The organism is Desulforamulus profundi, assembly GCF_002607855.1.
In genome coordinates this window covers 1-57,671 of sequence record NZ_AWQQ01000037.1, presented here as the reverse complement: position 1 = coordinate 57,671, position 57,671 = coordinate 1, and the positions used below count along the sequence as shown (strand labels likewise).

The window sequence follows — 57,671 nt, the reverse complement described above, 5'->3', positions numbered from 1 at the left end:
GTACGGGAGTTCTTACGCCCACCGCCATCCTGGAGCCGGTCAAACTGGCGGGCACCACCGTCACCAAAGCTACATTGCATAACGAAGACATCATCCGCCAGAAGGATATCCGCATCGGGGATAAGGCCCTGGTACAGAAGGCCGGGGATATTATCCCGGAGGTGGTGCAGGTTTTTCCGGAGCAGCGAACCGGTGAAGAAATAATCTTTACCATGCCCGCCACCTGCCCCGAGTGTGATGCTCCGGTGGTGCGGCTGCCGGGGGAGGCGGCCCACCGCTGTACCAACCAGAACTGCCCTGCCGTCTCCAGGGAGGGGGTCATTCACTTCGTCTCCCGGGGGGCCATGGACATCGTGGGCCTGGGAGAAAGCATCGTCACCCAGTTGATCAGGGCAGGCCTGGTCAAGGACCCGGCGGACCTCTATGACTTACGCTATGAGGATTTAATCAAACTGGAGCGCATGGGCGCCCGTTCTTCCCAGAACCTGTTGAACGCCATCGAAGCCAGTAAAAACAATTCCCTGGCCCGGCTTCTGTTTGCCCTGGGCATCCGGCACGTGGGTGAGCGGGCAGCCAAAATCCTGGCCCAACAGTTTGGCTCCATGCAGGCCTTAATGGCAGCCACAGTGGATGATTTAACGGTCATCCCGGAAATAGGACCCAAAATTGCCGAGAGTGTGGTGGATTATTTCTCCCGGCAGGAAAACCGGCGGCTTGTTGAACGGCTGGCCGACGCCGGCGTCAACCTGCAGGAGGAACAGGGGCAGCCGGACCCGACCGGCCAGCCCCTGGCCGGTAAGACATTCGTGGTGACCGGCACCCTGGAGCATTCTCCCGGCAGGCAGCCCAGGAGGCCATTGAAAAATTGGGCGGCAAGGTCGCCGGCAGTGTCAGCAAGAAAACCGATTACGTGGTGGTTGGGGAAAATCCCGGCTCCAAGTATGACAAGGCCCGGCAGCTGGGTATTCCTATCCTGAAGGAAGAAGAATTTATCGCTTTACTTGACAATCAGTAACACTCATCCCCGGTTTCGGAAAGAGAACCGGGGATTTTTATTTAAGACGCTCCCCACAGCGTCCGATAACCTTTATAAACAGGGACATCCTTTGCCGGGGAAGGAATTTCCAGCCGGGTTAAAGAAATATGTCCGGGGGGGTTGTACATGAGATTTTTTACTGCCATGCTTCTTATGCTGGTTTATATAGTCATGTGGTCCGGTCTGGCGGAAGCAGGTTATACCTTTTATCCCTATGGCCAAATAAAATGGAAGCAGGAAAAAGTAGGGAAATTAACAGCCGACATGACCTTGACAGACAACGGACTGCTGTACATGCCGGTGGGTAATAAAATTGCCTGTTATGACATCCATACCGGGAACAAACTGTGGGAGATAAAATTGGACCTTACGGGCAAAATCAGCGAGCCCCTGCTGGTGGACAACGGAGCCGTTTACGCCGCAGGAATCGACGGCATTCAGCAGATGAAGCCCAACGGCAGTGTAACCTGGCTTTACCGCATTTATCCCAAAGCCAAGGGGACCAAAAGCAGCGGGGTGGTTGCCACAGGCCCCGGAGGTCTCATTTACCTGGGGGTGACCGATGGCCTCTATGCCCTGGAGCCCCGGAAAAATTATAAATGGCGCTACTCAAACGAACAAAACGTTGTGGCCGCCATGGGAGATCGGGAAGCGGTCTACGTTTGTACCGGAGATAAAAATGAGGGGTACGGGCTGCGTGCCCTGGACAGCAAAGGGGAGCGGGTCTGGCACCGGGGATTGGGGGATATAAAGGATATTCAAATGACCTTCGGACCGGACGGCCATTTGTACGTGATTACCAACCCTACCAAGGTGGAAAGAAACACCTCCGGCAAAATTCAATGCTTCGACCGCAGCACCGGAAAGGAACGCTGGACTTATTCCGTAAAGGCAAATGACCTGACGAAGGTTTCTTTTTTGGAGAACGATACCCTTTTCTTTTGCAGCCAAAACAAGGTTTTTTCCATCAATATTAAAGACGGAACCCTGCGCTGGGATTTGCCGCTGCTTAATGTGGTTTCCGGTGTGGCTGTTGACAAGGATAAACAACGTCTCTATGCCGGCAGCACCGACGGCAGGATCTACTGCGTAAGCTTTGCCGGAAGACTGATCTGGGAAAAGGAAATGGATAAAACCACCGGCCAGACCCTGCACAAGGACGGCGGCATTATGATCGATACCTGCAAAGATGAAAAGGATGCCATCAGCAGGGCGCCTGTGATGCTTAAGGACGGCGGTATTTTGGTTTATACTGACAAGGGTTTCCTGGTGAAATTTGTTGATGTTAAATAAGGAGCGGTAAACATGCGTTGTTTCCTCAAAACATTGGTGCTGGCTGTGCTGGCGGCTGTTTTTCTGCTGCCCGGCACCGGTTGGGCAATGAACAGTCCTGCCGCTGAAGTAGATTTTACCGATATTAAAGGCCATTGGGCCAAACAAGCCATCGAAAAAGTATATGCCACCGGGCTGGACAAAGGGTTTCCTGACCATACCTTCCGGCCCAACCAGCCGGTTACCGGTTTGGAGGCCGTTCATCTAGTGTTAAACGGGGCGGGGTTCAGCGAGCAGATCGCCAAAATAAAACGCCCGAGAAATGCGCCTCCCAGCGCTTATCCGGTGCCCTGGGGACAAAATTACATGGACTTTGCGGTCCAGCAAAAATTTATTCCCGAAGATATGCTACAGAGCTTCCGACACGACCGTCCCATCAACCGGGGTCAGCTGGCCGTTCTCCTGGCCAGAACCTTGTATTTAACCGGACCGGGCATCGCCATTTCCTTCACGGACAGCAAAGATATTCCCCCGGAATATCACCAGGCCATACAGGCTGTGGCTGTCAGCGGCATCCTGTCGGGTTATCGGGACGGCAGCTTTCGCCCTCTGGGGCAGGTTTCCCGGGGGGAAATGGCGGCCGTTTTGGGGAAGCTCTATGACCAGGGCTGGGTGAAAATAGACAGCAAAAGAAAGGTTGAAGGCTGGGTGGCTGCCGTTTCCCAGGGAAAAAACGGTATTGAAATCCAGTTAAACTCCCTTAAAGGTACGCAAAAAATGATGGCCACTGCCAATTGCAAGGCTTACTTCATGGGACAGCCCATGCAGCTGCAGCAGATTGTAAACTACCGGGTGGCGGGAATTCTGGATACAAAAAGAAAACTGGCTTATCTGGAACTGCTGGAGAGAAGGAATTTTTCCCCCGTGCTCCGGGACACCTATGCCAGTTACCTCCGTCATGCCGAAGGAGAGCCGGTGCTTCTCACGGTGAAGGACCTGCTTTGCGAGGAAGTGGATTATCCCGTGGCCTGGGATGCTGAAATCGTTGATGAAAAGTCCAAGAGCAAGACCAGCAAGGACCTTCTTAAAAAATTGAAGAGCGGTCAATTTATTAAACTGGGTTTAACCTCCAACGGAACGATTAAATCCATGACCCTTTTGGACGTTAAGAACATCACCGGCCAAGTGGACCGCATTGACAGGGCGCTGTATTTGGTGAAAAAAGGCAGCGGCAGCAGCAAGAAGTATGTGCCCGACCATTTCTGGGGCTGGGACTTCGGTCGGTTGGTGGATAAAGAAGGCGAAGAAATCAGTTCCATCCGGGCCGGTGACAAAGTGAAGATCTTTTACATCGGGGAACCCTTTTATGAAAGGGTATTGGAGATCCAAAGGCTGTGATAAAAGGCTTCTCCCCGGTGGGATGCCTGAAGAGACTGTTTAGCGGAGAAAAATGCCGGGTAGGTTAGCGCAGGATTGGATAGTGCCGGGTTAGCAGGAAATACCCGTGTTTAAATAGAATATAGCTTTAGGCTGGAGCCGGTTCCAGGGAACGCCGGGTTTGGGCCTGAATGTCACCGGTAACAATGGCTCCGCTGGCAGGATCAATGGGGATTTGCCCGGAAGTAAAAATAAGGGGGCCGAAACCAACGGCCTGGGAATAAGGACCAATGGCGGCGGGGGCGTTATCGGTACAGATGGCTCTTTTTGCGTGCATGGGTCGTCCTCCTTTAGTAAACAGGCAGAATTTATCTTATCTAGCGTACCCCAAAATGCCCGGAACCATAAATTTATACCCAGGGGAATGAGAAATTTGGCCAAGTTGCGCTGGTTTAGCAAACTTTGGTATAATATTGTCAGTTTTGAGCAAAGGAAGGTGTACCTGGTTGATTAGCAAACAAGATGTGGAACATGTGGCCCTGCTGGCCCGTTTGGAGTTAAGCGAAGAGGAAAAAGAGTTGTACACCCAACAATTAAATAAAATCCTGGACGCAGCCCGGGCATTGCAGGAGCTGAATACCGATGATGTGCCTCCTACCGCCCACGTGCTGTCCATTCAAAACGTCTTCCGGGAAGACCGGGTGGGCCAACACATTGACCCCGAAAAAGCCCTGGCCAACGCCCCGGACCGGGAAGAAAATTTCTTCAAAGTACCGAAAATAGTATAGGCTTATCCTGCATTACTATCGGGTCTAGCCATCAGCCTTCAGTCCTGTTAAAGAAAGCTGAGGGCTGACGGCTGACAGCTGAAGGCTTGACCCCAAAGGAATACAGCATTAGCACTTAGGAGGGAAAGTTTTGGATCTCTTTCAGCGGACAGCCCACCAACTCCATGAGATGCTGGTAAGAAAAGAAATCTCCGCCTCGGAAATTACAGCGGCCGTTTACCGGCGTATGGAAGAGGTGGAAGAAAAAGTAAAATCATATCTCACCATTACCCGGGAACATGCCGAGGCAAAGGCCCGGCAGGTGGATGAGAAGATTGCTGCCGGTGAGCCTGTGGGCCCCCTGGCGGGCATCCCGGTTGCCGTAAAAGACAACATGTGCACAGAGGGCATCCGTACCACCTGTGCATCCAAGATACTCTACAATTTTGTTCCCCCTTATACAGCCACCGCTGTGGCCAAGATGGATGCCGCCGGCATGGTGATGGTGGGCAAGACCAACCTGGACGAGTTCGCCATGGGTTCTTCCACCGAAAATTCCGGCTTTCATTTAACCCATAACCCCTGGGACCTGGAACGGGTCCCAGGCGGGTCCAGCGGCGGCTCCGCCGCCGCGGTGGCAGCCGGGGAAACCGTTGTTTCCCTTGGTTCCGATACCGGGGGGTCCATTCGCCAGCCGGCTGCCTTCTGCGGCGTTGTGGGCATGAAGCCCACCTACGGCGGGGTTTCCCGTTACGGGCTGGTGGCCTTTGCGTCCTCCTTGGACCAGATCGGCCCCTTTACCAAGGACGTTACCGACATGGCCCACATGCTGAATGTCATCTGCGGTCACGATCCCATGGACAGCACGTCGGCCAATATTCGGCAGCCTGATTTTACCCAATTCCTTGTCAATGACATCAAGGGCATGAAAATCGGGGTGCCCCGGGAATACATGGCCGACGGCATCGACCCCCTGGTAAAGGAGCGCATCAAGGAAGCCATACAGAAACTGACGGAACTGGGGGCCTATGTGGAGGAAACCAGCATGCCCCATACAGACTATGCCATGCCGGCCTACTATCTCATTGCCACCGCCGAAGCAAGCTCCAACCTGGCCAGGTACGACGGGGTTCGCTACGGGCTGCGGGTGGAAGATGCCCGGGATGTGGTGGACATGTTCATGCGCAGCCGCAGCCAGGGTTTTGGCGATGAGGTAAAACGCCGCGTCATGCTGGGAACCTACTCCCTGTCCGCCGGCTATTATGATGCCTATTACCTGAAGGCCCTCAAAGTCCGTACGCTCATTAAACAGGATTTTGACAAGGCCTTTGAAAAATATGATGTCCTGCTAAGCCCCACCTCCCCCTCCACCGCCTTTAAGATTGGGGAGATGGTCGATGACCCCATTCAAATGTATTTACAGGATATTTGCACCATTCCGGTGAACATGGCAGGGATTCCGGCCCTTTCCATTCCCTGCGGGCTGGCCAATAACCTGCCGGTGGGTTTGCAGCTGATGGGCAAAGCCTTTGCCGAGGGCACCCTGCTGCGGGTGGCCTACACCCTTGAACAAAACATCGATTTTACCAGGCTGCGGCCGGTTATAGGGGGTGGCGTGAAGTGACACAAGCCTATGAAACCGTCATTGGTATCGAAGTACACGTGGAGTTAAAAACCAACACCAAAATCTTTTGCAACTCCACCACCGAATTCGGCGGCGATCCCAACCATCATACCTGCCCCGTGTGCCTGGGGCTGCCCGGCACCCTGCCGGTGTTAAACAAAAAGGTGGTGGAATATGCGGTAAGGGCCGGGCTGGCCCTCAACTGCCAAATCGCCAATTTCTCCAAGTTTGACCGGAAGAATTACTACTACCCGGACCTGCCGAAAAACTACCAGATCTCGCAATATGATTTGCCCATCGCCGAACACGGCTATTTGGATATCGAGGTGGACAACCAAACCAAGCGCATCGGCATTACCCGCCTGCACATGGAAGAGGATGCCGGAAAACTGGTGCACCAGGGCAACATTGTCACCACACCCTATTCCCTGGTGGACTACAACCGCACCGGGGTGCCCTTGATTGAAATTGTCTCCGAGCCGGACATGCGGTCAGCGGAGGAAGCCAGGGCCTATGTGGAAAAGTTAAAGGCCATTATTCAATACACCGGTGTTTCGGACTGCCGGATGGAGGAGGGCAGCCTGCGCTGCGACGTCAACGTGTCGGTACGGCCCGTGGGCCAAAAGGAATTCGGCACCAAGGCGGAAATTAAGAACCTGAACTCCTTCCGGGCGCTGCAAAGGGCCCTGGTCTTTGAAATTGAGAGGCAGATCGGGGTTCTGGAGTCCGGCGGCAGGATTGTCCAGGAGACCCGGACCTGGGATGAGGCCAGGGGCATTACAGTTTCCATGCGCAGCAAGGAACAGGCCCACGACTACCGTTACTTCCCGGACCCTGATTTGGTGCCCCTGGTACTGGACAACCAGTGGATTGAATTCATCCGGGAGTCCCTGCCGGAGCTGCCGGACGAGAGGCGGGCCAGGTACATTCAGGAATACGGCCTGCCGGAATATGATGCCTCCATTTTAACCCTGACCAAAGAGATGTCCGATTACTTTGAGGAAGTGATTCGGCAGTACGATACACCCAAAACCGTGAGCAATTGGATGATGGGAGAAATGACCCGTCTCTTAAACGCCAGCGGCCTGGAAATATCCCATTGCCAAATCAAGCCAGGCCAGCTGGCGGAACTGCTCAAACTGATCGATAAAGGAACCATCAGCGGCAAGATTGCCAAAACCGTCTTTGAAGAGATGTTTGCCTCCGGCAAAGATCCCGACACCATTGTGAAGGAAAAGGGATTGGTGCAGATCTCCGACGAGGGCGCCATCGCCGCTGTGGTGGATGAAGTGATTGCAGCCAACCCCAAATCCGTACAGGATTACCGGGCCGGCAAAACACAGGCCATCGGCTTCCTGGTGGGACAGGTGATGAAAGCCACCCGGGGGAAAGCAAACCCGGATCTGGTCAACAAGCTGCTAAAGGAAAAACTTTAATAATATAGTTTTAAGTTCTATTTGGAGATTGTTTCCATTTTGGCTGCCTGTAATTTAGGCCCGGGTTTTTTACAAACCCGGGTTTTTACTTTGACTAAGAATGTCTAAATTATTATACAAAAATTAAAAGTGTCCAAAACAAACGTGCAATGAATTAACCAGAATGAGCAAGACGAAAACGTAAGAAATGTTGAGGGAATTGAAATAATTGGCACTTAATTGAACTATACAGAATAACTCAATGTATACAGTATAAATACCCTTTTCGCATATCCTTGACAGCGCTGGTTATGGTAACATAAACAAGTAAGTTATTGTTTGTTGGAGGTGTCATGATGGAAAAGAGAAAAATTTGGATTGTTGATACAACCTGCGGGACGGTGAACAAACCGCCGGTGTCGTTTTTGCCAACCGTGAGAAGGTCCGTATTGCAAGATTTTTAGATGAAATGGGTGTAGATCAAATAGAAGCGGGGATTCCTGTCATGGGAGGCGACGAACAGGAATCCATCAAGCAGATTTGTAAACTTGGCTTGAAATCCAGTATCATGGGCTGGAACAGGCCGGTGATCAGAGACATTGAAGCTTCCCTTGCCTGTGGTGTGGATGCAGTGGCCATTTCCATTTCCACATCCGACATTCATATCAAACATAAATTAAAGACCAGCCGTGAATGGGTGCTGGAACACATGGTCCGGGCCACCGAGTTTGCCAAGAAGGAAGGCATGTATATTTCGGTAAACGCCGAGGATGCCTCCCGCAGCGATATGAATTTCCTCATTGAGTTTGCCAAAGCAGCCAAACAGGCCGGCGCCGACCGCCTGCGTTACTGTGATACCGTAGGGATTCTGGAACCCTTTACCTGCTATGACAATATCAAAAAGTTAAAAGAAGCTGTGGATATCGAGATTGAAATGCACACCCACAACGACTTCGGGATGGCCACCGCCAATGCCTTCGCCGGGGTGAAGGCAGGGGCCAACTGGGTTGGCGTAACCATTACCGGCTTGGGTGAGCGGGCAGGCAACTCTCCCCTGGAGGAAGTGGTCATGGCCCTCAAGCACCTGTACGACATCGATTTGAACTTTAAAACCGAAATGTTCCGTGAAGTGGCCGAGTATGTTGCCAGAGCCTCCGGTCGTGAACTGCACTGCAGCAAGGCCATTGTGGGTTCCAACATGTTTGCCCACGAATCCGGCATCCATGCCGACGGGGCCATCAAAAACCCCAAAACCTACGAGGCCTTCCAACCCGAAGAAGTGGGCCTGGAGCGCCAGATCGTCATCGGCAAGCACTCCGGCACCGCCTCTTTGCGCATGAAGTTTGCCGAGTACGGCATTGATTTGTCCAAGGAAGAGGCCGAGGAATTGCTGCCCAAGATACGCTCCGCTTCGGTCTCTTTAAAGCGGTCCTTATTCGATAAAGAACTTGTATACATCTACGAAGACCATTTCGGAAAGAGGGATTAATTTGGGCAAGACAATCATAGAAAAGATCCTTTCCTCTCACAGCGGCCAGGACTGCCGGGCCAACGATATCGTGGTGGCCCAGGTGGACTTTGTGATGGGACAGGACGGCACCTCGCCGCTGGCCATCCGGGCCTTTGAGAATATGGATGGTAAGGAGCTGTTCGACCCGGACAAGGTGGCCCTGGTCATTGATCACAGCTCACCCAGCCCCCTAGAGGGAGTTTCCGCCCTGCACAAAATTATGCGGCAATTTGCCAGGCAAAAGGGCTGCCGTCTTTACGACATCGGGGAGGGGGTCTGTCACCAACTGGTGCCCGAAAGCGGCAAGGTGGGCCCCGGCAGCCTGGTCATCGGCGCCGACAGTCACACCTGCACCTACGGGGCTCTCAACGCCTTTTCCACCGGCGTTGGTTCCACGGACCTGGCCGGTGGGTTAATTTCCGGTAAGATGTGGTTTAAAGTACCGGAGACTATCAAATTTGTCTGTAACGGCGTACTTCCTGCGGGTGTCTACGCCAAGGACTTAATTCTTTATTTGATTGGTCAGGTAACTGCCGACGGTTGTACCTATATGGCTGCCGAGTATACCGGCGAAGCTGTCTCCGCTCTTTCCATGGAGGGGCGTTTCACCGTCGCCAACATGGCCATCGAGATGGGGGCCAAAGCAGGTTTAATGGAAGCGGACGAAAAGACCTTTGACTGGCTCAGAGCCTATACCGATCAAGAATTTACCCCGGCTGCCGCCGACCCGGATGCCGTGTATCATAAAGTTTTGCAATTTGACGTTTCCTCCCTGGAACCCCAGGTGGCCAAACCCCACCGGGTAGACAACGTTTCTCCCCTTTCCGAGGTCCAGGGCACCCCTGTTCACCAGGCCTTTATCGGCACCTGTACCAACGGTCGCCTGGAAGATTTACGGATTGCAGCCTCCATCCTGGAGGGCAAGCAGGTTCACCCGGACGTCAGGCTGATTGTGGCCCCGGCGTCCCGCAAGGTCTACCTGGACGCAATGGCCGAAGGGGTCATCCAAAGGCTGGTGGCTGCAGGAGCAGCAGTGGTCACTCCCGGCTGCGGTCCCTGCGTGGGCACCCACAACGGTGTTCCTTCGGACGGTGAGACCGTGATTTCCACCGCCAACCGCAACTTTAAGGGCCGCATGGGCAACAGCAACGCGGAAATTTACCTGGCTTCCCCGGCAACTGTGGCAGCCTCGGCGCTGACCGGCGTGATCACCGACCCCAGGGAATTTTTAAAGTAGCTGCTCAGAACCGTACGAAATAAGTAACCCCCGGAGTAAAACTTTACGATAGTGTAGGTGAAAGCCATTGAAATTTCAAGGGAAAAGCCACAAGTTTGGCAACGACGTCAATACCGATTACATTATCTCAGGTAAATATAAATTTAAGACCCTGGACATGAACGAACTGGCCAAGCACGTCATGGAAGACCTGGACCCGGACTTTTACAGCAAAGTAACACCCGGTGACTTTATCGTGGCCGGCAGCAACTTTGGCTGCGGTTCTTCCCGGGAGCAGGCGCCCCTGGCCATTAAATATGCCAACATCAGCGCCGTGCTGGCCAAATCCTTTGCCCGGATTTTTTACCGCAACGCCATTAATACCGGTCTGCCGGTGCTGGAATGCGATACCGACCTCATTGATGCCGGCGATGTCCTGGACGTGGACCTGACCAACGGCGCCATCATCAACAGAACCAAGGACATTCGCATCGCCGTCAAGCCGCTGCCCCAGGTGATGATTAAAATCTTAAATGACGGGGGTCTGGCTCCCCATTTCCGTAAATACGGTGGATTTAATTTTGACTAGGGAAGGTGTTTCAACTTGCACAGCATAACACTGATCCCCGGGGACGGCATTGGGCCGGAAATCACCGAGGCGGCCAGGCGGGTCATCGAAGCCACCGGTGTAGACATCCAATGGGAGATTGCAGAGGCCGGGGCGGACATGATTTCCCGTTACGGCAAGCCTTTGCCGGACCACGTGCTGGATTCCATCCGCAAGAACAAGGTGGCCTTAAAGGGCCCCATTACCACCCCGGTGGGCAAAGGGTTCCGCAGCGTCAACGTAACCCTGCGGCAGGAACTGGACCTGTATGCCAACCTGCGCCCGGCCAGGACCATACCCAACATTCCCAGCCGCTACCAGGGGGTCGACCTGCTGGTGGTGCGTGAAAATACCGAGGACCTGTACGCCGGTGTGGAACACCGGGTGGGGAAAGATGCCGCCGAGAGCATTAAAATTATCACCCGGGAGCTTCCGAGCGCATCGCCCGCTTCGCCTTCGAGACAGCCCGCCGCCAGGGCAGAAAAAAGGTGACGGCAGTTCATAAAGCCAATATCATGAAGCTGTCCGACGGGCTATTCCTGGAAAGTGTCCGGTCGGTGGCGGAACATTACCCGGAAATCGCTTATGAGGAAGTTATTGTGGACGCCATGTGCATGAAGCTGGTGCAGGAACCGGAGAAGTACGATGTCCTGGTGCTGCCCAACCTGTATGGCGATATCGTATCGGATTTATGCGCCGGTCTGGTGGGAGGACTGGGCGTGGCCCCGGGAGCCAATATCGGACTTGCATGTGCGGTCTTTGAAGCGGTTCACGGCAGCGCCCCGCAAATTGCCGGTCAAAACTTGGCCAACCCCCTGGCCATCATCCTGTCCGGAGTCATGATGCTGCGTCACCTGGGGGAAAATGCCTGCGCCGAATTGATTGAAAATGCGGTGATTCAGGTGCTGGCAGAAGGCAGGGAATTAACCGTAGATTTGGGCGGTACAGCTACAACCCAAAGCATGGCTGAGGAAATCATCAATAAAATAAAAGAAAACAGGTAAAAGTCACCACCGGTGGCTTTTACCTGTTTTCAAGTCATTTATATTGGGATACGGGTTAACATTCACCATTCTACCCGTTTAAAAATAATTTTCAACCAGAGATTCCATACCAAATTTATTCACATTTTCAGTAAGAGCCGGTCACCCGGTTCTTCTTGTTTCAGAGAGCGGCAGTGGCGAGGTTGCCCAACTTAATAAGAACAGGTATGATAAAAAACCCTAAATAAGCAAATTTTGGCAAACAAAAAATGGCTGTGACTGTACAAACCAATAATATTTACCTTCTATAAATATCGTTGCAGTTTCAGATAATAATGATGAACCCCAATGCTGAAAAAGGAGGTGTTTTCATGGCCAACAGAACCAATTTTGGTGAACCAACCATGGGAGCCTATCGTTTAAAAGAAATGCATGATGCTCAGTTTCCCGGCGGTGTTGTGGTGGATCCCACACCCATTACAGCCGGGCAGGAAGCGGTGGTTTTCTACAACGGGCTGTTAGCTGAAAGCGGCGCCCAGGAAGTTTATTTACACTGTGGATTCGGTAGAGACGATCGCTGGCACGCTATCCAGGACACGAGAATGGCCAAAACCGGTTACGGATTTGTCAAAGCCGTAACCATGCCGGACACTCATACCCAATTTAATTTCTGCTTTCACGACAATGCCATGAACTGGGATAACAATTCCGGTAAAGACTGGAGTTTTCAGGTTCACAACGGCACCATGAACGGTCATTAATCCTTTTCCCTGCCGACCAAGCCGGCAGGGATTTTTTGCTGTCACAAAATAACTTAATAACTTAAGTACCAGGTACCTTTTTGGGGTCATCGAAGCAGCGTTTTCGCATCATAAAATTCAGAAAAATGGTAAATACTAGCCTGGAATGCACAAAAAGTACGGTTTGAAGGGTGCGTGAAAATTTGAGGGTAATTGTATTTTCCTGGGAATACCCGCCTTAAGTGTGGGTGGGCTGGCTCAACATGTCTTAGATTTAACCAATGCCATGGCCAAACAGGGAGATGACATTCATGTGATAACCCGTGGCAACCCCGGTACGCCGGAGTATGAAAGGGTAAAAGGGGTCCATGTCTGCCGGGTGAATCCCTTCAGGGTCTCATCAACGGATTTTGTTACCTGGGTGATGCAGTTAAACATGGCCATGATCGAACGGGCCATCCCGCTCATGGGGAAATTGGGCAAGGTAGACATTGTTCATGCCCATGACTGGCTGGTGGCCTATGCGGCCAAGGTATGCAAACATGCGTACAAAATTCCTCTCATCGCCACGATCCACGCCACCGAATGGGGCAGGCACAACGGCTTGCACAATGACGTGCAGCGGCACATCAGCGACATTGAATGGTGGTTAACCTACGAGTCCTGGCGGGTGATTTGCTGCAGTCAATATATGCAGGGACAACTGAAGCACATCTTCCAACTGCCGGATGATAAATTAAAAATTATTCCCAACGGCGTTGATCCGGAAAACTTTAAATATGACCCCCGGGCGAGGACACCGGTGAAAAGAGAAAATTACGCATCCTCGGAGGAAAAGATTGTTTACTATGTGGGGCGGTTGGTGCCGGAAAAGGGCGTTCAGGTCTTGCTGGAGGCAATCCCTAAAATTCTTCAGTACCACCCCAATACGAAATTTGTGATCGCCGGTAAGGGGGCCTTTGAAGGCGAATTAAAGTATAAGGCTGCCTGCCTGCGGGTTGACAACCGAATTTACTTTACCGGGTATGTTAACGATGTCACCCGCAACTGTTTGTATCATTATGCGGATGTGGCGGTGTTTCCCAGTTTGTATGAGCCTTTGGCATTGTGGCCCTGGAAGCCATGGCCGCCCGGACGCCGGTGGTGGTATCAGACACGGGCGGACTGGGAGAGATCGTTGATCACCGAGTAAACGGCATGAAGGCCTATACCGGCAATGCCAACTCCCTGGCGGACAGCATTTTACACTGCCTGCTGGACCCCAATTCCGCCAGGAAAATGCAGGAGCGGGCCTACCGGGATGTGATTGAGAAATACAATTGGCAATCCATTGCCCGGCAAACCAAAAGGGTTTACCAGGAGGTCATTGAAGCGGACCAAAAAGCGCCCTGGAAAAAATCGCAGGAAAAAGGAGGGCTTTTCGGCAGGGTACGGTTGGCTGTCCATTAAGTGAGATATGAGAAGTGAGAGGTTAGAAGTGGGAAGGAAAGGGTATCCTGTTTCTAATCTCTTACTCTCTTTGAAAACGTCAGTTTTAATAAGTTAATTTTTTTATCAGTATCTCAATCAGGAGTGATGTTTTTTGAAAGCTATTATCATGGCCGGTGGTGAGGGGACCAGGCTGCGGCCGCTAACCTGCGGGCGCCCCAAACCCATGATGCCGGTGGTGAATCGCCCCATGATGGAACATATCGTGACATTGTTAAAAAAGCATGGCATTCATGAAATCGGCGTAACCCTCCAGTACCTTCCGGAAGCCATTCGGAGTTACTTTGGCAACGGCGCGGACTTTGGCGTCCATATGCGTTACTATGTGGAGGAAGTTCCCCTGGGCACCGCCGGCAGCGTGAAAAACGCCCAGCCGTTTCTGGACGAAACCTTTGTTGTGATCAGCGGGGATGCCTTGACAGACCTCGACTTAACCCGGGCCATGGAGTTTCACCGGCAAAAGGGCGCCGTCGCCACCCTGGTATTAACACCGGTGGAGATTCCCCTGGAATACGGGGTGGTCATCACAGACCGGGACGGCAGGATTACGCAGTTTTTGGAGAAGCCCGGTTGGGGTGAAGTTTTCAGCGATACGGTGAATACCGGCATCTACATACTGGAACCGGAAGTGTTGAATTATTTTGCACCGGGCCAGAAATTTGACTTCAGTAAAGACTTATTCCCCATTTTGTTAAGGGAAAAACAGCCCCTCTTTGGTGTATCCCTGTCCGGCTACTGGTGTGACATCGGCAACCTGCAGCAATATGTGCAGGCCCACCAGGACTGCTTAACAGGTAAGGTGGCCGTAACCATTCCGGGCAACCAGGTGGCCCCGGGCATCTGGGTAGGAGAAAACAGTGAGCTCCCTGCGGGGACAACCGTCAACGGACCGGTGCTCATCGGGGACAACTGCCGCATTGGCACCGGCGCAGTCATTGACGCCTATACCGTGGTGGGAAACGGCGGCATCATTCAGGACCAGGCTACGGTAAAACGCAGTGTTTTATGGGACAATGTTTTTATCGGCACCAGGTCTGCCGTCCGTGGGGCCGTGGCGGGCAGCCGGGTAAAAATAAATGCCAACGCCTCGGTTTATGAAGGTTCGGTGATTGGCAGCGAGTCGGTCATCAAGGAAAGGGCATTATTAAAACCGGATGTTAAACTCTGGCCGGGTAAGGTGGTTGAGGCCGGCGCCACGGTAGAAAGCAGCCTGGTCTGGGGGACAGCAAAACCCAAGAACCTGTTTGGCATTGAGGGCGTCACCGGCCTTACCAATATTGATATCACCCCGGAATTTGCCTGCCGTTTGGGCACCGCCTTCGGTACCAACCTGGCAATTGGCGCCCGGGTCGGGGTCTCCAGTGACCGTTTTCCGGCATCCCGCATGATTAAAAAGTGCTGGCCTGCGGGCTGCAGTCCGCCGGTCTGGAAGTGCTGGATTTCGGGGACGGCATTACTCCCCTGCATCGTTTTGCGGTGCAGGCCAGCGGCTGTCAAGGGGGCATTCATGTCAGAATCAGTTCCCAACGGGCGGATAAAATTAACATGGTCTTTACCAATGAAAGGGGCGGCAACATCTCCCGCAGCCAGGAACGCAAAATTGAAAATACCCTGGCCCGGGAGGATGTGCGCAGGGTGGAGGCCCACCGCATCCTGCCCATCGTACCGGTGCCGGATATGGCGGACGCTATGTGAATCATCTGACGGAGAATATGAACGCAGAAGCCTTGAGGGGGGCAAGCCCGCAGCTGGTATTGCTTTATGACAGGAGAAATCTTGAACCCATCCTGACCAAAGCATTTGCCTCGCTGGGAATTACCTCTGAAACGATGGAAACCGGGCCGCTGGAGGAACCCGGGGCCTGGCAGCGGCACCGGGAACTGCTGCAGGATTTGGCTGCGACCGTGAGAAGGAAGGGCAAAGCTGCCGGGGCCATCATTGATCCCAACGGGGACCAATTAATCCTGGTGGATGGCCGGGGGAATGTGGTCAGTGAAGAAATGTTAACTGCTCTCATTTCCTTAATCATCTTAAAGGATCAAGCCGGGCCGGTGATTGTCCCGGTAACCGCGCCCAGAGCCATCGATGAACTGGCCGGCCGGTACAAGGGAAGGGTGGTCCGTACCAAAACCTCCCAGCAGGACTTTATGGACAAGATTATTAACCATCATGTCCAGAGCGGGGGCGCAGTTCAGCATCACTTTATGAATTTTGACGCTCTCCTGACACTGATTAAAGTATTGGAGTTCTGTGCCAGGGAGGGTATTACCATCGAAGACTGGTGGGAGAAATCCCTCAATTCTTCCTCGACAAAAGGGATGTGGAAGTGCCCTGGGAAGCCAAGGGCAGGGTGATTCGCCGGCTCATCGAAGAACAAAGTGGCGAATTGGAGCTGCTGGACGGGGTGAAGGTCTATCACCCGGAGGGCTGGGCCCTGGTATTGCCGGATCCGGAAGAACCGGTTTGCCGTATCTTTACCGAGGGAGCCTCGATGGAAGCAGCCGAGGAACTGACCAACTTTTACACCAGTAAAATACAGCAAATCACAGCCACCTAGCCGGACAAACGGCTAGGTTTTTTCAGAGGGGGAAGTGAAATTGTCTTTTATCCTACATTGTCACCGGCTTGTCTAGATTTCTTTGTTAAAAATCGATAAAATTGGCGCAGACGACAACAAGGAATCTAACAATCCCTGTCGAATAAGTGCGTAAATTCACAAGTCAGGAGAGGAGATGGCCGGTTTGCAAGGGATTTATCAGGTAGATCCTTACCTTTTACAATATCGCACAAAGATTACAGGAAGCATTGAAGATAACGGTAGAACCGGGATCCTGTTTGAAGAAACCATTTTTTATCCGGAAGGGGGCGGGCAGCCTTCGGACCGGGGTACCCTGGTATGTGATACCCATCGTTCTTCCCATGAAGTGCTGCACGTGGAACAAAGGCCGGAAGGGATTGTCCACTGGATTGCCGGCACAGTTCAACCTTTCATCGGCGCCGTGTGTTATTGACCGTGGATGCCGAGAGACGCAGGGATCATATGCAGCAGCACCATGGCCAGCATATCTTGTCGGCGGTTTTTGAACGAAATTATGGCTGGGATACGGTGGGTTTTCATTTAGGAGAAGAAACCTGTACCATCGATCTCAATGTTTCCTATGTGCCTCCCGAGGTAGTAAGGGAAGTGGAAACGGAAGTTAATCGTGTTGTGATGGAAAACCTGCCGGTAAAAATTGAGTGCTGCCATCGTAAAGATCTGGCGCCGGAATATCTCAAGAAACTTCCCCCTGATCAGGAGGAGGTCCGCCTGGTGATTATTCCGGGTATTGATGAAAATGCCTGCTGTGGCACGCATCCCCGCTTCACCGGGGAAATGGAAATGCTGCGGGGCGTAGCCGCCGCCTGGTGCGCGAAACCAATTCAAGTCAAGAACCGTCCCCACTTGAATGGATTTCAAGTTGGGGACGGTTCTTGACTTGAATTCAGAAAATTGAAACTTGCTGTTCTGGGGGCCTATTTCATGTTGGGAAAGTTGTGTTGTCTCAGGCTTCGTAGATGGCTACGGCCACCGAGTTGGACAGGTTTAAAGAACGTACCTCACCCAGCATGGGAATTCTTAAGCAATACTCGGGATTTTGGGCTAACAGTTCCCTGGGTAAGCCGGCCGTTTCCTTGCCGAAGACCAGAAAATCACCGGCTGCAAATTTAACCTCGTGGTAGGGTCTGCCACCCTTGGTGGTAAAATACCAGAAGCGACCGTCGGGATATTTTTCCTTTAAGGCAGTGAAATTTTTATGATAATGCAGGTCCAGCAGGTGCCAGTAGTCCAGCCCGGCCCTTTTCAGATAGCGGTCGTCGGTGGAGAAGCCCAGGGGTTCCACCAGGTGCAAGCTTGCTCCGGTGACAGAGCAGGTGCGGGCAATATTGCCGGTATTGGCAGGGATTTCCGGCTCCACTAAAACGATATGCAAGAAATTTCCCCCTTTTTACCGGCCTCTGGGCAGTGGTCCTTCAAAAAGCACTCGGCGCAGCGGGCCCTGCGGGCATCGCAGACCTTTCTGCCGTGCTGAATCATTTGGTGGTGGAGCGGCTGCCACAATTCAGGCGGTATCAAAGCGTATAATTCTTTTTCAGTCAGTTCCGGTGTTTTTCCGGAAGCCAAACCAAGGCGGCGGGCCACCCGGTGAACATGGGTATCAACCGGGAAAGTATGCTGGCCGAAGGCAACCCCCAGAACGACGTTGGCCGTTTTCCTCCCCACACCGGGTAACTTCTCCAACTGTTCCCTTACCTCGGGAACCTTGCCTTGATAATCCTCCACCAGGATCCGGCTGGCCTCCACGATAAACTTGCTTTTATTTCTAAAGAGTCCGCAGCCTTTGATGTGCTCGGCCAGTTCCTCCGGCGTCAGCCGGGCAAAATCCTCCGGGGTGCGGAATTTTTTGAACAGCTTTTCCGTAATTTTATTCACCTGGCGTCGGTACTCTGGGCCGATAGGATGACCGCCACCATTAGTTCAAAGGGTGTGGAGTAATTTAAATCCGTGGTGGCATTGGGGTAGGCCTCCTCCAGCAGGGCCAGGATCTGTTTCAGCCGCGCGGAGAGATCCCCGGAGGGCTGGTTACACCTGTTTTCCATCGTCCAGCAGCCTTGCGTGTTCTACCTTGATACAGCGGTCCTGAACGAACTCCAAACCGGCACCGATAGCCATTTGGGCTGCCTGATCGTTGATGATGCCCAGCTGCAGCCATACCGCCATTGGTTTTAAGGGAATTGCCTCCTGCACCACCGGCGGCGTCTCCTCACTCTTTCGAAAAACATTGACCAGGTCTACCTTATCCGGTATTTCCGCCAGGGTTTTATAGGCCTTTTCCCCCAGAACTTCTTTCACCCTGGGATGCACAGGGATAATGCGGTATCCCTGGCACTGCATATACTCCGCCACTTTAAAACTGTCCCGGTGGGGTTTGTCCGACAACCCCACCACCGCAATGGTTTTGCACCGGGTTAACAGTTCTTTGATCCTGCCGTCACTGGGATTATTATACATTTAAAATCCTCCTTGAGCATTGGTTATTGACCCCTATTTTTAGGTCGTACTAAAGTAGTAGTGCTGGATCGTCGGTGATCAACATGACCTGGATCATTCCGGGTTCCGTCGCCCTGGGTTTGGCCCTGGGGCACTGGGTGTTACCCGAACAAATGGCACAGCATTTGGATACTGTGACAACAACGGCCCTGTACCTGCTGCTCTTTGGCATAGGAATCGATTTAGGCCGTCAAAAGGAAGTATGGGTCCGGCTCTGGCATCTGGGCTGGAAGGATGGCTGAAGGCTATTAAACCTACATAGTGATAGTAACATAAATTTAGGGATTTATTCCAGCCTTAACATAAATAATCCAACCCCTCGCTTCAACTCCCCAAATACACCATCAGCAACCTGCTGCTGTTCACCAAACCGTGGGCGATGATCCCCGGTAAGAGAGAGCCGGTAAGATGGTAAATGACCGCCAGGCCCGCTCCCACCACGGCAATTTGGACAAACCATATACCACTGAAGTGGGCCAGTGAGAAAAAAAGCGCGCTTACAAGCAGCCCCAGTACCGGTCCCCACCTGCGGGCGAAGGCGGCAAAGGCCATGCCCCTGTAGTAGGTTTCCTCGGTAACAGGCACCAGAATGCCGCCAATCAGGATCGGCCACAGCAGGTCCGCAGGGCTTTGGGCGCCGGCGGCTGCTTTCACCAGCGGGTTGGTGCCGGTGTCCGCTGCCAGCAGGGAGACCAGTGCCCGCTGGGTTTCTTCCGCCAAAAAGAAAAGAAAAACCCTCCCACAACCCCGTAAAGGATTTGCCTGCCGGGACGATCAAAACGAAACCCCAAGTTTTGCCAATCGCTTTTGCGTAAAACAAAAAACAGGGTTAGCCCAAACAAAATAGCACGGTCCAATACCTCCACCAAACGGGGAGAAATGCCGGGAAGCAGGGGAAGCAGCCCTCTGCCCAGCAGGTAGACCAGGGCCAGCCGTAAGACAAAGACCATAAGAACATCCGAAACCCCCCATAGACTGTTGACCCGGTTCCGTTTAATCATATTTTCAAACCCCCGCCTCAACACTTTACACCTTATTCCATGAATGACTGTTACTGGTTCCTGCGGATTGATAAAACCATTGAAAAAACATTATAAAGCCAAAAATGCTGGGCAATACTAAGGAAAGTCATGAGTTATGTTTTATTTCCCTTATTTTTTCCTTATTTCTATAAATAACGCCTCATTTTAATTGTAATATCTTCCAAGGAGGGGTAAAAAATGGAGAATTTGTGGCCCTGGCTGTTGGGAGCTGCTCTGGTCTTACTGGCCGCAGTCCTGGGTGGGTTGCTGCTGCCCAGACTGCGGAAACCGGCCTCAGCCCCAGAAAGCCAGACATTCCAGGGACAGAGCCAAAGGAGGAAATGGCCGAAGAGATTTCCCCCATTGCTCACCCGGTCAGGCGGGAAGGGGAGGATCTTTTTATTCCCCACCGTTATGGCGTGGACAGAATGGTGGTTTTGGCGAAGGACCCGTACTGGCTTCATGCCTACTGGGAAGTCTCCGCCACCAAATACCAGGAATTCGTTAACCGGCACGGTCATGAGGCCTGGAACACTTCCCATCAGGTGATACGGGTCTATGACATCACCGGCCTGGATGAAGAGAGCCCTTTCGCAGCCCACAGCTATCAGCAAATATTTTTGGACCCCTTTGCGGACAACTGGTTTATCGAAGTGGGCCAGCCAGACAGCAGTTTTTTCCTGGAGCTGGGGCGCCTCCTGCCTGACGGAAGATATGTCAAACTTCTTACCTCCAACCGGGTGAGCACTCCCAGAGCTTCGGTGTCTCAAAGGATTGATGAAGAATGGATGTGGATTGAAGGAATTTATAAAATCATAGGTCGGGTACCTCATGGAAACAGTTCAGAGCTGCTGGTGACGAAAAAGGAACTTGAGGGAGGAATTAAACCTCTCGGCATAAGTTCTCCTGGTTTTAAACAATAAAGAGGGGGATTGTCCCTTGGCTAAAGGATACCTGTCATTTGTCTTACATGCCCATTTACCCTACGTAAGACACCCGGAATGTGAAAAATATTTGGAAGAAAAATGGTTTTACGAAGCGGTTACGGAAACCTATATACCCATGATCGATGTTTTTGACAGGCTGGTTTGGGACAACATCCCTTTCCGTCTGACCTTTTCCGTCTCGCCACCTCTCTTGTCCATGTTGACCGACCCGTTGCTGCAGGAACGGTATGTACGGCATTTAGAAAAACTGATGGAGTTATCCTATAAAGAAGAAGCAAGAACCTACGGCAGCCCCTTTCACCAGGCCGCCTTGATGTATAAGGAAAAATTCCGGCGAGCCTATGAAATTTTTGTTCATCAGAACCAGTGTAATTTGGCAAAGGCACTGAAAAGGCTACAAAACCAGGGCCGCCTGGAAATTACCACCTGCGCCGCCACCCATGGTTTTTTACCCCTGATGATGGTTAACAGGCAGGCGGTGAGAGCCCAAGTTGAGACAGCGGTTCATCTCCACCAAAAGCACTTTGACTGTTCTCCCAACGGCATCTGGCTGCCGGAGTGCGGCTATACCCAGGGCGTGGATGAAATTCTTAAGGAATACGGGCTAAAATTCTTTTTTACCGACAGTCATGGCGTGCTGTTTGCCTACCACCGGCCCCGCTTCGGAATTTTTGCCCCTGTTTACTGTCCCTCCGGTGTTGCTGCCTTTGGACGGGATGTAGAGAGTTCCAAGCAGGTCTGGAGCGCCGATGAAGGGTATCCAGGCGATCCGGATTACCGGGAATTTTACCGGGATATCGGTTATGACCTGGACCATGAATATATCAAAGAATATATTCATCCCGACGGCATTCGCACGCATACCGGCATGAAATATCACCGGATTACCGGTAAGGTTGATTTGGCGGACAAACAGCCCTATTACCCGGAATGGGCCAGGAACAAGGCGGAGATCCATGCAGCCAACTTTATGTTTAACCGTGAAAAACAAATTGAATATTTATCCGCCTTAATGGAACGACCGCCCCTGATAGTCGCCCCTTATGATGCGGAACTTTTCGGACACTGGTGGTTTGAAGGTCCCATGTGGCTGGAGTTTCTGATTCGCAAGATTGCAACAAGCAAAACCCTGCAACTGGTAACTCCGTCGGATTACCTGAGAATGCATAAATGCAACCAGATCACCAAGCCCTGTCCTTCCACCTGGGGCAATGCAGGATACAATGAAGTGTGGCTCAATGAGAAAAATCACTGGATTTACAGGCACCTGCACATGGCGGCGGACCGCATGAATGAACTGGCAGACATGTTCCCACAGGCGGAGGGCAACCTGCGCCGGGCATTGAACCAGGCCGGCCGGGAACTGCTGCTGGCCCAAAGCAGCGATTGGGCCTTTATCATCTCCACCGGGACCATGGTCTCCTATGCTGTTAAGAGGACCAAAGAGCACATCGCAAATTTCCTGAGGCTGTATGACGATATTAAATACTGCCGCATTGATGAAGGATTTGTGTCTCACCTGGAATGGCAAAACAACATCTTCCCGGACATTGACTACCGCTCCTGGCGAACCCGGGAAGGAGAATACCAGTCGGCAATTTGCTAAAGGCTGCTCAGGCAGCCTTTTAGACTTTGGGGAGAGGATTTTTTCCCCCACCCATCGAATTACTACCCAAAAGGGGTTGGTTAAGGTTTCTAAGATTGATGTGATGGCCGTTGGCGCCCATCCCGATGATGTAGAAATGGGTGCCGGTGGCCTTGTGGCTACGTTTGTAAAATCAGGTCTTAAAGTGGGGATTGTGGATTTGACCGCCGGTGAACTGGCCACCAACGGTACCGTCGAAGAAAGGCAGGAGGAGGCCCGGAGGCCGGGGAGGTGCTGGGGCTCGCCTGGCGCAAGTGTCTGGGGACCCCCGATCGAGGCATTACCACCGGCAAAGAAAATCTTTTGCAACTGGTGGAGGTGATCCGGGAAAGCCGGCCCAGGCTGATTTTATGTCCCTACTGGGAGGACCGGCACCCGGACCATGTCCATGCCTGCCGGCTGGTGCAGGAGGCCTGGTTTGACGCGGGTTTAACCAGGATTGGGTGCCCCCTGCCGCCCTTCAGGGCGGGACAAATATGGTATTATTTCTTGGCCAGGGCCGCTGAACCCACATTTATTGTGGATGTATCAGCCTGTTACCACACCAAAAGATCGGCCATCATGGCCCACGAAACACAATTCGGGAAAAGTCTCAACAGTACGGAGACCTTTTTAAATGCCGGACCGGGCAGCTTGCTGTCCATCATCGAAAGCAGAGACCGCTATTTTGGTTCATTGGCCGGTTGTATGTACGGGGAAGGGTTTACCACCGGGTCTCCCCTGGCCATTCACAATCCACTTGCTTTGCTGGGGGTGAAGGATTGAAGATCGGCATCCTGTGCCACTCCACCTACGGGGGGAGTGGGGTGGTGGCTTCGGAATTGGGTAAGCTTCTGGCCAAACGGGGCCATGAGGTGCACTTTGTAACCGTGGGGCGCCCCTTTCGCCTGGCCACCTACCGGCACAATATTTTTATCCACGAAGTGGCGGCCTTTCACCACCCGCTGTTTGAAGTACCGCCCTATTTTCTGACCCAGGTGAACAAGACCGTGGAAGTCCTGCGCTGCTACCAACTGGATGTTCTGCATGCCCATTATGCGGTGCCCCATTCCCTGGGAGCCCATTTGGCCCGGCAAATCTTTGGCAAACAGATTCCGGTCATCACCACGCTTCACGGCACCGATACATCTCTGGTGGGAGCGCACCAGGAGTTCTACGAAATTACACGCTATGGTCTGGAAGCCAGCGATATGGTAACGGTTGTTTCTTCCTTTTTGGCGGAACAGACCCGCAAAACCTTTCATTATGCAAAGGAATTGCCGGTCCTTTATAATTTTGTGGATACCGGTGTCTTCACACCTGAGGCCGCGGCAGACAGAAACCTCATTACACCAGGGGACGAGGCCCTGCTGGTCCACCTTTCCAATTTCCGGTCTCTCAAACGGGTGCTGGATGTGATCGAGGTATTTCACCGGGTCCGTCAACAGAGACCCGCTCGCCTGGTGATGATCGGCGACGGGCCGGACATGCCCGCTGCACAGAAATTAGCCCAGTGTCTGGGGGTATCGAAGGACATTCTGTTCCTGGGACAACAGGATACCGTGGCCCCCATTTTGGCTGCCGCGGACGTCATGCTGTTTCCCTCCTGCTGCGAAAGTTTCGGCCTGGCTGCTCTGGAGGCCCTTTCCTGCGGCGTGCCCGTGGTGGCCACTCGGGCAGGGGGCGTACCGGAGGTCATTGAACATGGCCAGGTGGGCTTTTTGACCGGGGTCGGAGAGGTGGAGGAAATGGCCAGGCTGACTTTGCTGTTGTTAGAGGACCGGTCCCTGCGGAAAAAAATGTCTGCCCGGGCCAGAAGTCATGCCATAAACAAGTTTAATGCGGACCAATGGGTGGTAAAATATGAACAACTTTACCAATCTGTTTTAAGCAATTGATACGGGGGGTAAAAACTTGAAAGTTATCACATTTGGCAAACTTCAGGCACAGGAAGGCCAGGGCGATTCGTTACTGGAAATCATTCAGGAACATATGAACTATATTAATGAGCAGCCAGGACTGGTCCACGGCTACGTGGCCAGGTGCAACGGCAACAGCAACAAATTCCTGGTTGTTTCGGTCTGGGAAAATGAAGAGGCCCAGCAGGCAGCCATGACCAAACTCAGTTCCGACCCGGGCGCTACCAAAGGTTTTCTCCAAATGATGCAGCTGCTGAATGGACAGCCGGATTTTGGAAATTATACCGTGGAAAGCATAGCCAGGTAAACAAGGGAATATGGTTTAGGTAAAACCGGCAAAGGAGTGATTCCATGCCTGATCTGCGGGAAGTTGAAGCCGGTACCACCGTGGTTACGGCCGTGGCCGTAACCGATGTGCTGGAGCAGCCGGAGGAAGGAATTCCCCTGGTAACACAGCTTTTAATGGGGTGGCCGGCGCAGGTTATGGGAGTGGAGGGGGACTGGTTCCACATTCAGGCCCAGGACGGTTCACCGGGGTGGGCAAAGGTGGATCACTTCTGCTTGCCCCGGTGGCCGGCTCCATCAGAGGTTGTGCAAATCGTGCGGGCAACGGCCGGTTTAACCACGGCAGCTGGTACCGTCGGAGACCGGTTTTGCACTCTGTTTTTGGGTAGCCGACTGCCTTTACTGGAACAAGGGAAAGAATTTCTGCGGGTTGCTCTACCCCGGGGCAGCAGCGCCTTTGTGCACAGGGAGGATGCCCAAATCATCTCTTCCAATCAACCGGTTAACAAAAAACAGGTCCTGGCGGTGGCCGGCCTGTACGCCGGAGCACCTTACCTGTGGGGTGGCATGACGGCACGGGGTGTGGATTGTTCCGGACTGACGTACATGGCTTATTTTGTCAATGGTTTTCAACTGCCCAGGGATGCTCAGGATCAATTTAAGGCAGGCATCCCTGTGGAAAAGGAGGATCTGGAAACCGGTGACCTGGTGTTTTTTTCAACCATCGAACCGGGGCCTTCGCACGTAGGGATTTACCAGGGGGATGGCCTGTTTATCAACGCCAGGACCAAGGAAGGGGTAACGGTTACCTCCTTTCATGAACCGTTTTTTGCCGGACGGTATTTAGGAGCAAGAAAATATTTGTAAATTCATACAATTTGACTTTGGTAAAGTTGTCCTCACCAGTTAACATTTGTAGTATAATAGGGTTAACATTCAATGGTGGGAGCGTAAAGATTATGCAAGTGAACGAAGAAATGATTTTTCATGCCAAGGTGACTTGCCCTAACTGCGGCAAAGATTTTCTGCATCCTGAAGTAAAAACTAAATACATTGCGTTAGAAAAACAAGACAGTGATCTTTGCGGTCATTACAGCGGCATTAATCCTATCTTTTATGATGTTATGATCTGCAAGCATTGTGGTTACGGGTTTACCAAGGAAACAAACATCCCCCTCAGTGAACCGGAGAAAGCCTCCATCAACACCATCCTGTCCGGCTGGCATACCGAGGGCTCCCAGTATACCGGCTTAAGGACGCTGGAGCAGGCCATCAAAGCGTATAATTTGGCCATTCTCTGCCAGGAACTGAGAAAAGCCAAGGACTCTGTCAAGGGCTCCCTGTATCTCCGGTTGGGATGCTGTACCGGTACCAGGGCCATAAGGAAAACGAAGCAAAATCCCTGCAGCGGGCCCTGGAATTTTTAAAAAAGGCCTATGAAAAGGAGTCTACATCCGAAGTTAAAAAGGAACTGCGCATGATGTATTTGATCGGGGACCTGTCTTACCGCGACGGTAATATGAAGGAAGCCGTCCAATGGTTCTATGCGGTCACCCGGCACCCGGAAGTGGACCGCTACCCGGTCTTCGCCCGGATGTCCAGGGCCCGCTGGCAGGAGATTCGAGCCGAATTAAAACAAACAGAGTAGGGATCTTGAGGTAAACGGGATTGTCCCCGGATACCTCTTTTTTGTGCCCCTTTCCATCACGACGTGGTAAAATGGTACAAAGAGCAGGCTTATGCAAAAAGGGGTGATTGGACTGGAACATCAATTTGTCCACCTGCATTTACACAGTGAATACAGTTTGCTGGACGGGGCAACCCGCATCAGTCAGGTGGCCAAGCAGGCCAAGGAGAGCGGCATGAACGCCCTGGCCATTACCGACCACGGGTGCATGTTTGGCGTGATCGACTTTTATAAAGCCTGTCATAAAGAAGGGGTTAAGCCATCCTGGGCTGCGAAGTCTATGTGGCGCCCCGCCGCAGAACCGACCGGACACCCAGGTTGGATGACCAGCCCAGCCACCTGGTCCTGCTGGCGGAAAATCAAAGGGGCTATAAAAACCTGCTGAAACTGGTCTCCCTTGGCTATACCGAGGGGTTTTACTATAAGCCGAGAATTGATAAGGAACTGCTGGCCCGCTACAGCGACGGTCTGATCGCACTAAGCGGCTGCCTGGCCGGGGAAGTGGCGGATAAAATTTTAAACAGCCAGCCGGACAAAGCCCGCCGGTCGGCCCAGGACTACCTGGAGATTTTTGGCCGTGACCGTTATTACCTGGAACTGCAGGACCACGGCTACCAGGAACAAAGGACAGTCAACCGGGAACTCTTAAAGATTGCCGCCGAGTTGAACCTGCCGCTGGTGGCCACCAATGATGTCCATTATTTAAAGCGGGAACACGCGGACATTCAGGATGTTTTGCTGTGCATTCAGACGGGCAAAAGCATTAACACCCCCGGTCGGATGAAATTTGAATCCCAGGAAATGTATTTAAAGAGTCCCCGGGAGATGAATTTACTGTTTGGGGAAATCCCGGAGGCCCTGGCCAACACCGTAAGAATTGCCGAACGCTGCCAGGTGGAACTGGAATTCGGCAACCTGCACCTGCCCTATTTTACAGTGCCCGAAGGGTATACACCGGCCAGCTACCTGAGAGAGAAGTGCCTGGCCGGCGCCGTTAAACGCTACGGTCATTGTGACGGGCCGGTCCGGGAACGCCTGGATTATGAATTAAAGGTTATCGGCCAAATGGCTACGAAGAGTATTTTCTCATTGTCTGGGACTTTATTCGCTACGCCAGGGAGCGGGGCATCGCCGTGGGGCCGGGACGCGGTTCCGCCGCCGGCAGCATCGTATCTTACGTTTTGCAGATCACCAATATCGACCCGCTGCAATACGGCCTGCTGTTTGAGCGGTTTTTAAATCCGGAACGCATCTCCATGCCGGATATTGACATTGACTTTGATTACGAGCGCCGGGGCGAAGTCATCGAATATATTGTGCAAAAATACGGCACGGAACGGGTGGCCCAGATTATCACCTTCGGTACCATGGCCGCCAGGGCGGCCATTCGGGATGTGGGGCGGGCACTGGACATGCCTACGGGGAAGTGGACCGGGTAGCCAAACTGGTGCCCATGGAATTGAACATGACCATTGATAAAGCCCTGGCCAATTCCCCAGACTTAAAGGGTGTTTATGACCAGGACCCCGAGGTAAAACGTTTGATCGACACCGCGCTGGAATTGGAGGGCATGCCGCGGCATGCCTCCACCCACGCCGCAGGTGTGGTGATTTCACGGGAACCCCTGGTGGAATATTTGCCCCTGAACAAAACCTCCGACGGTCTGGTGACCACCCAGTTTCCCATGACCACGGTGGAGGAACTGGGTCTCCTCAAAATGGATTTGCTGGGACTGCGCAACCTGACGGTCATCGGTGAGGCCGTCAACCGGATTGAGCAAACAAGGGGGAACCACTGGACATCAACGCCATCCCCCTGAACGATCAGGCCACCTTTGAGATACTGTCCCGGGGTGAAGGCATCGGCGTCTTCCAGCTGGAAAGCAGCGGCATGCGCAGCATCCTGAAAGAACTGAAGCCCAATGCCTTTGAAGACATCGTGGCCCTGGTGGCCCTGTACCGCCCCGGTCCCCTGGGCAGCGGCATGGTGGAGGATTTTATTCAGCGCAAGCACGGGCAGACCCGGGTGGATTATTTTCACCCGGATTTGGAACCCATCCTGCGGGAAACCTACGGGGTGATTTTGTACCAGGAACAGGTCATGATGATTGCCCGGGTGATGGCGGGTTATACTCTGGGACAGGCGGACTCCTTACGAAAGGCCATGGGCAAGAAAATTACCAAGATTATGACCATGCACCGGGAATGGTTTGTCAACGGCACCGGTGTGGACGAGAAGGGGAATCCTCTCAAAAGCCCTATCCCGGGGGCGGTGGCCAGGGGCTATGACCGCCAGTTGGCGGAGAAAATGTTTGACCTGATGGAGTACTTTGCCGGCTACGGCTTTAATAAATCCCACTCGGCGGCCTACGCGCTGGTTTCCTACCAGACGGCGTACCTGAAGGCCAACTACCCGGTGGAGTACATGGCCGCCCTGTTGACATCCGTGCGGGACAATACCGATAAAGTGGTTTTGTATATTGAAGAATGCCGCCGCATGGGAATTCAGGTCCTGCCGCCGGATATCAATCAGAGCCGGGAAAACTTCACCGCCCTGGAGGGGCCCATCCGCTTTGGTCTGGCCGCGGTGAAGAACGTCGGCTTGAATGCGGTGCAGGAAATGATGCAGGCCCGGGAGAAGGGAGGAGCATTCACCTCTTTTTCGGACTTCTGCAGCCGGGTGGATCCTCGGGTGGCCAACCGGCGGGTGCTGGAGAGTTTGGTCAAGGCCGGCGCCTGGATGCCTTTGGTCACCGGGCACAGCTTTTGGCAGCACTGGACACAGGTCTGGAATATGCCGCCAGGGTCCAGAGGGACCGGGAGCAGGGCCAGGTCAACCTGTTTGATTTGATGCCGGACCTGCCGGAGCAGGCCGCAGAACTGCAGCTGCCGGAGGTTCCCAAACTGAGCGCCAAGCAGCAGTTGGAGTTTGAGAAGGAAGCCCTGGGTTTATATATTTCCGGCCATCCCTTATCGGAGTTTAACTGGGTTCTGGAGGACCTGGAAGTCCAGCGGACGGTGGACCTGGCGGATGCCCCGGACGGCCAACCCCTGCTGCTGGCGGGCATGATTTCCACCATCAAAAGGATCACTTCCCGCAAGGGGGACCCCATGGCCTTTGTCAACCTGGAGGATTTAACCGGTAATTGTGAGGTGGTGGTATTTCCGGAGGTCTGCCGCCGTTATAACAAAGCCCTGGACCCAAGGGTGCCTCTTTTGGTAAAAGGCCGGGTCAATAACAACGGCGAAGAGGCCAAGGTACTGGCCGAGGAAATCATGCCCCTGGACAATATCGACTGCCAACTCTGGTTAAGGTTCAATGACGGTGACGCAGAGGCCCTCAAACAATTGGAAGGGATATTAACCCGGCATCCGGGGAACACGCCGGTTTACCTGTTTAACCCTGACAATAAAAAGATATCCCAACTGGAGAACGGGCTGCGGGTCAATCTGAACACCGAGTTAAAAACGGCTTTAACCAGGCTTTTGACCATAGACAATATCAAGATTCGTTTCAACCTGCCCGGGAAGGCCCCGGTGCTGCCGCCAGGGATCTGCACAAAACAGATGCGCCGCCTCAGACTGCCCCGGTAACAAAGAAAGAAACACCGGGCCCGGCGCATCAAGGGTTCATGGTGTTACCCCGGCCATGCCCACCGGTTCCTTTAACCCGGATCTCTATCCCGTACCGAACAGTTTGCTGGATCTATAGGCTTTAACACATACGATCAGGGCTGCAGGAATCCCCTCAGCCCTTTTTATGTCCCGTTCTTAGGCTGCCCTGTCAACTTGTGTCAGGCCTTGTCCCGCTGATATAATCATGTCACGGGATCAAAGGGGGTATGAAAAATGAGCTTGATCTTTTTGGTGTGTTTCATCCTCGTCCTTGTTATTATCGTAGAGATCTCTGCCATTGCCTTAAAATTAACGGGCATGGACCTGCACGTAGCCCGTTTTCAAGCCCTGTCGGCCCTGGTCACCGTAGGTTATACCACGTCGGATTCCGAAGCGGTGGTAAAGCACCATGTGCGCCGGCGCATCATCATGGTGCTGATGGTGCTGGGGTACCTGGGTACCGCCACCATTGTGACGGCGCTTATCAACATCATGCGTCACCCCCTTACCCTGCTTCAGGTGGGCACCGCCATTATGATTGTGCTGCTGGCGATCAGCCTGGCTTCCAGCCGCAAACTGCGTGTTCATTTGGACCGGGGTATTGAACGGCAGTTGTCCCGCCACCACTCGCTGCAAAAACGGTCCGTGGAGGAAGTGTTAAAGTTAGACCGGGAGTACGGCGTGGCAGAGGTGGTGCTGAAAGAGAATAGCTTTTTGGTGGGCCAAACCATTGCCGACAGCAAAATCCGGGATCGGGATATCTTTATTCTGGCCATTGAACGGGGCGATAAATTCATTCATTCCCCCCGGGGAAACCAGACCTTACAAGCGGAGGATAAACTTATCGTGTACGGGAACATGCGGAACATCCACCTGCTGCTTTGTTGGGATTGCACCAGGTAGACTTACGGGTATTCCTTTGGGGTCCTGTTGCTAGTTGTCAAACATCCCTAAATATGATATGATTGGTACTGTTAAAAAGAGGAAGTTAATATGGGGTGAATCCTATGGCGGAAAAATTTGATATAGTGGGTGATTATGTTGTGGTGAAGGCCCTGGAAAACGGGGTTACCATCATTGGTTTAACCCGGGGCGGCGTAACCAAATTTCACCACTCGGAAAAGCTGGATAAAGGGGAAATCATGATTGCCCAGTTCACCGAACACACCTCGGCCATCAAGATCCGGGGACGGGCGGAATTGATGACCAAACACGGCAAGATCCGTACCGATACCGATTAAAATAAGGGTATCGCTGGGTAAGCCGGGAGCTTCATAAAAGTAAGCAACAGTATCCAGAGACAATTCTCTGGATATACTTATTTTTGTGGGGAAAAAGAGGAATACCAAGGGAATGAATAGAAACATCTATCTATGCTGGATTAATATTCATATTTTTTATTAAGTAAATTCGAGGGGGCCTATAACAAGTGTGGACGGTGGTATATATTGCGCCCAGCAGAAAACAAGCCGAGCGATTACAACAAGCTTTGCTACAGGAGGGCTTGTTGGTTAAATTACGCAATATCGGACTGCCGAATGGCAATGAAAATGGAGCGGTAGAGATTTTGGTGCCTGAATCTGAGGTCGACGAAGCGTTAGAAATCATAAACACCGTATAATTGCATGACAGTTAAGGGAGAGGTGAGTCTTGGTTTTAGAAATTTTTCGTAAGCCAAAGTATGTAACCGTACGACCGGAAGGTACCCAGAACGGCGAAAAAAGAGATATACCCGAAGGTTTATGGGTGAAATGTTCTCGCTGCAATGAAATTCTTTATACCAAAGAACTGGATAAAAATTTTAAGGTTTGTCAAAAGTGCAACTTTCACTTTCGCCTGAATGCCCGGGAAAGAATCCGCATGACCCTGGACGAAGATTCCTTTAAGGAATATGACAATGAGTTAACTACAATAAACCCGCTTAATTTTCCGAATTATCCCGAAAAAATGGCCGCCGCCCAGGAAATCACCGGTCTCAAGGAAGCTGTGGTTACCGGGGAAGGAACCATCGACGGGTTCCCGGCGGTGGTTGGCATCATGGACTCCCACTTTATCATGGGCAGCATGGGTTCGGTGGTAGGAGAAAAGATCGCCCGGGCCATCGAGCGGGCCATTGAAAAGAAACTGCCGGTGATTATTTTTGCCACCTCCGGGGGTGCTCGCATGCAGGAAGGAATTTTATCCCTCATGCAAATGGCCAAAACCTCTGCTGCTCTGGCCAAACTGGATGAAGCCGGGTTGTTATTTGTTTCCGTCATGACAGACCCCACCACCGGTGGGGTTACAGCCAGTTTTGCCTCCCTGGGGGATGTCATTATCGCCGAACCGGGGGCGTTAATCGGTTTTACCGGTCCCAGGGTGATCGAGCAAACCATCCGTCAAAAACTGCCGGAGGGTTTTCAAAGGGCGGAATCTATGCGCCAGCACGGCATGGTTGACATGATTGTGAGCCGCCCGCAAATGAAAGAAACATTGGCGAAAATTCTTTCACTACATAAAAGTTAAAAGGAGGCATGTATGGCGCTTGATTTTGAGAGGCCCCTGCTGGAGCTTGAGGCCAAAATCGAAGAATTAAAACGTTTTACCAGGGAAAAGGATATTGATTTTTCTGATGAAATTGTCCTGCTGGAGAAAAAATCCAGGGAAATGAAGGAAAATATCTACAACAACCTCACTCCCTGGCAGAAGGTGCAGATCGCCAGGCACGCCGCACGTCCCAACACCCTGGACTACATCAAAGCCCTGTTTGCGGATTTCCTGGAACTGCACGGGGACCGTCTCTACGGCGATGACCCGGCGGTTATGGGCGGCATCGGCCGTTATAAAGGAATTCCTGTGACGGTGATGGGACACCTGAAGGGCCATGATACCAAGGAAAATGTGCAGCGAAACTTTGGCATGGCCCACCCTGAGGGTTTCCGCAAGGCCCTGCGATTAATGAAGCAGGCCGAGAAATTCGGCCGCCCGGTGATCTGCTTTATCGATACAGCCGGTGCCTACTGCGGCATGGGAGCGGAAGAAAGGGGCCAGGGGGAGGCCATCGCCAGGAACCTGATGGTTATGTCCGCCCTGAGAGTGCCGGTGGTTTCGGTGGTTATCGGCGAGGGCGGCAGCGGCGGGGCGCTGGCCCTGGGCGTGGCCAATAAAATTCTCATGCAAGAGCATGCCATCTTCTCCGTCAGTTCTCCCGAAGCTGCTGCCAGCATCCTCTGGAAAGACGGCACCAAAGCAAAGGAAGCGGCGGAAGCCTTAAACCTGACCGCCCAGGACCTCTTAAGACTGGGCGTGATAGACGAAATCGTTACGGAACCGCTGGGCGGCGCTCACAGCGACCTGACAACCGCCTGCCATCTCCTGGACCAGGCCCTGGAGCGTAACCTGAAAGAACTGCTGGAGAAGTCCGCAGAAGAGCTGGTTGAGGCCAGGTATGCCAAGTTCCGGGCCGTGGGACAAACTGGATAAAAATAAAAAATTTTAACAAGGATAAGCCTGTCGCTTTGCGGCAGGCTATAGGTGTATGATGAGGTTTTGTTAAGGGGGATCGATTGAATTGCAAAGAATTGGCGTTTTAACCAGCGGCGGAGATGCCTCGGGAATGAACTCTTGCATTCGTGCTGTGGTCCGCAAAGCCATTTACCACGGGTTGGAAGTGATCGGCATCCGGCGCGGTTACAGCGGTTTTATAGACGCAGACATGGGACCGATGAGTCTTGGTTCGGTGGCGGACATCATCGGCCGGGGCGGCACCGTTTTACATACGGCCAGGTCAGAGCGTTTTATGACCAAGGAGGGCCGGGCGCTGGCCATGGAAAACGTGGAGCGGTTCGGTATTCAGGGCTTGATTGTCATCGGCGGGGACGGTTCCTTTACCGGCGCCAGTATTTTTCACCAGGAACACGGCATTCCTGTCATCGGTGTGCCGGGAACCATTGATAACGACATCCCGGGAACCGATTACACCATTGGTTTTGACACCGCGGTCAACAATGTGGTGGATGCCATCAACAAAATCCGTGATACAGCCACTTCCCATGAACGTACCTTTGTCATTGAGGTGATGGGCCGCAATTCAGGCAACATCGCCCTGGCAGCCGGTTTGGCCGGCGGTGCGGAAACCATTTTGATTCCGGAAATTCCCTTCAATGTGGAGGATATATGTAAAAAATTATTGAGCGGCATCAAGCGGGGGAAACTCCACTCGGTAATTTTGGTGGCCGAAGGGGCCGCCAGCGGCATAGAGATCGGGAAGAAAATAAAAGAACTGACAGGCTTTGACACCAAGGTCACTATCCTGGGTCATTTGCAGCGGGGGGTATTCCCACGGCCTTTGACCGCATTTTGGCGGCCAGATTGGGCGCCAAGGCGGTGGAACTGCTGATGGCCGGCGAGACCAATAAAATGGTCGGGATTCTGGCCGGTGAAATTATAGCCACTGACTTAACGGAAGTGCTGGGCAAGCCAAGACCCATCAACAAAGAAATGTACGATCTGGCAAAAATACTGTCTATTTAATTTTTCCTTAAAAAAAGGGGGATCGAACATGAGACGCACTAAAATTGTCTGTACCATAGGTCCGGCCAGTGAGAATGTGGAAACCTTAAAAAAGATGATGCTGGCGGGCATGAATGTAGCAAGACTGAATTTTTCCCATGGTACCCATGAAGACCACGGCAGGAGAATTGCTGCCATACGCCAGGCAGCCGGTGAAGTGGGCAAGAATATCGCCATCATGCTGGACACCAAGGGTCCGGAGATTCGTTTAAAAAAATTTGCCAATCCGCCTGTTACATTGGAGCCGGGACAACGCTTTACCCTGACGACCCGGGAGGTGCTGGGGGACAATACCATCGTTTCGGTCACCTACATGGATTTACCCAAGGATGTGCGGCCGGGCAGCAAGGTGGCCGTAGCCGACGGTTTAATTGAGATGGAAGTGGAGGCCATTGATGGTCAGGATGTCCACTGCCGGGTCATCAACGGTGGGCAGCTTTCCAACCAGAAGGGTGTTAACCTGCCCGGCGTTAATGTTAACTTGCCCTCCATCACCGACAGGGACATCGCAGATATTCGCTTTGGTTTGGAGCAGAGGGTGGATTTTATCGCCGCCTCCTTTATCCGCAAGCCATCCGACGTTATTGCCATCCGTCAAATCGTGGAGCAATACGGCGCAGACGTTGACATTATCGCCAAGATTGAAAGCCGCCAGGGTGTGGAAAACCTGGCGGATATCATCAATGTTGCCGACGGGATTATGGTGGCCAGGGGTGACCTGGGTGTGGAAATTCCTGCCGAAGAGGTCCCTGTTTTACAGAAGACCATGATTGAAATGTGCAACCTGGCCGGCAAGCCGGTTATCACCGCGACTCAAATGCTGGAATCCATGACCCAAAACCCCAGGCCCACCCGTGCCGAGGCCAGTGACGTGGCCAACGCTATTTTTGACGGCAGCGACGCCATTATGCTATCCGGCGAGACGGCGGCTGGCAAATACCCGGTACAAACCGTGGAAACCATGGCCCGCATCGCCCAGCGGGCGGAACTGGCTGTGGACTTTGATGACCTGCTGGTGGCCCGGGGTGCCGCTCTGCAAAGAACGGTCACCGGCGGCATCAGCCATGCCGTGTGTACTATTGCCAAGGAACTGGGTGTTACCGCCATCATTACCGCCACTGCCAGCGGCCATACTGCCCGGATGATTGCCAAATACCGTCCCAAAGTCCATGTGGTTGCCGTTACCCCGAGGGCCAATGTCCTGCGAAAACTGGCCCTGGTCTGGGGAGTGGAACCCCTATTGATCGGCGATGTGGTGGGAACGGACGAAATGATTGCCAGCTCGGTGGAAGCCGCGCTGGCCTCGGGACTGATCTCCGCCGGCGACCTAGTGGTCATCACCGCCGGTGTGCCGGTGGGCGTACACGGCACCACCAACATGATGAAGGTCCATACCGTAGGTACGCTGCTGGCCAGGGGCACTGGCATCGGCAGGCGGGCAGTTACCACCGGTAAAGTACGGATTTGCCGGACGGTGCCGGAGGCACTGGAAAAGGTGCAGCCCGGCGATATTCTGGTTACCGTGGCCACCGACCGGGATTTTGTGCCTGCCATGGAAAAGGCAGCGGCTGTCATCACCGAAGAAGGCGGTCTAACCTCCCACGCTGCCATTGTGGGACTGGAGTTTGGCATCCCGGTCATTGTGGGTGTGGAAAATGCCACCGATATTCTGCCCGACGGCGAAATTATCACCGTAGACGGCCAGCGGGGACTGGTCTACGGCGGCGTGGCAAGGGTGTTATAATTGGCTTTTGGCCATTGGCTTAGAAAATGGAAACCACCTGTAGGGTATTCTTACAGGTGGTTTTTGGGTTATTGGAAATGATTTACAGTTAGCGCTTTTTTAAATAGTTAACGCCCTGCCCGGCCATAATAAGCCAGGGGAGGCAGAGAATTGGCTGACAAGATTTTAGAAATATTAAGCAGCCTGGGTTTGCCCGGACTGTTTGTGGGAGTTTATCTGGAGGCCCTGGGAATACCCTTTCCGGGCAGCGTCCTGGTGGCCCTGGCTGGCTTCTTATCCAAGCAGGGAAAGATCAACATTGTCCTGGCCTGGCTGGTGTCCATGCTGGGCTACATCCTGGGGTCCGCCTCCGCTTTTTTAATCGGGCAGCATGTGGGGGAACCCTTCATCAAAAGATGGGGGAGATACCTGCAGCTTACGCCGCAGCGGTTTGACCGGGCCCAGCAATGGTTGAAAAAATCCGCCCCGGGATTCATCATCGGCGGCCGGTTTATCCCCACCGTAGGTAACGTTACTCCCTACGTGGCCGGTATCAGCGGCATTTCCCTGGTTCAATTCCTGCTGTATGACATCATCCATGCCCTGCTCTGGTTAACCACCTTTTTAGGCGCCGGGGCCCTGCTGGGCAAGAATTGGCTGCGGCTGGTGGACGGGCCCTGGTTCAAGTGGCTCTGGGTGGCAGGCGGCCTGTTCCTTCTTATTTATATTTTCCGTCATATTAATGTCCATAGGTAGGTTTAGATGAGCCGTACTTTTTCCCATTATCTGTGAGTACCCGCTGCAGTTTTATACCCATAGATTCGTAGCGGTTATTGGCATATTGCAGAAAATCAGCGGTAGAATCGGCTGTCTTATCAGTCGATAACGAGGAGAAGAATTTTGTCGTATTGTGTTAGAAAATGTTGGAAAAATATGTTACTATTTTGCAGGTTTTTTGGTAGAATATTTTTTTAAATAATTTACTTAGGAAACATTTCAAAACGTTTGCTGCAAATATATGCATAAGACGATGTTAAATATCTAAACATAAAACAGGAGGAAAATGTTACATCATGGAAGAATGTATTAGCTGTGAACCAAATGAAAACCTGCTGCTGGGAGAACAACGTTGTATTTGTAAAAAGCTAATCTGTGAAATCAAAAACAACGTAATAGAAATAAAGTGTAACAAATGTAAGAGGTTTATCAGGATTATTACCAAAGGAATAGATGATATACAAATTATATAATACAGCTTCTAGTCAACAAAAGCCCATAGAGGCAATTGAAGGGAGCAACCAAGTTTATTCATGGTTGTGCTCCCTTTTTTATTGCCGTGAATTTAGAAACGGGGACTAAGTAAATGAAATCCATCTTAAAGAAGTTATTAAATATAGGTAAAGATGACGGGCAGATAGACCAATTTAAAGAAATAGCCTGGTTAGTTGATAAACATTCTGAACAAACCCAGCAGTTAAAAGATGAAGATTTAAAAAATAAAACACTAGAGTTTAAGAATAGGATTCAGCGGGGGGAAAGCCTGGATTCTGTTTTGCCGGAAGCCTTTTCGGTTGTTCGGGAGGCAGCCGCACGGGTACTGGGCTTAAGACCATTTTTTGTTCAAGTACTTGGTGGCATAGCTCTGCACCGGGGCAATTTTATCGAAATGAAAACCGGGGAAGGGAAAACCCTTACCGCAACCATGCCTGTTTATCTCAATGCACTTACCGGTGAAGGGGTTCATGTGGTTACAACAAACGAATACCTGGCCCGGCGGGACAGTGGGGAAATGGGTGAAGTTTACAGGTTTTTGGGCCTGTCAGTGGGCTGTATACAAAGCCGTATGAACCAACTGCAAAGACAGCGGGCTTATCAATGTGATATTACTTACGGAACCAATAGCGAATTTGGTTTGATTACCTTAGAGATAACCTGGTGAACCGGATTAATAAAAAGGTTCAGCGCGGTCTTTGTTTTGCTGTAATTGACGAAGTGGACAGCATCCTTATCGACGAGGCCCGGACTCCTTTGATTATTGCCGATGATACATTATCCAACATAAACCTTTACTTAAAGGCAGATAGGGCAGTACGCCGGCTGAAAGAAAAGCTTCATTTTGAAGTTGACCCAAAAGAGAAAAACGTAGTTCTTACCGAAGAAGGCATTGCTGCCTGTGAGGAAATCTTTGGACTAGATAATCTGGCCACCGTTAAAAACATGGAAATCTACCACCACCTTATCCAGGCCCTCAAAGCCACTGGGTCTTTAAAAAAGACGTGGATTACGTTGTTATCTCCGGTAAAAACGGTCCGGAGGTAGTTATCGTTGACCAATTTACAGGACGCCTTATGCACGGGCGCCGTTATGTCAACGGCCTGCACCAGGCCATTGAGGCTAAAGAAGGGGTGGAGATTCGTAAAGAGAGCAAGGTGGTGGCCACCATCACCTTCCAGAACTATTTCCGTAAATACCGGAAACTGGCAGGTATGTCCGGCACCCTTGTACATGAAACAAAGGAGTTCCGGGAGATTTACGGTGTGGATGTGGTAGAAATACCCACTAACAAACCGATAATCCGCCGGGATTTAGAGGATCAGGTTTTTATCACCGAACAGGCTAAGTGGAAGGCCATAGTAAAAGACGTAAAGGAAAAATACAGCCTGGGACGCCCGGTTCTGGTGGGCACAATTAATATCTGGAAGTCCGAAGAAATGAGCCAACTGCTGCAAAAGGAAGGAATTCCCCATGTGGTTCTTAACGCCAAAAGCCTGGAACAGGAAGCAGAGATCATTGCCCGGGCCGGGCAGCGGGGAGCGGTGACCGTGGCCACCAACATGGCCGGCCGGGGTACAGACATCAAGCTGGGGGACGGGGTAGCCGAACTGGGCGGTCTGCACGTCATCGGCACCACCCGCCACGATGCCCGGCGCATCGACGATCAGTTGCGGGGCCGGGCAGGCCGCCAGGGTGACCCCGGTTCTTCCTGTTTTTACATCTCTATGGAAGACGATCTGATTCGTAACCATACACCCGAACATTTGCTGGCTGAACTGGATCAAGCGGGACTTTCCGGTGAGGAAACCGTTGCAGATAAGAAACTAACCTTGCTGGTGGAAAAAGCCCAGAAAAGGATAGAAAATAAAAATTTTACCATTCGCAAATGGTTATTGGAATTTGATGATGTGATGAACCGGCAGCGGGATTTTATTTATGCCGAACGGGACAAAATCCTGGCCGGTGAAAACCTCCGGGAATATATTCACGCCATGATTAAAGAAACAGTAGAAGATTTGGTGGGTAAGCACACATCCCCTGATACCCAACCAGGTGAGTGGGACCTGATCGGGTTAATGCTGGAAATGCACCGCTATTTCCGCATGGCCAAAAAATTTGCCTTGACGAATTTGTCTAACCTGACCACACTGGCGCTAACCGAGGAACTGCTGGAGCAGGTTTTGGCTGTTTACCGGGAAAAAGAAACCATGGCCGGAGATGAAGCCATGCGTGAAAGGGAGCGGCAGGTAATGCTTAAAATCATCGACAGTAAGTGGACAGACCATATCGATGCCATGGATCAACTGCGCCAAGGCATCGGTATGCGGGCCTACGGCCAGATCAAGCCCATCTACGCCTTTTTGCGTGAAAGCCGGGATTTATTTGAACAAATGCTTAAGGAAGTGCGACTGGAAACCGTGACGACCCTGTTTACATTAAAGAGTTAGCTAATTAATCAGCTTTTTGGGAGGTGATGGTTTCAAATAAATAAAAACTTTTGGGTAAGGAGTTGTGTTTTAAACTTATTTTTCCGATTTATCTTCGATGTAAGTTTTGGTTAATTACTTAGGTCATACAAAGGAGGGTATTAAGTGAATTTAAACGATAAGAAAACCAAAAAGGTTGTTGCAGGTATTGTGGCCGGAGCCATGGGCATGAATATTGTTCCTGCCATGATGCCGGTGGTGGACAGTGATTTGGTAGGGATGTTTGGGATTAGAGCGGCGGAGGCGGCTGTACCGACAGAACTGGCCCGGAACGTAGCATTTACAGATACGGACACCAATGGTGGGCAGATTGCCGGTAATGTAACCTGGGAGGCTGCGGCAGATGAAAGCAATATCACTGATTACGTAGTATATTACTTGGATGCCAGTGACCAAAAAGTAGGTGAAGCTATTGGTACAGTGGCTAAAGGGGGCACCTACTCCGTAACCATAAATGCTGATACAGCCATTCCGACAGGAGCAACCCAAATTGGCGTATTCTCCAAGAATACTGAAGGAGAAAGCGCAACTGCTGCTAAAGTGGCCATTGTGGATGATAAATCTGGGGATGCAAACAACGCACCGACCGTAGCTAACCCAATAAATGACATCACAGGAACAGCCGGCGGTGAAGCTGTAACAATAGATGCCAGTGGAACCTTTGAGGATCAAGATGGGGACAGCCTGACTCTAACCGCCGCCTCTTCTGACGAAAGCATTGCGACTGTAACAGTAAACGGAACCGACATAGTTGTTACCCCCGTGGCAGAAGGTACAGCAACGATTACAGTAACAGCTGATGATGGAAATGGCGGTAAAGTTAATACAACCTTTGGTATTGTAGTAAGTAACGCACCGACCACTGGAGACGGTACCGGTGAAGACGGCACCACTGGTGACGATACCGCCGGTGACGATACCACTGGAGACGATACCGCCGGTGACGGTACCACTGGAGACGATACCGCCGGTGAAGACGGTACCACTGGAGACGATACCGCCGGTGAAGACGGTACCACTGGAGACGATACCGCCGGTGACGATACCGCCGGTGACGATACCACTGGAGACGATACTAAGCCTTTCTCAATCACTGCTAAAGGTGACCTTGACAGATCAAGCGGTATTAAAGCGACTGTCAATGTAGACCGTATTTCTGCTGCTCCGGATCATGACGGTAGTGAAGTAGTTATTTTCCAACTAATGAAAGGCAATGAACCGGTAAGTATCGTTGCTTTGGAAAAGGATATTCAGTCCCCGGAAGGATTAACAGCCCACTTTAATGTGGATGGCTCGGACAATAATTATTGGGTAAAAGTATTTGTTTTTGATGAATTTAACAGCGACACAAACAGCGTACAAACCAACCTGGCTCAAGCACTTGAATTAGGCAAAAATTAGGCAAATAATTCTAAACAGATATAATCGAATCTGGGTTGACCCCCAGGTTCGATTATATCCTTTGAAAGTGAGGATTGATAAAGTGAAGAACCGCATACTGAGTATCTTAACAATTGTAGCGCTTTTACTTACACTGGTTCCCTTTTCTGCCTTTGCAGATCAATCGGTAACCCTTAATACTATTTCTGCGAAGACACCCGGCAGTGAGGTTACAATAGCCGGAACAACGTCATTAACTGAAGTTAGCATAAAAGTTATTCGACCCAACAACACTGTTTTATATGTAGATGTTGCAGATGTTAGCAATGGTTTATTTACAAAAACCTTTAAATTGGCCAGTGATGCAGCTACAGGAACATACACTGTCGTTGCAGGTCAGGGTAACGTTGTTGCTACAACAACATTTACAGTACAAACAGGACAAACCGGTGGCGGAGGAGAACAACCCAGCAACAACGCTAACCTGAGTAATTTAACTATTAGCTCCGGCAAATTAGACCCTGCCTTTAACTCCAATACCACAAGATACAAAACTATCGTTAGCAGTACCACCGCTAGCGTTACTGTTACTCCCACAACAGCAGAAAGTCATGCCACTGTGAAAGTTAACGGCAGTACAGTAAACAGCGGAAGTGCCTCACAGGCCATTATTCTAAGTGAAGGCAGAAACGACATAAACATTCTGGTAACCGCCCAGGACGGTACTACCACCAAAACCTATACCATTACAGTAATTAAGCTGCCGGAACCTACTACGGTAGCTTCCGGCCAAACTGTGTCTGTAAGTGATACCACTACTCCGATTGCGGTTACCGTACCCGCCGGGGTAACCGAAGCAAAAATAAAAGTTACAACTCAAAGCACAGCACAAGGCAAAGAGGCAACTATGCCGCTGGTAGTTGTCCAGGCCCAGACCACCCTGGGAACTGTTGCAGTTGAAATTCCTGACGGCACCACAGTAACCGGCCCGGCCGGCTGGGATGGCACCATTAAGCTACCTACTGTCCAGGCTAATAACAGTGTTAGTGTAAGCAATGGTAATGTAAGTGCGGTGGTTGAAGTAGGTTTGCCCGATGTGGAACTGAAATTCAGTCATGCAGTCAGACTGCTCATTCCAGGACAGGCCGGAAAATCAGCTGCCTTTGCCAGAGGTAACGGCACTCCTACTGTTATAACAAGAGTTCTCAGTGCCGACTCCCAGTCTGTAGCTGACAGTGAAATACCGGCCTATGGAGATGCCAAAATTAACGTGGGATCAGACCTGGTCATCTGGACCAAGCACTTCACCAAGTTCATAGCCTACACACCCATCAGCAGCAGTGGCGGCGGTGGCGGTGGCGGTTCTGTATCGTCAAATGAAACCACCGTTTCAGCAAAGGATGGTGGTAAGGTAACCGCTGCGGGTGTCACCATTGTAATCCCTGCCAATGCCTTGGCCAGCGATATTAAGGTTAAAGTAGAAAAGGTAACCAGCACATCCGGCCTGCCTTTGCCTGCTAAGAGCAAGCTGATTAGTGATGTAGTTGAGATTACCAAAGATAAATCCGGTGATTTCAAAAGGCCCGTAACTATTACTTTAACCTTTGATAAGTCAAAGGTTGATGCCGATAAATATGATGTAGGTATTTACTGGTTTAATGAAGAAACTAAGACCTGGGTTAAATTGGATAACGCAACCGTAGACCTGGCAGCAGGCAAAGTAAGCGGTGAAGTTGACCACTTTACCAAGTTTGCAGTGCTGGCCACTGAAAAGGCAACTGAGAAACCCGCTGAAACATCCACTTCTACATTGCGGGATATTACAGGCCATTGGGCAGAAAATACCATTAAGCAAATGGTAGAACGTGGTATTGCCAAGGGATATCCCGACGGAACCTTCAAGCCGAACAATAACATTACCAGGGCCGAATTTGCAGTCATGCTGGTACGTGCCTTCAACCTGGCCCCACAAAACGGCAAAGTCTTTGCGGATACCGCTGATCACTGGGCCAAGAATGACATAGCCACAGCTGCAGCCTACGGCATTGTCAATGGTTTTGATGCCAATACCTTTGGCCCCAACAACTTAATTACACGTGAGCAAATGGCTGCCATGATTGTAAAAGCCGCCAAGCTTACCGTGGTTAACGACGATACAACCTTTGCTGACAGTGCAAGCATTTCCAGTTGGGCTAAGAGTTCCGTTGCCACTGCAGTTAAAAACGGTATCATGAAGGGCTATCCCGACAACACTGTTAAACCCAAAGGTAATGCCACCAGGGCAGAGGCAGTTACCGTAATCTTTAATGCTCTAAAACTTTAAACAAATAATAAAAATGATACCCCTTAAGAGTTTTCCCTCTTGAGGGGTATTTTTTGTGCAGAAGTAAACCACCTCTGCATATAAATATACCAGGAAGTGGCAGCAGTGATAAAAAATTCCTGCCCTGAGGAAGGAGTGTACAGGATTTTGTTTTTGTGTAATTGGATTATTCCCAACCCCTTAAATGTTTTGCAATATTTGATGGATTTGGAGATAACATGCCCCCTTTGTACCGGCAACACCACAATGCACGGCAGCTACGACCGGCATGTACAGAACGATGATACGGTTGAGTGGAGAATCATATATAGGGTTAAGTGTGAAGCCTTCGGCAGGACACATGCGGTAATCCCAGATTTCATAATGCCGTATAAGCATTATTCAGTCTGTGAACGGCTAAAACTTCCGCTGGTGGCGGGATTTAAACGGCATATCTCAAAGGAGACCGATTTCTCTGATAACCTCCTCCGGCTCTTGGAGATGGAGGCGCCGGAGGGAAGCCTTGACAGACGGGGACCCCACACGTAGTAAAATGGAAATCCGATGTGGACATTAAACATTACATGTTTCCCGGAGCCGCCCCGTCGGTAATAAACCATAACTACGTGTGGGGTGGCTGTCAAGGCCCATGCCAGATATCGTACGCATAGCTTTACATAGAAAACCGGGGTTCGCGTGGACCTCGGTTTTCCTCTTTTATAATACTTTTCCCACCCGGTACCCCAGATAAGCGAAAAGGACGCCAAGTACTGCACTGGATAAAAGGTAAATTAAACACAGAAGAATTTTATTTTTGCGCACTAATTCGTTGGACTCCAATTCAAAGGTGGAAAAGGTGGTATAGGACCCCATAAAGCCGGTGCCGAAGAAAAAGAAAACCAGCGGGTGTACCTTGTTTTGGGCAGATAGAATACCTAAAAGAAATGAGCCGGTCAGGTTAGTCACAAAGGTGCCGAAGGGAAAGGCCGTGCGGTGTTTGGACTGTACGAAGTTGCCCAGGGTAAAACGGCAAATGGCTCCGAGAAAACCCCCGGCAGCCACCAGAAGTAATGTATTCATTAGCCCACATCCATCCTAACTTTCGGCCGGTTCCGGCTTCTCGAAAAGCCCGATGGCCAGCCGGATACCCGCCCAGGACAAGAAAAAACCAGCCACCAGACTGATTATTTGGTAGAACAGGGCAGTTATGTATTGTTCCTGCAAAATCAAATTCATGGTTTCCACCGAAAAGGTGGAGAAGGTGGTAAAGGAGCCCACGAAGCCCGTATTAACAGCCAGCAGGTAGTGCCGGGGCAAATTCCAGCGCAACAGGCTGCCGTAGGCCACAAAGCTAAGCAGAAAGCTGCCCAATAAATTTACCGTTAATGTACCATAGGGGAATATTGACACACTGAGTTTGTGGGCCAGGGTGCCGATGCCGTAGCGGCAAAGGGCACCGAAGATTCCCCCTATGCCCACTGCCAGAATATCCATGTTCATCACCTTACTTTACAATTACCACCGGGCATTTGGCCAGTTGTACCACCTTGTGGCTGACGCTGCCCAGGAAGATCTCTTTTATTTCACTCATGCCCTTGCTGCCCATGACAATTTCATCATAGTCCCCTTCAATGGATTTTTTAACAATGGTTTCCCCGATGTCACCCTGGGCGATGACATATTCTGCCCGGAGGTTTTTAATTCCCTCAAACAGTACTTCGTAGCGGTGGAAGACCGGGCGGGTTTTTTCTCCCACCAGTTTATAATACTCCTCCTGGTCCATACCCAAATAGTTAGCCATATCTACTGTAAATGGAATTACCGAGAAGACAGTTACCTCCAGGGGGATACCGGTGGCGGCCAGTTTAACCACATATTGCCCGGCCCGCAGGGCGTTTTCCGAATTGTCCACGGCCAGTAAAATTTTCATACAAACACCTCTTTACAAAGGGTTCTGTTTTTTGTATTACCATACCACGGTTTTTCTGATTTGGCAAAGGACGTTCGATAAAAAACGATAAAAAACATGACAAAAGTTTCTTGCCTAATAAACCATTTGTGATATAATAAGGTAAAATTGAACGGCGATGGAGTTCGCCTAACGCTGCGAAGCTGATGACTCCTACCCTTGTATGTACATGGGTAGGAGTTTTTTATTTACGGTAGGAGGAACAAGTCTGAAAGAAATTCTTTCATGACGTTTTGTGTCTCAAGAAAGGAATGGTTATAAAAATGAACCATTTTAGAGCAAACGGAGAGGAACTGCTGGCCTGCCTTGGCGAGTTGGCGGCGCTGGCCCGGGAAAGACAGCAACCTGGTCTAGCAAATTACCTGGAGCAGCAGGCTCAAAAACTCCGGGACAACCGGTTTCACCTGGTGGTGCTGGGAGCCTTCAAACGGGGCAAAACCACCTTTTTAAATGCCCTGCTGGGTCAGGATATTTTGCCCACAGCGGTGGTTCCCCTTACTTCCATTGTGACACTGCTGGAGTACGGAGAGCATTTACATATTCAGGTGGTCTTTAAAGACGGGGCTACCCGGTCAATTTCCCCGGAGGAACTGCCGGGATATATCACCGAGGAAGGCAACCCCAAAAACGAAAAAAATGTCCGTCACGTGCAGGTGAAGTACCCCTCTGATTACCTGAAGGATGGCCTGGTGCTGATTGATACCCCGGGGGTGGGGTCCATCTACCAGAACAATGATGACGAAACTTACCAGTATCTCCCCCAAATGGATGCGGCCATTTTCCTTTTAACAGTGGACCCGCCCATCAGCCAGGCGGAGACGGATTTTTTAGAGCGGATTAAACCCTACGCCGCCCGTACCTTTTTTATCCTGAATAAAATTGATTACTTGGACGAACAGGGGCTCCGGCAGGCCCTGGAATTTTCCCGGCGGGTGCTGGCGGAGCGGGTGCATTTGGACCGCCCGGTGCTTTGCCCCCTGTCGGCCCGGCTGGCCCTGCAGGGGAAAATCTCCGGCAGTCAGGAACTGCTGGAGAAAAGCGGGCTGCCGCAGTTCGATCGTAGCCTAAGGCAGTTTCTTATGGAAGAAAAGGGTCGGGCTATCCTGGAAGCTGCTGTTACCAAAGCCCTGGGAGCCGCAGCAGAACTGCAGCTTCATCTCAGCCTGGAGCTAAAGGCCCTGCACACTCCCCTGCAGGAACTGGTGGAAAAAATCGGTCAGTTTGACCGGGCCCTGGAGGAAATGCGGCAGGAGCAGCAGGATCACACCTTTATCCTGGAGGGGGAAATCAACAAGTTGCTCCGGGAAACCGAGGCAGCCATCGGGTCCTTTAGGGAAGAAAAAACCCGTGAACTACAGCGGGAGATTGACCGGCTTAATGAAGAAAAAACGAACCTTTCCGCCCGGGAACTGGCAGAAACCATCAAGCAGGCGGTCAATGAGCAAACAGAAAAGTTTTTGTCTGCCTGGCAGCCGGAATTAGAGAAGGAAACCATCAGAAAGTATGAGCAAATCGTCAACCGCTTTGTGGCTAAAACCAACCGCCTGCTGGATGATGTGGTGAGGCGGGCCGCCGAGATTTTTGCCATCCCGGTGGAGGGCTTCAGTAAATTGGAAATTGTCCCCGGCAAGGACCCGCTCTTTCTCTCTATCGGTGAAGAAATCAGTACTATGTTTTATGTGGACCCCATGAAGGTGCAGGTGATGCTGCCCCGCTTTCTCAGCGGGCCGGTGATTGTCCGGGAATTAAAAAGACGGGCGGAAGAACAACTGGATAAGAACTGCGGACGTATCCGGCACTACTTGGCCGAAAAGGTATGGCTCAGCAGCCAGCAATTTAAGCTGTCCCTGGAGGATAAAATCCGGGCGGCCAGTCAGGGCACCCGGGAGGCCCTGGAACGGGCGGTTACCCTGAAGCAGGCCAGTGAACCGGAGGTTCGGGTGGCGGCAGCGACACTGGAGGAAGCCGCACGGAAGTTGGATGAAATAAAGCATAAGCTGTTAACAATAAAGGAGAATATTAACACCATTACATAGGAGGAATCACCATGTCAAAAATTCAGCAAGTCATAGCCAGAGAAATTCTTGATTCCCGGGGAAACCCCACGGTGGAAGTGGAGGTAGTACTGGAAAGCGGGGCTTGGGGCCGGGCGGCGGTGCCCTCCGGTGCCTCCACCGGCACCCGGGAGGCTTTGGAACTGCGGGACGGCGATAAAGACCGCTTCCACGGCAAAGGGGTTCTCACCGCGGTGGGAAACGTCAACCGGGAAATCGCCCCGGAGGTCATCGGTCTGGATGCCCTGGATCAGCGGGGACTGGATCAACTGATGATTAAACTGGACGGCACCGAAAACAAGGAACGCCTGGGAGCCAATGCCATCCTGGGGGTTTCTCTGGCGGTGGCCCGGGCTGCGGCGGATTTTCTGGGGCTGCCCCTTTATCAATACCTGGGGGGCCTGGGAGCCTGGGAACTGCCGGTGCCCATGATGAATATTGTTAACGGCGGCCGGCATGCCGACAACATTATCGACACCCAGGAGTTCATGATTGTACCGGCGGGCTTTACCGATTACAAATCTGCCCTGCGGGCCGGGTCTGAAACCTTTCACAGCCTGAAGGCTTTACTCAAAGAACAGGGCCACAGCACCGCCGTGGGGGATGAAGGTGGCTTTGCACCAAACATCGAGTCCACCGAAAAGGCCGTTCAATTTATCGTGCAGGCCATCGAAAGGGCGGGCTACCGACCGGGCCAGGATATTTTCTTGGCCCTGGATGTGGCGGCCAGCGAGTTTTACAAAGAGGGCGGCTACCATTTTGAGGGCAAGGTTCTGGACAGCGGGGCAATGATCAATTATTACGAAGAACTCCTTAACAAATACCCCATTGTCACCTTAGAAGACGGCCTGTCCGAGGAGGATTGGGACGGCTGGGAAAAACTTACCCAAAAACTGGGCCACAAAGTTCAACTGGTGGGGGACGATATTTTTGTCACCAACCCGGCCATCTTCCGGCGGGGCATTGAGCGGGGCATTGGCAACGCCATTCTCATTAAGCTGAATCAAATCGGTACGTTAACCGAAACTATGGAAACCTGTAAATTAGCCAGGGACCACCGTTACCGCACCGTGGTCTCCCACCGTTCCGGTGAGACTGACGACACCTTCATCAGCGACCTAGTGGTGGGCCTGTCCTTGGGGCAGATCAAGACCGGGAGCTTAAGCCGGGGCGAGCGGGTGGCCAAATATAATCAACTGCTGCGCATTGAAGAGCAAATCCAAAACCCGGCCTTTGCGGGGCCTGTTCTGCTGAAAGAATTAAAGCGAGTTTAATAAGTGTGGTGATTTTGTGTTTAACATCATCCTAACCGGCTTAACCAGCCTGTTTACCGATATCGGCAGCGAAATGATTTATCCCTTAATCCCCCTCTACCTGGTCAGCCAGCTGGGGGCCACCCCGGCCATTGTGGGGGTGATTGAGGGGTTTGCCGAAAGCTTGGCCAGCCTGTTAAAGGTATTTTCCGGGTACTATTCCGACAAGCTGGGCCGACGCAAAAACCTGGCCATCGCCGGTTACAGCCTGTCGGCAGCGGCTAAGATTCCTATCATTTTTGCTGCTTCCTGGGCCTGGGTGCTGTTTGGGCGAGTGGCGGACCGCTTCGGCAAAGGCGTCCGCACCGCCCCCCGGGACGCCATCATCGCCGATGCGGCGGAGGAAGGGCAGCGGGGTCGGGCCTTTGGCCTGCACCGTGCTTTAGACACACTGGGGGCGGTGATCGGGGTGGCCCTGGCCTACCTGTTCTTCACCTCCTACCACGGCGACTACCGGACCGTCTTTTTCTGGTCCCTGGTACCGGCCATCCTCGGGGTGGGTATCTTATTCGGCGTGCGGGAAAAGGAGCCAAGGGCCTGCCCAAGAAAGTCTTGTCTCTCAAATGGTCGTCCCTGGACCGGCGGTTAAAGGGTTTCCTGGTGGTGGTTTTCCTCTTTGCCCTGGGTAACTCCTCCAACCAGTTCCTTTTGCTGCGGGCCCACGACCTGGGTTACTCGGCGGCGGATGTGATTTTGCTTTACCTGGTCTATAACCTGGTTTACGCCGCGGTGTCCTACCCGGCGGGGCGGCTGTCGGACATTCTTGGTCGGAGAACCCTGCTGGTAATGGGCTATCTCTTTTACGCCCTGGTTTACCTGGGCTTTGCCCTGGTGACCGAAAAACAGATGTTATGGTATTTGTTTGCCACCTACGGCCTGTATACCGGGGTCACCGAAGGGGTGGAAAAGGCCCTGGTGGCGGACATTGCCCCGACAGACCAAAAGGCCACCATGATGGGGCTGCACGCCACTCTGGTGGGTATCGGCCTGTTACCCGCTTCCCTGCTGGCCGGGGCATTGTGGAAGTGGTTCGGTCCCTCGGTAACCTTTTATTTTGGTGCCGTCACCGGTATACTGGCTGCCGCCGGGCTGCTGGCGGTGCTGGGGCAGTTGCCGGGCAACCGGAAGTTACAGGGCATGTAAGGTGGGATTATAAACAGGCATACCAGCAAGTGAGGTGAGTACGGTGAAAGGTAAAAACAGAAGCAAGGCTGAATTTTTATGCCAGTCTTGTGGGAGACCGGTGCCGGAAGCAAAGGTCCGGTACAAAAGCGGGCAAGTGCTTTGCCTGGACTGTTTTGAGTATCTTGACATCGTAGAACTCTGCCTGGAAAGCCTGCAAAGTAAAGCAAACGAGCAAGGGGCGGACCTGCCAACGGTTAGCCCAACAGAACAAAAAGAACGCTGAAGAAAATCCCAACAACCAGAGTAAGGGGGTCAAAAGCATGACAAAGGACATGATGAAAGGCCTGTTTGAACGGTTTAAGGTGGGAAATTTCACAGTAACTTTTTGGGACGGTGAGGTCTGCCGGTACGGGCAGGCACCGCCGGTTGTCAACATCATCTTCAAAAAACCACTTTCCTCAACCTTTAACCCGGACAGCCCGCTGCTGTCCCTGGGTGAAGCCTACATGGAAGGGGACTGGGACTTCACAGGGGAATTTGAAGAGATTATCCGTATCATTGAGGAAAACAAGGACCAGTTAAAGCCCGCCGGAATCACCGGAAAACTTACCGGCTTGTTTCAGACGGTGGCCGGTAAGCGAAAACAAAAGCAAAACATTGAGCACCATTACGATTTGGGTAATGACTTTTTCAGCCTGTGGCTGGACGAAACCCTGAGTTATTCCTGCGCCTATTTTAAACAACCTGACGATTCTCTGTACCAGGCTCAAATCAATAAGATTGACCACATTCTTAAAAAACTTCAGCTAAAGCCTAGCGAGCGCCTGCTGGATATCGGCTGCGGCTGGGGTTGGCTGGTGATCCGGGCAGCCCAACAGTATGGTGTCCGTGCCCTGGGCATTACGCTAAGTGACCAGCAATACGATGGTGCCCGGCAGAGGGTACGGGAATTAGGGCTGGAGGGGCAGGTAGATATTCAACTGGCTAACTACCTGGATCTTTCTGAGCGGGATTACCAATTTGACAAAATTGTCAGTGTGGGCATGTTTGAACATGTGGGGAAAGACAACATACCGAGTTATATGGACCAGGTTAACAATCTGCTGGTGCCCGGTGGGCTGTCACTGCTGCACACCATTACGGGCATGACCGAGGAACCGGTCAACGCCTGGATCGAAAAATACATTTTCCCCGGTGGTTATATTCCTTCCCTGCGGGAGATTATCGGGCTGCTGCCGGAATACCGGTTTCACCTGCTGCACGCTGAAAGCCTGCGGCTGCACTATGCCAAAACGCTGGATCACTGGTATGCCAATTTCACCCGCTGCTGCGACAAGGTGCGGGAAAAGTTCGACGAGTGGTTTGTCCGCATGTGGGGCCTTTATCTAAGGGGTTGCGCCGCTTCCTTCCGGGTCTCCGGGCTGGATATCTACCAACTGTTGTTCAGCAAGGGGTTAAATAACAGCCTGCCCATGGAATATAGCTTTATCTATAGGGACTAAGAACCCCAAAAAACTTAATAAAATCTCCGAGCTTATGGACCTGGTGTGAGTGGTCTGGCCCATAAGCCGTTAGGGTTTGTTTGGAAACGGACAGGCCTCCGGGAAGCAAGACTGGGTCTCCTGGCTGCTGTTATGGCTGGTTTCGGAGGGGCTATCTCAGAGGTGGGGCCTCCATGATGGTAGGGGGCAACCTGGTTATGGTAGCTGTTTTGGTGACCCAGCAATGAGTTACATAATTTCCAGTAGTAGAAGGTGCTTTAGCCATGAGTATAGATAAATTATCGAAACCCTTAGTAAGGTTTGTTGCGTCTTCTGTGGTTTTTCTCTCTGTGTTTACCGGGATATTTATAAAGCTTGCCGATGAGTTGAGGGAACAGGATTTATACCGGTTTGACTATCCAATTATTCAGCTGGTTCAATCGTATATCGACCCGCAGTTAACTGGTGTGATGAAGTTTTTTACTTTTATTGGTTCGGGCAAAGCATTGTGGTCTTGCTTATTATATCGATGTTCCTAATGGTTCGCCGGAAGAAAAATTGGGAAGCCGTTTTTTTGTTAACCGCAGCATCAGGTGGTGCCCTTTTTAATCTGCTGCTTAAATGGTACTTTCATCGAATCAGGCCAAGTATTCATCCCTTGATTAAAGAAACAGGATACAGTTTTCCCAGTGGCCATTCGATGGAGGCAATCATTTTTTACGGGATGTTAGGATACTTTCTTTGTTTGTTTTTTGAATCAAAGTTTCTGCAACGTCTCAGCGTAATGGGAGCGACCGGAATCATTCTTCTCGTGGGCTTAAGCCGTATTTACCTGGGGGTTCATTATCCCAGCGATGTGTTGGCGGCCTACGCCGCCGGTGGGGTCTGGCTGATTATCTGTTTAACAGGGTTGAAAATCATTGTAGAAGTACGGCAGCAGAACATCCGGCCCGGAGGGGGATATAGAAAAAATAATAATTGAATGGTAACTATCAAAAAATAGCACCTTTTAGGTGCCACAGTAAGGGGGTTGCAACAATGAGGGGTGTTGCAACGATTTATAATTAAAGCCCAAGGGTTTTGTTTAGCCTTTTGGCCAGTTCCAGATAAACTTCCTGGGCCGGAATTTTCCGCTCGGCCATTAGAACCAGCAGGTGATAAAGTAAGTCTGCTATCTCGCAAGAGATTTCCCGGGGACTACCGTTTTTGGAGGCAATGATGACTTCTGCCGATTCCTCACCGACTTTCTTACAAATCTTATCAATTCCTTGTTCGAACAGGTATCTAGTATAAGAACCTTCAATATCTTCTTCTTTACGGGTTAGGATGATCTCATACAATATGTCAATAATGGATGGTCCAATGTCATGTTGTTTTTGATTTTGTTCACGAATGGACACCGGGAGTCCCCCTCTCTATTTTATTGCGTTTCTTATACTTTCTTGATTCTGCAGATAGACTCCAGAAAACCGAGAGGATGATCAGAGACAAGAGCAACCAGCCGCCATATTCACCTAGATCATATTTTAAATTTAGCAAGTAGCAAGCAATTACGGATAGAATTGTTCCCAGAGCCAGTCGGAGGTCATCAATCAGGAGTCCCCATATTACTAAAAACGCCTTTTTCATTACTGATCCCTCCCTTTAACAGTGGCACAAAGGCTAAAGTATTTAATCTGGAATAAAGAAAAAATAAGCAAAACAGCGAGTACAACAAGAATGGACAAATCACCCTGCCACCATTCAATTCCAATTGCTTCTCCTACCCAGATTACCCCAAAGCAAGTTAGCATGATTCCTACCGCAAACTTTAGCATGTTTTCCGGGATCATGGATAAGGGCTTTTTGAGAAGGAAACCCAGTAAACAAACTAAAGCAATTGCGATTAAGGCACCGGCAACGGCAGAGGGCATGGAATTGGCCGCGACCCCGAAGGTAAGTACAATAAAGGCCGCCTCAAGCCCCTCCAGGAATACCCCGTTAAAAACAGTGGTAAAACCAAAAATATCAATACTTTTACCTTTTTCTACATGAGTTTTTTGTTTTTCTACTTCTTCCAAATAGGCCTTCTCCTCATCGTGCATCTCTTTTAAACCCGCATACCGGGCAATTGCCTTCCTGAGCCAGCGGACCCCGAAGAGTAACAAAGCAAGACCGATTACTAACTGGATGGTATGAAAGGGTACGAGTTTCACCAAGGGGTAGCCTAAGAGACCAACTAGTAATGCGAGAATTACAATTGCCGTAACCGCACCATAGATGGCTGTCTTCCAGCCCTTGGTGAACCCCACAGCTAAAAAAATCGTAAGGGCTTCAACAAATTCTACGGCTGTCCCGAGAAAGCTGGCTGTGACAGTATAAAAGTTCATCCTATTCACACTCCTTAGGTGGTAGTTTAATCGAATTAAATATCCTTGGATGTAGGATGGGTAGGAGAGAATTGCCCCTCCTACCCGGAGAAAGGCTGTTTAAGCCATTATTTTTTGAAAACCGCCATAATGGGGTAATGATCCGATGCGAAATCCGTTATGGGATTTTTAATGACCTCGTAGGAGACGGCTAAAGCTGACAGGGCTTTAGTGGTTAAAATGTAGTCCGAGCGAAAAGGTACAAATTCAGTCCCGGTAAAGTTTGCGGCAGGTACTGTTGTATCGCCGTGTTTTTCCAGTAAATGAGCGATGTCAACGAAGCCCGCCTGGTACAGTGTTTCTAAGGTTCTGCGGTCCACTTTTTTACCGTCCGGTTTGACATATCTGGCCCGGAAGTGGGATGGGAGATTATCCAAACCAACAGGATCAGGGTCATAGGGAGACACTGAATTAAAGTCCCCGGCCAGTAACGTGTATTGATCGGCAACGGCGTAATTGGTTAGGTAATAGACTTCTCTTAAACGAACATGGGGTCCGAAGGGGCAGAGATGTGCGCTGATGACAGTTACCGGCTGATCAAGGTTTGGAACATCAAGCTTGAGGATGGCAACCGCATGATGAAAGTGCACGGAATCAACTTCAAAGGATAACGGTTTAATTCCAGGGCCGATGAATACCCCGGTATTTTGGCCGGTGTGAGGAGCGGGAGCAATAAATCCTCTCATATTAATTTGGTTTTCCATTTCGTACATTAGCTTCATACCGTTTTGGGTAAAATTTTTGGCCTCCTGAATCAATAATACATCTGGTTTGATCTCGTTAATTAGCTTAATCTGAGCATTAAATCTCTTGCCATCGTTTCCATCAAAGCCCCCAAATAAGGTGTTGTAGGACATTACTTTCATCATTCTTCCTCCTCATTTTTTATATAGTCCGTTAGATTACATTAAAGGTGCCTGTAATCGCCGAGTACAGGAAATAGATTCCATAAATAACCAGCATGATACTGGCCATAAGATCAAGATATTTCGGCGGGATTTTCTCGAATATACCGGCTTTGCCAAGCAATAAGGCCACAATGCCGATAATACCCAGGCCGATTACAACACCTAGCGTGGCGGTGGCCATTCCCTGCTTTAATGCAATGGCTAACCATACCACAGCAATTTCAAGACCCTCGGCAAACATTCCCCAGGCGGCCACCGAAACCCCGGCCCAGTTAATGGGTTTAGCGATGTTTTTCCGTAGGACTGCAGTCGCACTTTCTCCGGCACCTGAACCACTTATCTCAACCCCCCTGTCAATGGAGGCTGCTCCTTCTCCCTTCTTGTGGGCGCTCCAGAATTCGTAGAATAACCATAAACCAAAACCCAGCAGCAGAACGGTGGAAACCCAATCCAGAATATGCATTGGGATTTTAGAACCGGCAGTGCCAAGGATGAAGCAAAGGATTGCCACAGCAACTGCACCTATGACAGAACCGAGAGCTGCGCTCCGCCAGCCATTTTTATAACCCACCGAGGCAATCACTGTAGAGGCGATGAACAGTTCTGTAAAGGTTACCTGTAAGGTGATGAGAGCACCAATCAATGAAATTTCCATTTTCCATTCCTCCTCAATTTCGTACTTAGAAGGCCTTTTGCCAAACCAGATAGGTTTACGTAACGGCACCACCTCTCTAAATATAACGATTGTTATTTTTGATAAATATATTATAGTTAAAAAATAAAATCAACCATTGTTTAAATAAAAAATAACAAATTTATTTGACATTAATAAACCATCGTTTTATATTGAGATCAAGAAGCTTTTAGGGGGGTCCTAAATGAACGACTGGCTACTGCTTGTTTATAAAATACCGTCGGAACCTACTAAGTTGAGGGCGGCTGTTTGGCGTAAGCTCAAAAATGTAGGGGCCTTTTACATGCAAAACTCCGTTTGTCTTTTACCAGATAATAAAGAATCGGAACGGTATTTCCGCCAGTTAAGAAAGGAAATAGAAGAGATGGGCGGGGAGGCATATCTTTTCCGAAGTCATTCAGTCGGAGCGGAGGAAAAGCTACTTAAACAAATTAACCAGGCAAAGGATGAGGAATACGCAGAGATCATAGATAAATGTGAAGATTTTTTAAAAGAAATCGAAAAGGAGATTAACGCAAGGCATTTCACCTATGCGGAACTGGAGGAAAATGAAGAGGATCTGGAAAAATTAAAAAAATGGTATAAAAAATTAGTGGCCCGGGATTTTTTAAACGCTAGCCTGCAGCAAAAGGCCGGAGAATTGATCATGAAATGCAGGGAACAATTAGACGAATTTAGTGATTTGGTCTTTGGACTAGAAGATAATGCCTAGCATTATTTCATGTTATAGTGAAGAAATTCTTATGGAGGGATACCTTTGATTATATTAAAATCAAAACAGGAGATTGCTATCATGAAGGAGGCCGGGAAAATTGTTGCCGAATGTCATGCAATTCTCTCAAGAAAGGTTAAGCCGGGTGTCTCTACACAGGAGTTAGACTGTGTTATTGAGGATTATATTCGCCAAAGGGGAGCCACGCCAAGTTTTAAGGGTCATGAAGGGTTTCCCTCCTCCATCTGTGTTGCCCCCAATGACGTCATATGTCATGGTATACCAGGCCCTGCCAGACTTACTTCGGGTGATGTCATTACCATTGATGTGGGAGCCTTCTATAAAGGGTATCATGCTGACTCCGCATGGACCTACGCCATTGGCGAGGTGTCACAGGATATGATCAACTTTATGGAGATTGGGCGGCAGGCATTGTTTGTAGGTATTGAGCAAGCGCAGCCGGGGAACCGGATTGGGGATATTGGTTATGCCATCCAAACCTATGTTGAAAGACAAAATATGGGGGTAGTTCGGGAATTTAACGGTCATGGTGTGGGTCAAAAATTGTGGGAAGAGCCGCCGGTACCTCATTTTGGTAAACCCGGGAGGGGTCCCTCCATTGAGGTTGGTATGGTCCTTGCCATAGAGCCGATGATTACCTTGGGTAGTTGGAAAGCCAGGATTGATCGTGATGGGTGGACCGCCAGAACCATAGATGGCAGTCTTTGTGTACAATACGAGCATACCATTGCCGTTATGGAGGATGGGCCAATAATCCTAACCCAGTTGTAACCGTTAAAAAGATGTTATAAGATCTGGCGTTATACTGGTTACGCCGGTAGCTTGTCTATCTAAGAATTATCTATAAAGACCAGCGGTAAATAGTCAATAGCCGATTCTATGAAAATTGGAAAAAAATTAATGTTAAAACAGCCTTCATACCTAAAAATGGCAATAACAAACTAAACCCGTTAATATTAAAAACGGATTTGAGAAAAGGTTATCTATCAAAAAGAGATTATATCAACTCCTTTTGCTAGCGTTATAGAGCTGATTGTTGCGCAGCAG

The 57,671-nt window shown here is 51.0% G+C and carries 55 protein-coding genes, 13 pseudogenes and 1 riboswitch (1 of these 69 running past the window's edge); of the genes and pseudogenes, 54 read left to right on the top strand and 14 right to left on the bottom strand.

Translation table 11 applies throughout. The features are described from left to right. The 3 genes and pseudogenes from ligA to P378_RS05085 all read left to right on the top strand — a co-directional run. A pseudogene (gene ligA, locus P378_RS05095) lies at positions 1–1,015 on the top strand (NAD-dependent DNA ligase LigA); it begins 995 nt to the left of the window's first position. Between the two features lie 147 nt (positions 1,016–1,162). Next, complete coding sequence (locus tag P378_RS05090; RefSeq protein ID WP_099082496.1) at positions 1,163–2,329, top strand: outer membrane protein assembly factor BamB family protein; 1,167 nt, start codon at positions 1,163–1,165, stop codon at positions 2,327–2,329. Between the two features lie 12 nt (positions 2,330–2,341). Further along, positions 2,342–3,706, top strand: coding sequence for an S-layer homology domain-containing protein (locus P378_RS05085; RefSeq protein WP_099082495.1), 1,365 nt, complete (start codon positions 2,342–2,344; stop codon positions 3,704–3,706). Positions 3,707–3,848: 142 nt separating this feature from the next. Here P378_RS05085 and P378_RS05080 read toward each other — a convergent pair. Then, a pseudogene (locus tag P378_RS05080) lies at positions 3,849–4,022 on the bottom strand (Rid family hydrolase); the annotation flags it as partial. Positions 4,023–4,191: 169 nt separating this feature from the next. On the opposite strand from P378_RS05080, the gene gatC reads away from it, so the two are divergent. The 15 genes and pseudogenes from gatC (at position 4,192) to P378_RS21040 (ending at position 17,510) form a co-directional block, all read left to right on the top strand. Further along, positions 4,192–4,473 carry an Asp-tRNA(Asn)/Glu-tRNA(Gln) amidotransferase subunit GatC gene (gatC, locus tag P378_RS05075; protein ID WP_099082493.1) on the top strand — a complete coding sequence of 94 codons (282 nt, stop codon included), beginning with the start codon at positions 4,192–4,194 and terminating at the stop codon, positions 4,471–4,473. Positions 4,474–4,603: 130 nt separating this feature from the next. After that, on the top strand, positions 4,604–6,076 hold the full coding sequence (gatA, locus tag P378_RS05070; RefSeq protein WP_099082492.1) for an Asp-tRNA(Asn)/Glu-tRNA(Gln) amidotransferase subunit GatA: 1,473 nt from the start codon (positions 4,604–4,606) through the stop codon (positions 6,074–6,076). After that, complete coding sequence (gene gatB / locus P378_RS05065; RefSeq protein WP_099082491.1) at positions 6,073–7,512, top strand: Asp-tRNA(Asn)/Glu-tRNA(Gln) amidotransferase subunit GatB; 1,440 nt, start codon at positions 6,073–6,075, stop codon at positions 7,510–7,512. The genes gatA and gatB overlap by 4 nt, the downstream gene beginning before the upstream one ends. Positions 7,513–7,847: 335 nt before the next feature. After that, a pseudogene (gene nifV / locus P378_RS05060) lies at positions 7,848–8,980 on the top strand (homocitrate synthase). 1 nt (position 8,981) lies between these two features. Beyond that, positions 8,982–10,238, top strand: coding sequence for a 3-isopropylmalate dehydratase large subunit (locus P378_RS05055; RefSeq protein WP_099082490.1), 1,257 nt, complete (start codon positions 8,982–8,984; stop codon positions 10,236–10,238). Positions 10,239–10,305: 67 nt separating this feature from the next. Further along, positions 10,306–10,806, top strand: a complete 501-nt coding sequence (locus P378_RS05050; RefSeq protein ID WP_099082489.1) for a 3-isopropylmalate dehydratase small subunit — start codon at positions 10,306–10,308, stop codon at positions 10,804–10,806. Between the two features lie 15 nt (positions 10,807–10,821). After that, positions 10,822–11,828, top strand: a pseudogene (locus P378_RS05045) (isocitrate/isopropylmalate dehydrogenase family protein). A gap of 350 nt (positions 11,829–12,178) precedes the next feature. Continuing rightward, positions 12,179–12,568, top strand: coding sequence for a carbohydrate-binding protein (locus P378_RS05040; RefSeq protein ID WP_099082488.1), 390 nt, complete (start codon positions 12,179–12,181; stop codon positions 12,566–12,568). Positions 12,569–12,833: 265 nt separating this feature from the next. Further along, positions 12,834–13,850, top strand: a pseudogene (locus P378_RS05035) (glycosyltransferase family 4 protein); the annotation flags it as partial. A 294-nt stretch (positions 13,851–14,144) separates the two neighbouring features. Continuing rightward, a pseudogene (locus tag P378_RS24455) lies at positions 14,145–15,161 on the top strand (nucleotidyltransferase family protein); the annotation flags it as partial. A gap of 269 nt (positions 15,162–15,430) precedes the next feature. Then, positions 15,431–15,730, top strand: a complete 300-nt coding sequence (locus P378_RS23410) for a phosphohexomutase domain-containing protein (RefSeq protein WP_338013840.1) — start codon at positions 15,431–15,433, stop codon at positions 15,728–15,730. Next, positions 15,727–16,389, top strand: coding sequence for a phosphohexomutase domain-containing protein (locus tag P378_RS23405; RefSeq protein WP_338013834.1), 663 nt, complete (start codon positions 15,727–15,729; stop codon positions 16,387–16,389). The genes P378_RS23410 and P378_RS23405 overlap by 4 nt, the downstream gene beginning before the upstream one ends. Continuing rightward, positions 16,362–16,592 carry a hypothetical protein gene (locus P378_RS23400; RefSeq protein ID WP_338013833.1) on the top strand — a complete coding sequence of 77 codons (231 nt, stop codon included), beginning with the start codon at positions 16,362–16,364 and terminating at the stop codon, positions 16,590–16,592. Before P378_RS23405 ends, P378_RS23400 begins: the two co-directional genes overlap by 28 nt. Before the next feature lie 184 nt (positions 16,593–16,776). After that, complete coding sequence (locus P378_RS21045; protein ID WP_238472900.1) at positions 16,777–17,046, top strand: alanine--tRNA ligase-related protein; 270 nt, start codon at positions 16,777–16,779, stop codon at positions 17,044–17,046. Continuing rightward, positions 17,043–17,510 carry an alanyl-tRNA editing protein gene (locus P378_RS21040; RefSeq protein ID WP_238472899.1) on the top strand — a complete coding sequence of 156 codons (468 nt, stop codon included), beginning with the start codon at positions 17,043–17,045 and terminating at the stop codon, positions 17,508–17,510. Before P378_RS21045 ends, P378_RS21040 begins: the two co-directional genes overlap by 4 nt. 67 nt (positions 17,511–17,577) lie before the next feature. On the opposite strand, the gene trmL is transcribed toward P378_RS21040, so the two are convergent. The 3 genes and pseudogenes from trmL to P378_RS05010 all read right to left on the bottom strand — a co-directional run bounded on the left by trmL (position 17,578) and on the right by P378_RS05010 (position 19,085). Further along, positions 17,578–18,006, bottom strand: a complete 429-nt coding sequence (trmL, locus tag P378_RS05020) for a tRNA (uridine(34)/cytosine(34)/5-carboxymethylaminomethyluridine(34)-2'-O)-methyltransferase TrmL (protein WP_143338415.1) — start codon at positions 18,004–18,006, stop codon at positions 17,578–17,580. Further along, positions 17,991–18,673 (bottom strand): annotated as a pseudogene (nth, locus tag P378_RS05015) (endonuclease III). The gene trmL and the pseudogene nth overlap by 16 nt, the downstream one beginning before the upstream one ends. Then, the gene (locus P378_RS05010; protein ID WP_099082487.1) at positions 18,657–19,085 is read right to left on the bottom strand and encodes a CoA-binding protein; all 429 of its coding nucleotides are present in this window, start codon (positions 19,083–19,085) and stop codon (positions 18,657–18,659) included. The pseudogene nth and the gene P378_RS05010 overlap by 17 nt, the downstream one beginning before the upstream one ends. An 83-nt stretch (positions 19,086–19,168) precedes the next feature. Between P378_RS05010 and P378_RS05005 the strand changes: the two genes are divergently transcribed. Next, on the top strand, positions 19,169–19,366 hold the full coding sequence (locus tag P378_RS05005) for a LysO family transporter (protein ID WP_099082542.1): 198 nt from the start codon (positions 19,169–19,171) through the stop codon (positions 19,364–19,366). Positions 19,367–19,448: 82 nt separating this feature from the next. On the opposite strand, the gene P378_RS21035 is transcribed toward P378_RS05005, so the two are convergent. Next, on the bottom strand, positions 19,449–19,844 hold the full coding sequence (locus P378_RS21035; protein ID WP_238472898.1) for a CPBP family intramembrane glutamic endopeptidase: 396 nt from the start codon (positions 19,842–19,844) through the stop codon (positions 19,449–19,451). Continuing rightward, positions 19,775–20,125 carry a hypothetical protein gene (locus P378_RS21030; RefSeq protein WP_238472897.1) on the bottom strand — a complete coding sequence of 117 codons (351 nt, stop codon included), beginning with the start codon at positions 20,123–20,125 and terminating at the stop codon, positions 19,775–19,777. Before P378_RS21030 ends, P378_RS21035 begins: the two co-directional genes overlap by 70 nt. 230 nt (positions 20,126–20,355) lie before the next feature. Between P378_RS21030 and P378_RS04995 the strand changes: the two genes are divergently transcribed. The 25 genes and pseudogenes from P378_RS04995 to P378_RS04895 all read left to right on the top strand — a co-directional run bounded on the left by P378_RS04995 (position 20,356) and on the right by P378_RS04895 (position 44,488). Next, complete coding sequence (locus P378_RS04995; protein WP_238472896.1) at positions 20,356–21,069, top strand: DUF4912 domain-containing protein; 714 nt, start codon at positions 20,356–20,358, stop codon at positions 21,067–21,069. Positions 21,070–21,085: 16 nt separating this feature from the next. After that, positions 21,086–22,699, top strand: coding sequence for a glycoside hydrolase family 57 protein (locus P378_RS04990; protein ID WP_099082486.1), 1,614 nt, complete (start codon positions 21,086–21,088; stop codon positions 22,697–22,699). A 76-nt stretch (positions 22,700–22,775) separates the two neighbouring features. Continuing rightward, entirely contained in the window at positions 22,776–23,060 is a 285-nt protein-coding gene (locus tag P378_RS21025) for a PIG-L family deacetylase (RefSeq protein WP_238472895.1), read from the top strand. Then, a complete protein-coding gene (gene bshB1 / locus P378_RS04985) occupies positions 22,970–23,503 on the top strand; it encodes a bacillithiol biosynthesis deacetylase BshB1 (RefSeq protein ID WP_238472894.1) in 534 nt (177 codons plus the stop codon). The genes P378_RS21025 and bshB1 overlap by 91 nt, the downstream gene beginning before the upstream one ends. Beyond that, entirely contained in the window at positions 23,500–24,615 is a 1,116-nt protein-coding gene (gene bshA / locus P378_RS04980; RefSeq protein ID WP_099082485.1) for an N-acetyl-alpha-D-glucosaminyl L-malate synthase BshA, read from the top strand. The genes bshB1 and bshA overlap by 4 nt, the downstream gene beginning before the upstream one ends. Before the next feature lie 16 nt (positions 24,616–24,631). Then, complete coding sequence (locus P378_RS04975) at positions 24,632–24,943, top strand: putative quinol monooxygenase (RefSeq protein WP_099082484.1); 312 nt, start codon at positions 24,632–24,634, stop codon at positions 24,941–24,943. Between the two features lie 44 nt (positions 24,944–24,987). Then, entirely contained in the window at positions 24,988–25,788 is an 801-nt protein-coding gene (locus P378_RS04970) for a C40 family peptidase (protein ID WP_099082483.1), read from the top strand. Between the two features lie 92 nt (positions 25,789–25,880). Then, positions 25,881–26,569: pseudogene (locus tag P378_RS04965) on the top strand (DUF2225 domain-containing protein). A gap of 91 nt (positions 26,570–26,660) precedes the next feature. Beyond that, positions 26,661–27,157 (top strand): annotated as a pseudogene (locus P378_RS24010) (PHP domain-containing protein); the annotation flags it as partial. A 497-nt stretch (positions 27,158–27,654) separates the two neighbouring features. After that, positions 27,655–28,427: pseudogene (locus P378_RS24005) on the top strand (hypothetical protein). Next, the gene (gene dnaE / locus P378_RS24000; RefSeq protein WP_420795973.1) at positions 28,403–29,458 is read left to right on the top strand and encodes a DNA polymerase III subunit alpha; all 1,056 of its coding nucleotides are present in this window, start codon (positions 28,403–28,405) and stop codon (positions 29,456–29,458) included. The pseudogene P378_RS24005 and the gene dnaE overlap by 25 nt, the downstream one beginning before the upstream one ends. Next, on the top strand, positions 29,374–30,201 hold the full coding sequence (locus tag P378_RS23995) for an OB-fold nucleic acid binding domain-containing protein (RefSeq protein ID WP_420795971.1): 828 nt from the start codon (positions 29,374–29,376) through the stop codon (positions 30,199–30,201). Before dnaE ends, P378_RS23995 begins: the two co-directional genes overlap by 85 nt. 255 nt (positions 30,202–30,456) lie before the next feature. Then, a complete protein-coding gene (locus P378_RS04955; protein WP_099082482.1) occupies positions 30,457–31,125 on the top strand; it encodes a cation:proton antiporter regulatory subunit in 669 nt (222 codons plus the stop codon). A gap of 104 nt (positions 31,126–31,229) precedes the next feature. Further along, complete coding sequence (gene mtrB / locus P378_RS04950) at positions 31,230–31,463, top strand: trp RNA-binding attenuation protein MtrB (RefSeq protein WP_099082481.1); 234 nt, start codon at positions 31,230–31,232, stop codon at positions 31,461–31,463. Positions 31,464–31,651: 188 nt separating this feature from the next. Next, positions 31,652–31,843, top strand: coding sequence for a glutamate decarboxylase (locus tag P378_RS04945; protein ID WP_099082480.1), 192 nt, complete (start codon positions 31,652–31,654; stop codon positions 31,841–31,843). 29 nt (positions 31,844–31,872) lie between these two features. Further along, positions 31,873–32,727, top strand: a complete 855-nt coding sequence (accD, locus tag P378_RS04940) for an acetyl-CoA carboxylase, carboxyltransferase subunit beta (RefSeq protein ID WP_099082479.1) — start codon at positions 31,873–31,875, stop codon at positions 32,725–32,727. A gap of 12 nt (positions 32,728–32,739) precedes the next feature. Beyond that, a complete protein-coding gene (locus P378_RS04935; RefSeq protein ID WP_099082478.1) occupies positions 32,740–33,684 on the top strand; it encodes an acetyl-CoA carboxylase carboxyltransferase subunit alpha in 945 nt (314 codons plus the stop codon). A gap of 88 nt (positions 33,685–33,772) precedes the next feature. After that, positions 33,773–34,734 (top strand): annotated as a pseudogene (gene pfkA, locus P378_RS04930) (6-phosphofructokinase). Between the two features lie 28 nt (positions 34,735–34,762). Further along, positions 34,763–36,517, top strand: coding sequence for a pyruvate kinase (gene pyk / locus P378_RS04925; RefSeq protein WP_099082477.1), 1,755 nt, complete (start codon positions 34,763–34,765; stop codon positions 36,515–36,517). Positions 36,518–36,667: 150 nt separating this feature from the next. Further along, the gene (locus P378_RS04920; protein WP_099082476.1) at positions 36,668–37,252 is read left to right on the top strand and encodes a DedA family protein; all 585 of its coding nucleotides are present in this window, start codon (positions 36,668–36,670) and stop codon (positions 37,250–37,252) included. Positions 37,253–37,859: 607 nt separating this feature from the next. After that, positions 37,860–38,829 (top strand): annotated as a pseudogene (locus tag P378_RS23990) (preprotein translocase subunit SecA); the annotation flags it as partial. Between the two features lie 15 nt (positions 38,830–38,844). Then, positions 38,845–40,218: a preprotein translocase subunit SecA gene (locus P378_RS21005; protein WP_420795972.1), complete on the top strand. Its 1,374-nt coding sequence runs from the start codon at positions 38,845–38,847 to the stop codon at positions 40,216–40,218. 144 nt (positions 40,219–40,362) lie between these two features. Further along, on the top strand, positions 40,363–41,658 hold the full coding sequence (locus P378_RS20050; RefSeq protein ID WP_207653998.1) for an Ig-like domain-containing protein: 1,296 nt from the start codon (positions 40,363–40,365) through the stop codon (positions 41,656–41,658). Positions 41,659–41,740: 82 nt separating this feature from the next. Next, positions 41,741–43,960, top strand: a complete 2,220-nt coding sequence (locus tag P378_RS04900; protein WP_180260994.1) for an S-layer homology domain-containing protein — start codon at positions 41,741–41,743, stop codon at positions 43,958–43,960. A 105-nt stretch (positions 43,961–44,065) separates the two neighbouring features. Then, the gene (locus tag P378_RS04895; RefSeq protein ID WP_099082474.1) at positions 44,066–44,488 is read left to right on the top strand and encodes a DUF6431 domain-containing protein; all 423 of its coding nucleotides are present in this window, start codon (positions 44,066–44,068) and stop codon (positions 44,486–44,488) included. Between the two features lie 168 nt (positions 44,489–44,656). On the opposite strand, the gene crcB (P378_RS04890) is transcribed toward P378_RS04895, so the two are convergent. From crcB (P378_RS04890) to P378_RS04880, 3 genes are read right to left on the bottom strand one after another with little or no spacing between them, the layout of a single operon-like run. Then, on the bottom strand, positions 44,657–45,019 hold the full coding sequence (gene crcB / locus P378_RS04890; protein ID WP_099082473.1) for a fluoride efflux transporter CrcB: 363 nt from the start codon (positions 45,017–45,019) through the stop codon (positions 44,657–44,659). A 15-nt stretch (positions 45,020–45,034) separates the two neighbouring features. Further along, positions 45,035–45,433: a fluoride efflux transporter CrcB gene (gene crcB, locus P378_RS04885; protein ID WP_099082472.1), complete on the bottom strand. Its 399-nt coding sequence runs from the start codon at positions 45,431–45,433 to the stop codon at positions 45,035–45,037. Between the two features lie 10 nt (positions 45,434–45,443). Beyond that, the gene (locus P378_RS04880) at positions 45,444–45,869 is read right to left on the bottom strand and encodes a universal stress protein (RefSeq protein WP_099082471.1); all 426 of its coding nucleotides are present in this window, start codon (positions 45,867–45,869) and stop codon (positions 45,444–45,446) included. A 144-nt stretch (positions 45,870–46,013) separates the two neighbouring features. After that, positions 46,014–46,071, top strand: a riboswitch (Fluoride riboswitch). 100 nt (positions 46,072–46,171) lie between these two features. Here P378_RS04880 and P378_RS22765 point away from each other — a divergent pair. The 8 genes and pseudogenes from P378_RS22765 (at position 46,172) to P378_RS20975 (ending at position 52,863) form a co-directional block, all read left to right on the top strand. Beyond that, a complete protein-coding gene (locus P378_RS22765; RefSeq protein ID WP_180260993.1) occupies positions 46,172–47,944 on the top strand; it encodes a dynamin family protein in 1,773 nt (590 codons plus the stop codon). Between the two features lie 11 nt (positions 47,945–47,955). After that, a complete protein-coding gene (gene eno, locus P378_RS04870) occupies positions 47,956–49,236 on the top strand; it encodes a phosphopyruvate hydratase (protein ID WP_099082469.1) in 1,281 nt (426 codons plus the stop codon). Positions 49,237–49,252: 16 nt separating this feature from the next. Next, complete coding sequence (locus tag P378_RS20990; RefSeq protein WP_238472888.1) at positions 49,253–49,864, top strand: MFS transporter; 612 nt, start codon at positions 49,253–49,255, stop codon at positions 49,862–49,864. After that, positions 49,828–50,418 (top strand): MFS transporter, encoded by a 591-nt coding sequence (locus P378_RS20985; protein WP_238472887.1) that lies wholly within the window; start codon positions 49,828–49,830, stop codon positions 50,416–50,418. Before P378_RS20990 ends, P378_RS20985 begins: the two co-directional genes overlap by 37 nt. Positions 50,419–50,461: 43 nt before the next feature. Next, positions 50,462–50,683 carry a TraR/DksA C4-type zinc finger protein gene (locus P378_RS04860; protein WP_180260992.1) on the top strand — a complete coding sequence of 74 codons (222 nt, stop codon included), beginning with the start codon at positions 50,462–50,464 and terminating at the stop codon, positions 50,681–50,683. 37 nt (positions 50,684–50,720) lie between these two features. Then, positions 50,721–51,902, top strand: coding sequence for an SAM-dependent methyltransferase (locus P378_RS04855; RefSeq protein WP_099082467.1), 1,182 nt, complete (start codon positions 50,721–50,723; stop codon positions 51,900–51,902). Positions 51,903–52,001: 99 nt separating this feature from the next. Continuing rightward, positions 52,002–52,099 (top strand): annotated as a pseudogene (locus P378_RS20980) (ABC transporter permease); the annotation flags it as partial. Between the two features lie 311 nt (positions 52,100–52,410). Beyond that, positions 52,411–52,863, top strand: a complete 453-nt coding sequence (locus tag P378_RS20975; protein ID WP_338013839.1) for a phosphatase PAP2 family protein — start codon at positions 52,411–52,413, stop codon at positions 52,861–52,863. A gap of 82 nt (positions 52,864–52,945) precedes the next feature. Here the strand turns inward: P378_RS20975 and hisE are convergent, their stop codons facing one another. From hisE to P378_RS04820, 5 genes are all read right to left on the bottom strand, one after another. Next, positions 52,946–53,281, bottom strand: coding sequence for a phosphoribosyl-ATP diphosphatase (hisE, locus tag P378_RS04840; RefSeq protein WP_238472885.1), 336 nt, complete (start codon positions 53,279–53,281; stop codon positions 52,946–52,948). Next, a complete protein-coding gene (locus tag P378_RS04835) occupies positions 53,268–53,510 on the bottom strand; it encodes a hypothetical protein (RefSeq protein WP_073236443.1) in 243 nt (80 codons plus the stop codon). The genes hisE and P378_RS04835 overlap by 14 nt, the downstream gene beginning before the upstream one ends. Next, entirely contained in the window at positions 53,510–54,250 is a 741-nt protein-coding gene (locus P378_RS04830) for a COG4280 domain-containing protein (protein WP_099082466.1), read from the bottom strand. The genes P378_RS04835 and P378_RS04830 overlap by 1 nt, the downstream gene beginning before the upstream one ends. Before the next feature lie 107 nt (positions 54,251–54,357). Then, positions 54,358–55,158 (bottom strand): endonuclease/exonuclease/phosphatase family protein, encoded by an 801-nt coding sequence (locus P378_RS04825; protein WP_099082465.1) that lies wholly within the window; start codon positions 55,156–55,158, stop codon positions 54,358–54,360. 28 nt (positions 55,159–55,186) lie between these two features. After that, positions 55,187–55,852 (bottom strand): hypothetical protein, encoded by a 666-nt coding sequence (locus tag P378_RS04820; RefSeq protein WP_099082464.1) that lies wholly within the window; start codon positions 55,850–55,852, stop codon positions 55,187–55,189. Positions 55,853–56,075: 223 nt separating this feature from the next. Between P378_RS04820 and P378_RS04815 the strand changes: the two genes are divergently transcribed. Beyond that, positions 56,076–56,603, top strand: coding sequence for a Chromate resistance protein ChrB (locus P378_RS04815; RefSeq protein ID WP_099082463.1), 528 nt, complete (start codon positions 56,076–56,078; stop codon positions 56,601–56,603). Positions 56,604–56,648: 45 nt separating this feature from the next. Beyond that, positions 56,649–57,395 carry a type I methionyl aminopeptidase gene (gene map, locus P378_RS04810; RefSeq protein WP_099082462.1) on the top strand — a complete coding sequence of 249 codons (747 nt, stop codon included), beginning with the start codon at positions 56,649–56,651 and terminating at the stop codon, positions 57,393–57,395. The last annotated feature ends 276 nt before the right edge of the window (positions 57,396–57,671 follow it).

Excerpts from the sequence above, each read along its gene's own strand:
- P378_RS04880 (WP_099082471.1), bottom strand. The coding sequence starts at position 45,869 with ATGAAAATTTTACTGGCCGTGGACAATTCGGAAAACGCCCTGCGGGCC.
- P378_RS04830 (WP_099082466.1), bottom strand. The coding sequence starts at position 54,250 with ATGAACTTTTATACTGTCACAGCCAGCTTTCTCGGGACAGCCGTAGAA.
- P378_RS22765 (WP_180260993.1), top strand. The coding sequence starts at position 46,172 with ATGAACCATTTTAGAGCAAACGGAGAGGAACTGCTGGCCTGCCTTGGC.
- P378_RS20975 (WP_338013839.1), top strand. The coding sequence starts at position 52,411 with ATGTTCCTAATGGTTCGCCGGAAGAAAAATTGGGAAGCCGTTTTTTTG.
- P378_RS04955 (WP_099082482.1), top strand. The coding sequence starts at position 30,457 with ATGAGCTTGATCTTTTTGGTGTGTTTCATCCTCGTCCTTGTTATTATC.
- P378_RS05010 (WP_099082487.1), bottom strand. The coding sequence starts at position 19,085 with ATGTATAATAATCCCAGTGACGGCAGGATCAAAGAACTGTTAACCCGG.
- P378_RS05085 (WP_099082495.1), top strand. The coding sequence starts at position 2,342 with ATGCGTTGTTTCCTCAAAACATTGGTGCTGGCTGTGCTGGCGGCTGTT.
- P378_RS04815 (WP_099082463.1), top strand. The coding sequence starts at position 56,076 with ATGAACGACTGGCTACTGCTTGTTTATAAAATACCGTCGGAACCTACT.
- P378_RS04835 (WP_073236443.1), bottom strand. The coding sequence starts at position 53,510 with ATGAAAAAGGCGTTTTTAGTAATATGGGGACTCCTGATTGATGACCTC.
- P378_RS21030 (WP_238472897.1), bottom strand. The coding sequence starts at position 20,125 with ATGATTAAACGGAACCGGGTCAACAGTCTATGGGGGGTTTCGGATGTT.
- P378_RS05040 (WP_099082488.1), top strand. The coding sequence starts at position 12,179 with ATGGCCAACAGAACCAATTTTGGTGAACCAACCATGGGAGCCTATCGT.
- P378_RS04825 (WP_099082465.1), bottom strand. The coding sequence starts at position 55,158 with ATGATGAAAGTAATGTCCTACAACACCTTATTTGGGGGCTTTGATGGA.
- P378_RS04935 (WP_099082478.1), top strand. The coding sequence starts at position 32,740 with ATGGCGCTTGATTTTGAGAGGCCCCTGCTGGAGCTTGAGGCCAAAATC.
- crcB (WP_099082473.1), bottom strand. The coding sequence starts at position 45,019 with ATGAATACATTACTTCTGGTGGCTGCCGGGGGTTTTCTCGGAGCCATT.
- P378_RS05005 (WP_099082542.1), top strand. The coding sequence starts at position 19,169 with ATGACCTGGATCATTCCGGGTTCCGTCGCCCTGGGTTTGGCCCTGGGG.
- crcB (WP_099082472.1), bottom strand. The coding sequence starts at position 45,433 with ATGGATATTCTGGCAGTGGGCATAGGGGGAATCTTCGGTGCCCTTTGC.
- P378_RS05090 (WP_099082496.1), top strand. The coding sequence starts at position 1,163 with ATGAGATTTTTTACTGCCATGCTTCTTATGCTGGTTTATATAGTCATG.
- P378_RS21005 (WP_420795972.1), top strand. The coding sequence starts at position 38,845 with ATGCACGGGCGCCGTTATGTCAACGGCCTGCACCAGGCCATTGAGGCT.
- eno (WP_099082469.1), top strand. The coding sequence starts at position 47,956 with ATGTCAAAAATTCAGCAAGTCATAGCCAGAGAAATTCTTGATTCCCGG.
- pyk (WP_099082477.1), top strand. The coding sequence starts at position 34,763 with ATGAGACGCACTAAAATTGTCTGTACCATAGGTCCGGCCAGTGAGAAT.
- P378_RS04970 (WP_099082483.1), top strand. The coding sequence starts at position 24,988 with ATGCCTGATCTGCGGGAAGTTGAAGCCGGTACCACCGTGGTTACGGCC.
- P378_RS04855 (WP_099082467.1), top strand. The coding sequence starts at position 50,721 with ATGACAAAGGACATGATGAAAGGCCTGTTTGAACGGTTTAAGGTGGGA.
- mtrB (WP_099082481.1), top strand. The coding sequence starts at position 31,230 with ATGGCGGAAAAATTTGATATAGTGGGTGATTATGTTGTGGTGAAGGCC.
- P378_RS04820 (WP_099082464.1), bottom strand. The coding sequence starts at position 55,852 with ATGGAAATTTCATTGATTGGTGCTCTCATCACCTTACAGGTAACCTTT.